This window comes from Streptomyces radicis, from assembly GCF_003626575.1.
In the GTDB taxonomy this organism is placed as follows: domain Bacteria; phylum Actinomycetota; class Actinomycetes; order Streptomycetales; family Streptomycetaceae; genus Streptomyces; species Streptomyces radicis.
Window position 1 is genome coordinate 1 of record NZ_RBDY01000037.1, and the last position, 57,671, is coordinate 57,671.

Annotated in this window: 49 protein-coding genes and 1 pseudogene (1 of these 50 running past the window's edge); 34 read left to right on the plus strand and 16 right to left on the minus strand. The window is 73.8% G+C overall.

What is annotated here, in order from left to right:
* From D7318_RS32510 to pflB, 3 genes and pseudogenes are all read right to left on the minus strand, one after another.
* Positions 1–206: pseudogene (locus D7318_RS32510) on the minus strand (hypothetical protein); the annotation flags it as partial.
* Between the two features lie 148 nt (positions 207–354).
* A complete protein-coding gene (gene pflA / locus D7318_RS28690; RefSeq protein ID WP_120700158.1) occupies positions 355–1,086 on the minus strand; it encodes a pyruvate formate-lyase-activating protein in 732 nt (243 codons plus the stop codon).
* Positions 1,083–3,368, minus strand: coding sequence for a formate C-acetyltransferase (gene pflB / locus D7318_RS28695; protein ID WP_120700159.1), 2,286 nt, complete (start codon positions 3,366–3,368; stop codon positions 1,083–1,085). The genes pflA and pflB overlap by 4 nt, the downstream gene beginning before the upstream one ends.
* Positions 3,369–3,448: 80 nt before the next feature.
* Between pflB and D7318_RS28700 the strand changes: the two genes are divergently transcribed.
* Complete coding sequence (locus D7318_RS28700; RefSeq protein ID WP_408055551.1) at positions 3,449–3,907, plus strand: response regulator transcription factor; 459 nt, start codon at positions 3,449–3,451, stop codon at positions 3,905–3,907.
* 109 nt (positions 3,908–4,016) lie between these two features.
* Positions 4,017–4,991, plus strand: a complete 975-nt coding sequence (locus tag D7318_RS28705; protein WP_120700161.1) for an Acg family FMN-binding oxidoreductase — start codon at positions 4,017–4,019, stop codon at positions 4,989–4,991.
* 20 nt (positions 4,992–5,011) lie between these two features.
* Here D7318_RS28705 and D7318_RS28710 read toward each other — a convergent pair whose 3' ends face one another.
* On the minus strand, positions 5,012–6,385 hold the full coding sequence (locus D7318_RS28710; RefSeq protein WP_120700162.1) for a PP2C family protein-serine/threonine phosphatase: 1,374 nt from the start codon (positions 6,383–6,385) through the stop codon (positions 5,012–5,014).
* 147 nt (positions 6,386–6,532) lie between these two features.
* Complete coding sequence (locus D7318_RS28715; protein WP_120700163.1) at positions 6,533–7,402, minus strand: universal stress protein; 870 nt, start codon at positions 7,400–7,402, stop codon at positions 6,533–6,535.
* Positions 7,403–7,624: 222 nt separating this feature from the next.
* On the opposite strand from D7318_RS28715, the gene D7318_RS28720 reads away from it, so the two are divergent.
* Positions 7,625–8,305 carry a CBS domain-containing protein gene (locus D7318_RS28720; protein ID WP_120700164.1) on the plus strand — a complete coding sequence of 227 codons (681 nt, stop codon included), beginning with the start codon at positions 7,625–7,627 and terminating at the stop codon, positions 8,303–8,305.
* A gap of 131 nt (positions 8,306–8,436) precedes the next feature.
* On the opposite strand, the gene D7318_RS28725 is transcribed toward D7318_RS28720, so the two are convergent.
* The 7 genes from D7318_RS28725 to D7318_RS28755 form a co-directional block, all read right to left on the minus strand.
* Complete coding sequence (locus D7318_RS28725; protein WP_120700165.1) at positions 8,437–9,177, minus strand: alpha/beta fold hydrolase; 741 nt, start codon at positions 9,175–9,177, stop codon at positions 8,437–8,439.
* A gap of 96 nt (positions 9,178–9,273) precedes the next feature.
* Entirely contained in the window at positions 9,274–10,377 is a 1,104-nt protein-coding gene (locus tag D7318_RS28730) for a DUF917 domain-containing protein (protein WP_120700166.1), read from the minus strand.
* A complete protein-coding gene (locus D7318_RS28735) occupies positions 10,374–11,927 on the minus strand; it encodes a hydantoinase/oxoprolinase N-terminal domain-containing protein (RefSeq protein ID WP_120700167.1) in 1,554 nt (517 codons plus the stop codon). The genes D7318_RS28730 and D7318_RS28735 overlap by 4 nt, the downstream gene beginning before the upstream one ends.
* 46 nt (positions 11,928–11,973) lie before the next feature.
* The gene (locus tag D7318_RS28740) at positions 11,974–12,720 is read right to left on the minus strand and encodes an aspartate/glutamate racemase family protein (protein WP_268987367.1); all 747 of its coding nucleotides are present in this window, start codon (positions 12,718–12,720) and stop codon (positions 11,974–11,976) included.
* A gap of 28 nt (positions 12,721–12,748) precedes the next feature.
* Positions 12,749–13,549 carry a carbohydrate ABC transporter permease gene (locus tag D7318_RS28745; RefSeq protein WP_230424184.1) on the minus strand — a complete coding sequence of 267 codons (801 nt, stop codon included), beginning with the start codon at positions 13,547–13,549 and terminating at the stop codon, positions 12,749–12,751.
* A gap of 28 nt (positions 13,550–13,577) precedes the next feature.
* On the minus strand, positions 13,578–14,483 hold the full coding sequence (locus D7318_RS28750) for a carbohydrate ABC transporter permease (RefSeq protein ID WP_220729859.1): 906 nt from the start codon (positions 14,481–14,483) through the stop codon (positions 13,578–13,580).
* A gap of 1 nt (position 14,484) precedes the next feature.
* Entirely contained in the window at positions 14,485–15,738 is a 1,254-nt protein-coding gene (locus D7318_RS28755) for an ABC transporter substrate-binding protein (RefSeq protein ID WP_120700169.1), read from the minus strand.
* 219 nt (positions 15,739–15,957) lie between these two features.
* On the opposite strand from D7318_RS28755, the gene D7318_RS28760 reads away from it, so the two are divergent.
* The 7 genes from D7318_RS28760 (at position 15,958) to D7318_RS28790 (ending at position 24,810) form a co-directional block, all read left to right on the plus strand.
* The gene (locus tag D7318_RS28760) at positions 15,958–17,034 is read left to right on the plus strand and encodes a DUF917 domain-containing protein (RefSeq protein WP_183091650.1); all 1,077 of its coding nucleotides are present in this window, start codon (positions 15,958–15,960) and stop codon (positions 17,032–17,034) included.
* A 3-nt stretch (positions 17,035–17,037) separates the two neighbouring features.
* Positions 17,038–18,657, plus strand: coding sequence for a PucR family transcriptional regulator (locus D7318_RS34695; RefSeq protein WP_120700171.1), 1,620 nt, complete (start codon positions 17,038–17,040; stop codon positions 18,655–18,657).
* A 143-nt stretch (positions 18,658–18,800) separates the two neighbouring features.
* Complete coding sequence (locus D7318_RS28770) at positions 18,801–19,424, plus strand: (2Fe-2S)-binding protein (RefSeq protein WP_120700172.1); 624 nt, start codon at positions 18,801–18,803, stop codon at positions 19,422–19,424.
* On the plus strand, positions 19,421–20,416 hold the full coding sequence (locus D7318_RS28775; RefSeq protein WP_120700173.1) for an FAD binding domain-containing protein: 996 nt from the start codon (positions 19,421–19,423) through the stop codon (positions 20,414–20,416). Before D7318_RS28770 ends, D7318_RS28775 begins: the two co-directional genes overlap by 4 nt.
* Positions 20,413–21,711: an XdhC family protein gene (locus D7318_RS34330; protein WP_120700174.1), complete on the plus strand. Its 1,299-nt coding sequence runs from the start codon at positions 20,413–20,415 to the stop codon at positions 21,709–21,711. Before D7318_RS28775 ends, D7318_RS34330 begins: the two co-directional genes overlap by 4 nt.
* Positions 21,708–23,888, plus strand: a complete 2,181-nt coding sequence (locus tag D7318_RS28785; protein ID WP_120700175.1) for a xanthine dehydrogenase family protein molybdopterin-binding subunit — start codon at positions 21,708–21,710, stop codon at positions 23,886–23,888. The genes D7318_RS34330 and D7318_RS28785 overlap by 4 nt, the downstream gene beginning before the upstream one ends.
* A 58-nt stretch (positions 23,889–23,946) precedes the next feature.
* Complete coding sequence (locus tag D7318_RS28790; RefSeq protein WP_120700176.1) at positions 23,947–24,810, plus strand: helix-turn-helix transcriptional regulator; 864 nt, start codon at positions 23,947–23,949, stop codon at positions 24,808–24,810.
* Between the two features lie 4 nt (positions 24,811–24,814).
* Here the strand turns inward: D7318_RS28790 and D7318_RS28795 are convergent, their stop codons facing one another.
* Together D7318_RS28795 and D7318_RS28800 are read right to left on the minus strand one after the other, a co-directional pair.
* Positions 24,815–25,306, minus strand: coding sequence for a MarR family winged helix-turn-helix transcriptional regulator (locus D7318_RS28795; RefSeq protein ID WP_220729861.1), 492 nt, complete (start codon positions 25,304–25,306; stop codon positions 24,815–24,817).
* 68 nt (positions 25,307–25,374) lie between these two features.
* On the minus strand, positions 25,375–26,073 hold the full coding sequence (locus D7318_RS28800) for a GntR family transcriptional regulator (protein ID WP_120700177.1): 699 nt from the start codon (positions 26,071–26,073) through the stop codon (positions 25,375–25,377).
* Between the two features lie 119 nt (positions 26,074–26,192).
* Here D7318_RS28800 and D7318_RS28805 point away from each other — a divergent pair, with 119 nt between their 5' ends.
* Genes D7318_RS28805 through D7318_RS33110 form a run of 16 tightly spaced genes read left to right on the plus strand, consistent with a single transcriptional unit; the run spans position 26,193 to position 43,662 of the window.
* Positions 26,193–27,080 carry a fumarylacetoacetate hydrolase family protein gene (locus D7318_RS28805; RefSeq protein WP_120700178.1) on the plus strand — a complete coding sequence of 296 codons (888 nt, stop codon included), beginning with the start codon at positions 26,193–26,195 and terminating at the stop codon, positions 27,078–27,080.
* 2 nt (positions 27,081–27,082) lie between these two features.
* The gene (locus D7318_RS28810; RefSeq protein ID WP_120700179.1) at positions 27,083–28,006 is read left to right on the plus strand and encodes a VOC family protein; all 924 of its coding nucleotides are present in this window, start codon (positions 27,083–27,085) and stop codon (positions 28,004–28,006) included.
* Positions 28,007–28,043: 37 nt separating this feature from the next.
* Entirely contained in the window at positions 28,044–29,588 is a 1,545-nt protein-coding gene (locus D7318_RS28815; RefSeq protein WP_120700180.1) for a bifunctional 3-(3-hydroxy-phenyl)propionate/3-hydroxycinnamic acid hydroxylase, read from the plus strand.
* Entirely contained in the window at positions 29,585–30,436 is an 852-nt protein-coding gene (locus D7318_RS28820) for an SMP-30/gluconolactonase/LRE family protein (protein ID WP_183091651.1), read from the plus strand. The genes D7318_RS28815 and D7318_RS28820 overlap by 4 nt, the downstream gene beginning before the upstream one ends.
* Positions 30,433–31,467 (plus strand): amidohydrolase family protein, encoded by a 1,035-nt coding sequence (locus D7318_RS28825; protein ID WP_120700182.1) that lies wholly within the window; start codon positions 30,433–30,435, stop codon positions 31,465–31,467. Before D7318_RS28820 ends, D7318_RS28825 begins: the two co-directional genes overlap by 4 nt.
* An 8-nt stretch (positions 31,468–31,475) precedes the next feature.
* Complete coding sequence (locus tag D7318_RS28830; RefSeq protein WP_147437852.1) at positions 31,476–32,552, plus strand: ABC transporter substrate-binding protein; 1,077 nt, start codon at positions 31,476–31,478, stop codon at positions 32,550–32,552.
* Positions 32,549–33,346, plus strand: a complete 798-nt coding sequence (locus D7318_RS28835) for an ABC transporter permease (RefSeq protein WP_120700184.1) — start codon at positions 32,549–32,551, stop codon at positions 33,344–33,346. Before D7318_RS28830 ends, D7318_RS28835 begins: the two co-directional genes overlap by 4 nt.
* An 11-nt stretch (positions 33,347–33,357) precedes the next feature.
* Entirely contained in the window at positions 33,358–34,113 is a 756-nt protein-coding gene (locus D7318_RS28840) for an ABC transporter permease (RefSeq protein ID WP_120700185.1), read from the plus strand.
* 1 nt (position 34,114) lies between these two features.
* On the plus strand, positions 34,115–34,930 hold the full coding sequence (locus D7318_RS28845; RefSeq protein ID WP_120700186.1) for an ABC transporter ATP-binding protein: 816 nt from the start codon (positions 34,115–34,117) through the stop codon (positions 34,928–34,930).
* Positions 34,920–35,867, plus strand: a complete 948-nt coding sequence (locus tag D7318_RS28850; RefSeq protein WP_120700187.1) for an amidohydrolase family protein — start codon at positions 34,920–34,922, stop codon at positions 35,865–35,867. The genes D7318_RS28845 and D7318_RS28850 overlap by 11 nt, the downstream gene beginning before the upstream one ends.
* Before the next feature lie 20 nt (positions 35,868–35,887).
* A complete protein-coding gene (locus D7318_RS28855) occupies positions 35,888–37,459 on the plus strand; it encodes an aldehyde dehydrogenase family protein (RefSeq protein ID WP_120700188.1) in 1,572 nt (523 codons plus the stop codon).
* Positions 37,456–37,974 (plus strand): (2Fe-2S)-binding protein, encoded by a 519-nt coding sequence (locus D7318_RS28860; protein WP_408055552.1) that lies wholly within the window; start codon positions 37,456–37,458, stop codon positions 37,972–37,974. Before D7318_RS28855 ends, D7318_RS28860 begins: the two co-directional genes overlap by 4 nt.
* Positions 37,967–38,932 (plus strand): FAD binding domain-containing protein, encoded by a 966-nt coding sequence (locus tag D7318_RS28865; RefSeq protein ID WP_220729863.1) that lies wholly within the window; start codon positions 37,967–37,969, stop codon positions 38,930–38,932. The genes D7318_RS28860 and D7318_RS28865 overlap by 8 nt, the downstream gene beginning before the upstream one ends.
* Positions 38,929–41,175, plus strand: a complete 2,247-nt coding sequence (locus D7318_RS28870; RefSeq protein ID WP_120700189.1) for a xanthine dehydrogenase family protein molybdopterin-binding subunit — start codon at positions 38,929–38,931, stop codon at positions 41,173–41,175. The genes D7318_RS28865 and D7318_RS28870 overlap by 4 nt, the downstream gene beginning before the upstream one ends.
* A complete protein-coding gene (locus D7318_RS28875) occupies positions 41,168–42,133 on the plus strand; it encodes an alpha/beta hydrolase family protein (RefSeq protein WP_220729865.1) in 966 nt (321 codons plus the stop codon). The genes D7318_RS28870 and D7318_RS28875 overlap by 8 nt, the downstream gene beginning before the upstream one ends.
* A gap of 20 nt (positions 42,134–42,153) precedes the next feature.
* The gene (locus D7318_RS33110) at positions 42,154–43,662 is read left to right on the plus strand and encodes a fused MFS/spermidine synthase (RefSeq protein ID WP_183091652.1); all 1,509 of its coding nucleotides are present in this window, start codon (positions 42,154–42,156) and stop codon (positions 43,660–43,662) included.
* A 205-nt stretch (positions 43,663–43,867) separates the two neighbouring features.
* On the opposite strand, the gene D7318_RS28885 is transcribed toward D7318_RS33110, so the two are convergent.
* Entirely contained in the window at positions 43,868–45,562 is a 1,695-nt protein-coding gene (locus D7318_RS28885; protein WP_120700206.1) for a carbohydrate-binding module family 20 domain-containing protein, read from the minus strand.
* Between the two features lie 458 nt (positions 45,563–46,020).
* Here D7318_RS28885 and D7318_RS28890 point away from each other — a divergent pair, with 458 nt between their 5' ends.
* Positions 46,021–48,204 carry a tetratricopeptide repeat protein gene (locus D7318_RS28890; RefSeq protein ID WP_147437854.1) on the plus strand — a complete coding sequence of 728 codons (2,184 nt, stop codon included), beginning with the start codon at positions 46,021–46,023 and terminating at the stop codon, positions 48,202–48,204.
* Positions 48,205–48,229: 25 nt separating this feature from the next.
* Here D7318_RS28890 and D7318_RS28895 read toward each other — a convergent pair whose 3' ends face one another.
* Positions 48,230–49,912 carry a hypothetical protein gene (locus tag D7318_RS28895; RefSeq protein ID WP_120700192.1) on the minus strand — a complete coding sequence of 561 codons (1,683 nt, stop codon included), beginning with the start codon at positions 49,910–49,912 and terminating at the stop codon, positions 48,230–48,232.
* Positions 49,913–50,200: 288 nt separating this feature from the next.
* On the opposite strand from D7318_RS28895, the gene D7318_RS28900 reads away from it, so the two are divergent.
* From D7318_RS28900 to D7318_RS28925, 7 genes are all read left to right on the plus strand, one after another.
* Entirely contained in the window at positions 50,201–51,172 is a 972-nt protein-coding gene (locus D7318_RS28900; RefSeq protein WP_120700207.1) for an ABC transporter ATP-binding protein, read from the plus strand.
* Position 51,173: 1 nt separating this feature from the next.
* Positions 51,174–51,944 (plus strand): ABC transporter permease, encoded by a 771-nt coding sequence (locus D7318_RS28905; RefSeq protein WP_268987366.1) that lies wholly within the window; start codon positions 51,174–51,176, stop codon positions 51,942–51,944.
* A gap of 52 nt (positions 51,945–51,996) precedes the next feature.
* Positions 51,997–52,722, plus strand: a complete 726-nt coding sequence (locus D7318_RS28910; RefSeq protein WP_268987368.1) for an ABC transporter permease — start codon at positions 51,997–51,999, stop codon at positions 52,720–52,722.
* Between the two features lie 181 nt (positions 52,723–52,903).
* Entirely contained in the window at positions 52,904–53,044 is a 141-nt protein-coding gene (locus tag D7318_RS33115; RefSeq protein WP_183091653.1) for a hypothetical protein, read from the plus strand.
* Positions 53,045–53,120: 76 nt separating this feature from the next.
* Positions 53,121–55,475, plus strand: coding sequence for a putative PEP-binding protein (locus D7318_RS28915; protein WP_120700195.1), 2,355 nt, complete (start codon positions 53,121–53,123; stop codon positions 55,473–55,475).
* On the plus strand, positions 55,466–56,260 hold the full coding sequence (locus tag D7318_RS28920) for a class I SAM-dependent methyltransferase (RefSeq protein ID WP_120700196.1): 795 nt from the start codon (positions 55,466–55,468) through the stop codon (positions 56,258–56,260). The genes D7318_RS28915 and D7318_RS28920 overlap by 10 nt, the downstream gene beginning before the upstream one ends.
* 26 nt (positions 56,261–56,286) lie before the next feature.
* A protein-coding gene (locus D7318_RS28925; RefSeq protein ID WP_120700197.1) for a RiPP maturation radical SAM C-methyltransferase crosses the window boundary here: on the plus strand, positions 56,287–57,671 show its 5' portion. It continues 532 nt past the right edge of the window; only the first 1,385 of its 1,917 coding nucleotides appear in the window; it begins with the start codon at positions 56,287–56,289; the stop codon falls past the right edge of the window.

The window sequence follows — 57,671 nt, forward strand, 5'->3', positions numbered from 1 at the left end:
CAGGCGTTCTCCGCCTGGGTGGCGTAGCCCAGGCCGAAGGCCTTGTCGAGGAACGCCCACAGGAAGACGAAGCCCAGCGCCACACGGAGCCCGGCGAGGATCCGACCTGGCACCGACCCCACGGCGGAACGCGCCGCCGCGTCGGACGTGGCCCGCGGGGTCGGGAGGTGGAAGGGACGGTGACGGGGGTGGTCGTGGACGGCCATGATCGGGATCCTCTCGGGCTGAGGTCTTTCGCTGCGTCTTCACTGTCCCGCGCGGCGCGGGTGCCGCGGATGGGCCGCGCGGGACACCTCGCGGGGGCCGAACGGCCCCATTGACGAGGCGTTGACGGGGGGGGTGACGGGAGGGCGTTCAGTGCGCCCGCACGCCGTGCGCGCGGAAGCGCTCGCGCACGCGCGCCACGAGCGCGGGGTCGGGGGGAGGGGTGTCGCGCAGCGGGAACGGGAGGCCCAGGGCCTCGTACTTGGCGGCGCCGAGCCGGTGGAACGGCAGGATGTCCACGCGTTCCGCGGTGCGCAGCCCGGCGACGAAGCGGGCGAGTCCTTCCACGGCCGCCGGGTCGTCGGTCCAGCCCGGCACCAGGACATAGCGGATCCACATCGGGACGCCGATCCTGGCCAGCCGGGTCGCGAACGACAGGGTGGGCGCCAGGCCGCCGCCCGTGAGGCGGCGGTAGGCGCCCACGTCGAAGGACTTGATGTCGAGCAGGACCAGATCCGTGGCGGCCAGCAGGGCGTCATCGGCCCTTGCCCCGAGGAACCCCGACGTGTCGAGGGCCGTGTGCAGGCCCAACTCCCGTGAGCGGCACAGGATCTCGCCGGTGAACGCGGGCTGGAGCAGCGGCTCGCCGCCGGTGACCGTCACGCCGCCCCCGGCCGTTCGCAGGAACGAGGCGCGCCTGCCGATCGCGTCCATCACCTCGTCGGCCGTGGTCCGCCTGCCGTCCCGCATGTGCCATGTGTCGGGGTTGGCGCAGTAGCCGCAGCGCAGCGGGCACCCGCTCAGGAACAGCGCGAACCGCGTCCCCGGACCGTCCACACCGGTGGACAGGTCCCAGGAGTGCGTGCGGCCCGCGCTCGTCATGAGCCGTGGAACGTGCGGCTGATGACGTCCCGCTGCTGCTCGGGTGTCAACCGGACGAAGTTGACGGCGTATCCGGAGACGCGGACGGTCAGCTCGGGGTACTTCTCCGGGTGCGCCATGGCGTCCTCGAGGGTGGCCCGGTCCAGGACGTTGACGTTCATGTGGAAGCCCCCGGCCGCCATGTAGCCGTCGAGGAGGCCGACCAGGTGGCCCGCGCGCTCGGTCGGGTCGTGGCCCAGGCCCTCGGGGGTGATGGTGGAGGTCAGCGAGATGCCGTCGCTCGCCTGGTCGTAGGGGATCTTCGCCACGGACAGGGCGGAGGCGGCGACGCCGTGCCGGTCGCGGCCGTTCATGGGGTTGGCCCCGGGGGCGAACGGCGTGCCCGCGCGGCGCCCGTCGGGGGTGTTGCCGGTGTGCGCGCCGTAGACGACGTTGGACGTGATGGTGAGCACGGACTGGGTGTGCTCCGCGCCCCGGTAGGTGGGGTGGCGGCGGAGCTTGGCCATGAAGTCCCGTACCAGGCCCGCCGCGAGGGAGTCGGCGCGGTCGTCGTCGTTGCCATAGGTGGGGTGGTCGCCCTCGACGGCGTAGTCGACGGCGAGGCCCGTCGTGTCGCGGATGACGCGCACCCGGGCGTAGCTGACGGCCGCGAGGCTGTCGGCGGCGACCGAGAGTCCCGCGATGCCACAGGCCATGGTGCGGTGGACCGGGTGGTCGTGCAGCGCCATCTCGAGCCGCTCGTAGGCGTACTTGTCGTGCATGTAGTGGATGACGTTGAGCGCGTTGACATAGGTGGACGCGAGCCAGTCGAGGGTGCGGTCGAACGCGGTCGCCAGCTCGTCGTACTCGAGGAACTCCCCGGTGAGCGGCGGGGTTTCGGGGGCGACCTGCTCGCCCGTCAGCTCGTCGCGCCCGCCGTTGATCGCGTACAGCAGGGCCTTGGCGAGGTTCACGCGGGCCCCGAAGAACTGCATCTGGCGCCCCACCGCCATCGCCGAGACGCAGCACGCGATCGCGGTGTCGTCGCCGGTGCGCGGGCGCGTCAGGTCGTCGGACTCGTACTGGATCGCGCTGGTGTCGATCGAGACCCGGGCGCAGAACCGCTTGAACCCCTCGGGCAGGCGCGGCGACCACAGCACGGTGAGGTTGGGCTCGGGCGCGGGGCCGAGGTTGTAGAGGGTCTGGAGGAAGCGGAACGACGTGCGGGTGACCAGCGTGCGGCCGTCCGCGCCGATGCCGCCGATGGACTCCGTCACCCACGTCGGGTCGCCGGAGAACAGCGCGTCGTACTCGGGGGTGCGCAGGAACCGCACGATGCGCAGCTTGATCACGAAGTCGTCGACCAGCTCCTGGGCGCGGCTCTCGTCGACGCGGCCCTCGTCGAGGTCGCGCCGCAGGTAGACGTCGAGGAACGTGGAGGTGCGGCCGAGCGACATCGCGGCGCCGTTCTGCTCCTTCACCGCGCCGAGGAAGCCGAGGTAGAGCCACTGGATCGCCTCGTGCGCGGTGGCCGCCGGGCGCGTGACGTCGCACCCGTAGGTGGCGGCCATCGCCGCCAACTCGCCCAGGGCCCTGATCTGTTCGGCCAGCTCCTCGCGGTCGCGGACGACGTCCTCGGTGGAGGGCAGCGCGTCGAGCGTGGCGCGTTCGGCGCGCTTGGCCTCGACCAGGCGGGCCGTTCCGTAGAGGGCGACGCGCCGGTAGTCGCCGATGATCCGGCCACGCCCGTAGGCGTCGGGGAGCCCGGTGATGATCCCGGCCCTGCGCGCGCGGCGCATCTCGGCCGTGTACGCGTCGAAGACGCCGTCGTTGTGTGTCTTCCGGTAGGCGCCGAAGACGCGGGTGACGAACGGGTCGGGCTCGTGGCCGTACGCCCGCAGGCCGTTCTCGACCATCCGCAGCCCGCCGTTCGGCATGATGGCCCGCTTGAGCGGCGCGTCGGTCTGGAGGCCCACGATCAGCTCGCGGTCGCGGTCGATCCAGCCGGGCGGGTGCGACGTGATCGTCGAGGGCGTGGCCGCGTCGACGTCGAGAACGCCCCTGCGGCGCTCCTCGGGGAACAGCGCGGCGACCTTCTCCCACACGGCGCGGGTCCGCGCGGTCGGACCCGCGAGGAAGGCCGCGTCCCCCTCGTACGGCGTGTAGTTGGCCCTGATGAAGTCGCGCACATCCACGTGCTCCCGCCAGTGCCGCCCCGTGAAGCCGCGCCACGCCGCGGCGGTGTCGGTGCCGATGTCGGTGCCGGTGTCGGTTTCCGTGTCGGCTCGGGCTTTTCGGGTCATCGGTGCCTCCCGTTCTCTCGGGCGAACGCCCACGCTCCGGATGCTCGCCCGGCGGCCGACGCGCCGCACAGGGCCGTGCGGTGCCGTCAGCCGCGCCGTCGGGCCCCTTTCGGCGGCGCGGCGATGGGGCCGTTCGGCCCATGCGCACCGGCCCCCGGTGCGTCACCATCGACGGCACACCACACGACGTACGGGGGGGACCGGCGCTGCGCCCGCATGTCGCGGTGCTCGACGTCAGGCTGCCCGACGGGGACGGCATCACGGTCTGCCGTGAGCTGCGCTCCGCGATGCCCGAGCTGGCGTGCCTCATGCTCACGTCGTTCGACGACGACGACGCGCTGGCCGCGCTCTCGCCCCGGGAGCGGGAGATCCTCGTCCTCGTCGGCGAAGGGCTGACCAACCGCCAGATCGGCCAGCGCCTCTGTCTGTCGGAGAAGACGGTCAAGAACCACATCTCCCGCATGCTGGCCAAGCTCGGCGTCGAACGCCGCGTCCAGGCGGCCGTGTTGGCGGGCCGGGTCACCCCGCCGAGGGCCTGAGTCACAAGGCGGGACAACGGCCCTTCCGGCCCCTCCGCCGGAGCCGAACGGCCCTCCCCGCCGCCCCCTTCGGCGCGGGAGCCTGGCCGCGGGACGGAGGGAGAACCCCATGCAGACCGGATCCATCGACGCGGCGGCGCTGACGACACTCCTCTCGGCGGCGTCGGCGGCGCCCTCGATCCACAACACCCAGCCCTGGCGTTACCGCCTGGTGCCCGACACGCTCACCCTCGAGGTCAGGGCGGCCCGTGAACGCGCCCTGCCGCACGCCGATCCGCTGGCGCGGGCGCTGCATGTCTCGGTGGGTGGCGCGCTGTTCAACCTGCGGGTCGCCGCGACCCACCTCGGCCTGCGCCCGGTCGTCCGGCTGCTGCCGTGCCCCGATGAGCCGGTGCTCCTGGGCACGCTGCGGATCGTGGGCACGCGGCGCGCCGAGTGCCACGGGCCCGACCTGTATCCGGCGGTGTGGCGCAGGCACAGCAGCCGGTTCCCGTTCGCCCGGCGCCGCCCACCGGATCGGCTGCTCGCCGAGCTCGCGGACGCCGCCCTCGTCGAGCACGCGTCGCTCGCCTTCCCCGACGACGCGGAGGTCGAACGCCTGCTCAGGCTGACCGCGGAGGCCGAGGCGCGCAACAACCACGACCGGCACCGCCGCGCCGAGACCCTGGCCTGGCTGCGGGACGGCACGGGCGACGGGCTGACCGCGGCGGCGCTCGGCCCGCGCGACGCCACGGGCCACCTCCCGCTGCGCGACTTCACGGGGCTGCGCCGCCGCGAGGACCTGCCGACCGCCGACTTCGAGGCGCGCCCGCTCCTCGCGGTGCTGAGCACGGCCCACGACCGGCGCACCGACTGGCTGCGCGCGGGCCAGGCGCTCGAACGCGTCCTGCTGACCGCCACCGCCCGCACCCTGCGCACGTCCCTCCTGCACCAGGCGCTCGAGTGGCCCGACCTCCGATGGGCCCTGCGCGATCCACGCGCGGAGCGGGGCCATGCGCAGATGCTCATCCGGCTCGGCTACGGCCCGCTCGGCCCCGCCACGCCGCGGCGCCCGGTGGGGCGGACGCTCGACGGCGAGGGCTGACCGGCGTTCAGGCCCGGCGTTCAGGCCGCGGGCTCGGGCGCGTTGACCGGCGGGGGGCTCGCGTAGCCGGTCTGCTCGGGGGTGCGCAGGGCGAGCACCGCGAGATCGTCGTGGCCGTCGGCGGGGCTGTGCTCGACCAGGGCGTGGCAGAGCTCGTCCACGGGGCGGTCGGCGTGCGCGGTGGCGACGTCGGCCAGCTTCGCCAGGCCCTCGTCGAGCGAGCGGCCAGGGCGTTCGACGAGGCCGTCGGTGAACAGGACGATCGTGGTCCCGGCGGGCAGCGCGCGGGTGTGGTCGGCGCGGGCCCGCCCCGGGTCGACGCCCAGGGGCAGCCCGGGCTCGGCCTCCAGGTAACGGCCTCGCCCGTCGGGGAGCAGCACGAGCGGCGGCATGTGGCCCGCGTTGCTCCAGCTCAGCGACCAGCCCTGGCCGCTCGGCGCCACATGGGCCAGGCAGGCGGTGGTGATCAGGTCCTCGCCGACCTGCCGGTAGATCCCGTCGAGTTGGGCCAGCACGGACCCCGGCGTCCCCGACGACGTCAGGCGCAGGGCGCGCAGCATGCTGCGGATCCTGGACATCGCGGCGGCGGCCCTCAGGTCGTGCCCCGAGACGTCGCCGATGACGGCCGCGCACTCCCCCGAGGGCAGCAGCACGGCGTCGTACCAGTCGCCGCCGAGGCCGCCGGGGGCGCCCGCGGGCCGGTAGACCGCCGCGGCGTCGAAGGGGCGCAGGTCGCCGAGGCCAGGGAGCAGCAGGCGTTGGAAGGTCTCCGCGTTGGACCTGGCCTGCTCGTACAGGCGGGCGTGCTCGATGGCGATCCCGGCCGTGCCCGCGAGCGCGCGGATGACGCCCTCGTCATGGGGGTGGAACGGGCGCGCGCCGCCGGGGTTGGAGAGGTAGAGGTTGCCGTAGACCCGGCCGTGGACGCTGATGGCGACGCCCAGGAGCGAACGCATCGCGGGGTGGCCCTCGGGGAAGCCCGCGGACTCGGGGTGCTGGCGGATGTCGGCGACCCTCAGGGGCTCGGGATGCCGGATCAGATGGCCCAACAGGCCGCGGCCACGGGGGAGTTCGGTCCCGGAGAGGTGCTTGAGCTCCTGGGCGGAGAGCCCGAGCGGGATGAACTCGGCCAGCTCCTCGCCCCGCTCGTCCAGCACGCCGAGGGCGCCGTAACGGGCGCCGACGAGCTTCATCCCCGTGGAGACGATGCGCCGCAGCACGGCGGGCAGCTCCAACTCGCTGCTGATCCCGAGGACCGCCCCGAGCAGGGCCTGGAGCCTGCCCTGCGCCTGGGCCAGCCGGTGCAGCTGGTCGCCGAGGCGGTCGAGGTCGGAGCTGGGCGGCAGGTCGACCAGGGACCGGATGGGCAGATCCTGCGCGTCGTTCCCGTCCATCGCCACCTTGCCGCGTCCCGTGCCACCCCGTGTCCGAACGTCTCAGGTATACGGCGTGCCACCCCCGCCAGGACCCCGACCGGTCCGGCGGCGGGCGGATGCACCCGGTCGGCGCACGGGCGCCGTCCCGGCGGTGCGGGCGCCGGGTCAGTCGTGCGGGACGACGGCGAGCGGGGCGGGGCAGTGGTTCATGAGCGCGTGGACCACGGGCCCGATGTGCGCGCCGAGCCGGGAGCGGCGCACGCGGCGGCCCGCGACGACGAGCGACGCGCCTTCGGCCACCCGGGTGATCTCCCGCGCGGGGCGGCCCAGCACCGACTCCTCGTCCACCTCGACGCCCGGGTACGCCTCGCGCCACGGGCGCAGCGCCTCGGTCAGCAGGCGGGCGTTGTCCTCCCTGAGCGTGTCGAGGATCCTGGGGTCGGCCGCGCCTGGCGATGGCCCGTAGAGCGGCGGCACCGACCAGGTGGAGACGGCCCGCAGGGGCGCCTTCGCCGTGGCGGCGGCCTCGAACGCGAAGCGCGCCAAGGCGTCGTTCGGCGCGTGGCAGTCGAGGGCGAGCACGACCTCGCCCGCGGCCTCGGGCGCGGCCCCGGGCGCGGTGGCCCTCGCGCGCACCAGCACCACGGGGCACGCGGCGTGCGCCACCGTGCTCTGGGTGACCGAGCCGACGAAGAAGCCCGCGACGCTGCCGAGCCCGCGCGAGCCGAGCACCAGCAGCTCCCCGCTGCCGACCGCCTCCACCAGGAGGACGGCGGGCACGCCCGTGAGCCGCTCGTGCGAGACGTCGAGCCCCGGGTGGCGGCTGGCGAGGCGTTCGGCCGTGGTCCGCAGCATCCGCGCGGCCCACGGCCCTGGCGCCGCGGCCGCCACGCCGTGGGTGGGCTCGATCGGCGGCGCCCCCACGTGGATGAGCCGCAGGGGCGCCGCGCGGCGCGCCGCCTCGCGGGCCGCCCAGTCGGCGGCGTCGAGACTCTCGCGCGAGCCGTCAAGGCCCACGGTGACGGAGCGGAACATGCGATCGGCCTCCTCGGGCCCCCGGGCCTGTCCTCGGGGGGTGTCTCTCCCCCTCAGCCTCCCGCCGCCGCGCCCGCGGCGCAGGGGGCCGTCCGGCTCCCCTGAGGAGCCGGACGGCCCCGCGGATCGGCACCGTTCGGCCCTTTGAGTGGCGCGGGCGCGGGCGGAGTGTGGAGCGCGGGAGGAGCGACAGAGGACCCCCGCAGAAGGAGGCAACGCGCCATGAAGCAGCGCATGGTCGGCAGCGTCATGACGAACGATGTGGTCAGGGCCACGCCCACCACGCCGTTCAAGAGGATCGCCGCCCTGCTCGCCGAGCACCGCGTCAGCGGACTGCCGATCGTGGACGACGACGAGAAGGTCGTCGGCGTCGTCTCCGAGGCCGACCTCCTGGCGCCGCGCGCCGCCGGGGGCCGGTGGCGCCCGGGGCGTCGGCGCGCCGGACGCGGGGCGGCCGACGCGATCGGCGCCAGGACCGCGGGGGAGCTGATGTCGGCCCCCGCGATCACCGTCCACGCCAGGGATCCCCTGGTGCTGGCGGCCCGCGCGATGGCCCACCACCAGGTGCGGCGCCTGCCGGTGCTCGACGATGAGGACCGGCTCGTGGGCATCGTGAGCCGCAGGGACCTGCTGAGTGTGTTCCTGCGGACGGACGCGGAGCTGCGGGCCGAGGTGCTCGACCACGTCCTGGCCAGGGCGCTCCTGCTGCCCCCCGGTGCCGTCGAGGTCGCCGTCGCCGACGGCGTGGTGACGCTCAAGGGCCGGGTGGAACGCAGCGGCGACGTCCCGATCGCCCTGCGCATGACGGCCCAGACGGACGGCGTGATCGCCGTCGTCAACCGCCTCACCCATCGCGTCGACGACTCGAGGGCCGACCGGGGAAGGAGCCCGACGCACAGGTGAACGGGCCACCCTGCTGAGAAATCCAGCGAACTCCCGTTCCCGCGCTGCCGATTCCCGCGCTGCCGACCGACCGGCGCCCACGTGGTTCTCGCTGTGGCCGCGCGGCCCCGAGCTGGCCCAGGCGCTCCGGGTCAGCCGACCTTCAGCAGGAGCTCGGTCAGTCCTTCCGGCGCCGTGATCATGCAGTCGTGGCCGCTCCGCAGCTCCCACACCCGCGACGGGGTGCCGTTGGGCTGGGTGGCGGGGACGGGGCGGCGGGTGAGGCCCTCGGGCGTGCTGCCGACGCAGTGGATGTGCGTCCTGGGGATCGCCGCCGCGGCCGGGTCGGCCAGTCGGACCGGCTGTGTGAAGCAGCGCGCCGACTCGTCCGAGAGCATCGTGCGCAGCCAGGCCGCGTCCGCCGGGTCGGTGACCCCGAACAGGCCGATGGGCGGCGGCCCTTCCGGCACGGGCGGGATGCGCCACGGGGTGGCGGAGTCGGCGGCCCGCTCGAACAGCTGCCCGGTCATGGGGATGACGTCGAGCACGGTCTCGCCGTCGACCGGGACCATCGCGTCGAGGTAGACAAGACCGGCGATCCGGTCGGGCACCTGGTCGGCCACGCCGGAGATGACCATTCCGGCGTAGCTGTGCCCGACCAGCACCACGTCGGTGAGGTCCTCGTCGACGAGGAGACCGACGACGTCGGCGACGTGGGTGTCGAGCCCCACGTCGGGACCGAGCAGGTGCTCCTTCTCGCCGTGGCCGGTGAGCGAGGGGGCGAACGCCAGATGCCCGGCCCGGGTCAGCGGCGGGACCACCCGGTCCCAGGCGCGCCCGCTGTGCCAGGCGCCGTGGACCAGGACATAGGTCTTCGTGTGCGACGTACTCATGGGCAGGACGCTACTGAGCCGACAGGTACCTCTTGGTGACGTTCGGGCCGTGGGGGCGGCGCGGCGGGCACTCTCGACGGCCTTCCTGGTGGGCGGTCAGCGGGGCGCCAGCTCCTCGACCGGGCGGAAGGGGAAGTCGTAGCCGAAGCTGGCGGGGCCGACAAGGCGCAGGCCCTCGGGGGTGCGCCACCGCGGGTCGGCCGGTGCGCCGATGACCGCGACCCTGGCGCCGAACCGCATGCCCTCGGTGGTCACCGGCGTCCCGGTCTCCGCGTCGAGCACGCACACCAGGTCGGGAACGCTCGCGGCCACGCGGCCTTCGACGCGGGCCACGACGTACTCGTTCTGGAACTCAAGGTCGAGCCGCCGCCCCTGGTGGGCGCCCGTGCCCTCCATGGACGCCCGTCCGCGGGCGAATCCCCCGACCGTGGCCCGCTCGATCGCGGTGACCTTGCCGCGGAACAGCTCAAGGCCCGCGAGCGCCGCGCACGCCTCGGCGACGACGTCGCGGTGCTCCGCGCGGGCCGCGGCCATCCGCCGGCCCAGGTCGTGGGCCGCCGACAGGGTCGCGGGGATCAGCCCCTCCCTGGCCTGGGCGCCCCGCATCGGGTACATCGTGTAGGTGGCGGAACACCCCATCTCGACCGTGATCGCGCGGGCCAGCCGCTCGGCGGTGAGGTTGTCCACCGCGTCGAGCAGCATCGCGTTGCCCTTGTCGTCGACGACCGTCAGCGGGCACGCGGTGACGCCCATGAGCGAGGGGGTGAGCATCTGGAGCTCGGGGAACGCCCTGCCCATGCCGTCCGCGTCCACGAGCGGCAGCCCGGTGCGGGCGGCGGCGGCGATCGGCAGCATGGAGTTGACGCCGCCGATCTCGGTGCAGGCGATGTGGGTGATCGGCCGGGGCAGCGCGGGGCGCAGCCGGTCGATGGCCTGGGTCACCTCGGTGACGGCGGGGATCTTCTCCACCATCACCGTGGGCGCCCCGATGCCCCCCACCACGACGACCAGGGCGTCGTCGGGCACGTCGGCCAGGGCCGTCACCGGCACGGGCCCGTGCTCCTCGATCGCCCGCGCCGCGAGCAGGCGGCCGATGTAGGGGTCGCCGCCCCCGCCGGTGCCGAGGAGGGCCGAGCCGCGGGCGATGTCGGGCAGGTGCTCGAGGTCGACGCGGGTGAGCGGGGCGTGGGTCGGAGTCATCGGGTCTCCCCCAGGAGCAGGTTGCCGACGGCCTTGGCGCGGATCCGCACCGAGTTGCCCGGCAGATAGGAGATGGGGAGCTCGTCGATGTCGACGACCTCCACGGTGGCGGGGTCGGCACCGGCGGCGACGGCGCGTTCGACGGCCTCGGTCCTGGCCGCCTCGGTGGCCTTGGCCCTGTCGCCCGTGCCGAGCGGGTAGATCCGGTCCACCTCGCCCCCGGCCTGGGCGATCGAGGCGCCGATCGCGTTGGCCACGCCCGCGTCCCCCGGCCGCACCACGCTGTCGAACCCGGGCAGTCGGTCACCGAGCAGGACGCTGCCGCCGCCGACGAGCACGGCGGGCAGCGGGTCGGGCGTCACCCGCATCAGGTCGGCGGTCTCGGCGATGCGGTGGGTGATCCGTTCCAGCGCGTGGCGCACGAGGTGCCGGTCGAGCCCGCGCACCAGCGCCGGGTCGCCGACCGCGGCCAGGCCCGCGGCGACGGCCACGTCCGTGGCGGTGAGGGTGTCGCCGCCGAACACCAGGGCCCGCTCCCGCAGCGCGTGACCGACGCTGTCCGGGCCCACCGTGACACCCCCTTCGGAGCGGATGCGGCTGCCGCCGCCGATGCCCACCGAGACGACGTCGGGCATGCGGAAGTTGGAGCGCACCCCGCCGATGTCCACCTCGCTGCCCGCCTGGCGCGGGAACCCGCCGGCCAGCATGCCGATGTCGGAGGTCGTCCCGCCGACGTCGATGACCACGCAGTCCGCGAGCCCGGTCAACAGGGCGGCGCCGCGCATGGAGTTGGTCGGCCCCGAGGCGAACGTGGAGACGGGGTAGCTACGCGCGTACATGACGTCCATGAGCGTGCCGTCGTTCTGGGACAGATAGAGCGGCGCGTCGATGCCGCTCGAGGTGAGCGCGGCGGTGAACGCCTCGGTGACGGTCTCGGCGAACCCGAGAAGGGCCGCGTTGAGGATGGTGGCGTTCTCCCGTTCGAGCAGCCCGAGCCTGCCGATGCGGTGGGAGAGCGAGTAGCGGGCCTCGGGGAGCGCCTCCCTGAGGAGGGACTCCGCGGTGAGCTCCGCGTCCTGCGAGACGGGGGAGAAGATCGAGCTGATGGCGACGGCGTCCACGCCGTCGGCCGCGAGCCGCTCGCCGATCGCCCGCAGCTCGTCGGGCCGCAGCGGGGACAGCACACGGCCGTCGAACTCGTTGCCGCCGTGCGCCTGGTGGACGTGGTGGCCCACGGTGGCGGCCAGGTCGCGCGGCCAGTCCGACATGGGCGGCACGCCCGTGCCCGCGGGCAGCCCGAGCCGCACCACGCCGGTGCGCGACAGCTGGCGGCGCTCGACCACGGCGTTGGTGAACTGCGTCGTCCCGATCATCACCGCCGCGACGGCCGAGGCGTCGAGGGGGCCCGCCTCGGCCAGCCCCGCCAGCGCGGCGACGATGCCGTCCGTCACGTTGGCGCTGGTGGGGCGCTTGACCGAGGCCAGCATGGTCTCGCCCGACATGAGGACGGCGTCCGTGTTGGTCCCGCCGACGTCGATCCCGATGTGCACGTTGCTCCTTGTCGCTCCTGTGGTGGTGCCGGGTCCCTTGCCGCGCTCAGGCGACGGGTACCCCGAGGTATCGCTTGCGAGGGGGCGGCGGATACGAAAGCCCCGAGGCGCGCAGCCCGGCGCGCACCAGACCCGCGGCGACCTGCACGGTGGCGGGCACCGGGTCGACGACGGGGACGCCGTCGAGCCCCGCGGCGTCGAGGGCGGGGCGCAGCCGCTCGGCCAGGCCGATCATCCCGGTGCAGCCCAGCAGCAGCACATGGGCCCCGTCCTCGCGGACCGCCGCGACGGCCTGCTCGGTCATGCGCGCGACGAGCTCGTCCCCCGCCGACTCGATGGCCAGCACCGGGACGTCCACGGCGCGCACCGAGGCGAGCGCCGACGCCAGCCCGTACCGCGCCGCCGCGGCCTCGAAGCGGCTGGTCAGCCGGGGCAGGACGGCCAGGACGGCGAAACGGTGGCCGAGCAGCGCGGCCATGTGCATCCCGGTCTGTCCTGGGCCGAGGACGGGAACGGTCAGCCGTTCGCGGGCCGCCTCGAGCGCCGGGTCGCCCATGCAGTCGATGACGACGGCGTCGGCGCCCTCGCGTTCGGCCTCCACCGCGGCGAGCAGGGTGCCGGGCCCCGCGAGCGCCTCGTCGTAGGCCGACTCGATCGACTCGGGCCCCGAGGCGACCTGCCGGGTGCGCACGGTGACGCCGGGCGGCGCCGTCCGTGAGCGAGGGGATCCCGGTGCCGACCACGGGTCTGATGATGTGCACGGTGACGTTCTTGGACATGGGTTCTCCGAGATCTCACGAGGGGTTCTCGAGGGGACGGGCTCAGCGCCCGCCGAGCCCCGACAGGGCGATGCCGCGCACCAGGTGGCGCTGGAGCAGCAGGACGACCACGACCATGGGCACGACGGCCAGCGTCGCCGCGGCCATCAGCAGGTCCCAGCGGTTGCCGCTCTGCCCCAGGAACATCTGGAGGCCGAGGGGCACGGTGGCCATGTCCATGCTGCTGACGATGACCAGGGGCCACAGGAAGCTGTTCCAGTAGGTCAGGAACGTGAACACCGCGAGGACCGCGATCGCGGGCCTGGCGATGGGCACGATGACCGACCACAGGACGCGCGGCCGACTCGCGCCGTCCAGCATCGCGGCCTCCTCGAGCTCCACGGGGATCGTCCTGAAGAACTGCCGCAGCAGGAACGTTCCGAACGCCGTGAACGCCCACGGCAGGACGAGCGCCTGGTAGGAGTTGTCCCAGCCCAGCTCCCGCGTCAGCAGGAACATCGGGGTGACGATGACCTCCTGCGGCACCATCAGGGTGCCGAGGAAGCACACGAACAGGGCGTTGCTGCCGCGGAACCGCAGCCGGGCGAACGCGTAGGCCGCGGGCACCGAGACCACGACCACCAGGAGCGCGCCGAGGGCCGAGGTGAACACGGAGTTCCACAGCAGCCGCCACAGCGGCAGGTGGTCGAGGGCCCCGGCGAAGTTCGCCCACTCCAGGCGCGAGCCGACCAGCGTGGGCGGCTTGCGGAAGATCTCGTCGGCGGGCTTGAGCGCGGTGGCCACCATCCACACGAAGGGGAACAGGTAGCACAGCAGCACCACGGTGAGCAGGATCTGGGACACCCACGCCGGGCGAGGGCGTGGCGCGCGGTCAGTCGCCATAGTGCACCCACCGGCGCTGGCCGAGGAACTGGAGCGCGGTCACCAGCATGATCAGCCCGAACACCACCCAGGCGACGGCGCTCGCCATCCCCATGTCGAAGCGCTCGAAGCCCGTCCGGTACAGATACGTCACCAGCGTCTCCGTGGCGTCGCCAGGGCCCCCGCCGGTCAGGACGAACGGCTGGGCGAAGACCTGGAACGACGAGATCAGCGTCATCACCAGCGCGAAGAACAGGCTCGGGGAGAGCAGCGGCAGCACGATCGACCAGAAGCGCCGCACCGTTCCCGCCCCGTCCAGGGTCGCCGCCTCCATGACGTCCTCGGGGAGCGCGTCGAGCCCGGCCGAGAAGATCAGCAGGTTGTAGCCGATGCCCTGCCACAGCGAGAGCATGACGACGACGGCCATGGCCCACGTGCTCGACCCCAGGAAGTTGGGGGCCTCACCGCCCGTGACGGACGACCACGTGGACGCGGCGAAGCCGCCGGGCGAGAAGATCACCTGCCACACCACGGCGTTCGCCACGAGCGGCGTGACCGCGGGGAGGAAGAACAGCGCCCGGTACAGGCCGCGTCCGCGGATCCGGGGGGAGATCCACACCGCGAGGCCCAGCGAGATCGCTATGTTCGCGGGGACATAGGCCAGCACGAAGACCAGGGTGTTGCGCAGGACCGTCCAGAACGTGGACGCGTCGAGCAGCGAACGGTAGTTGTCGAGCCCGACGAAGGTCCGCTCCCCGAACACCGGCCAGTCGTACAGGCTGACCACGATCGAGGCGATCAGCGGGTAGACCATGAAGAGGCCGAATCCGATGACCATCGGGCTGAGGAAGCCGAGCGCCGCCCACCCGTCCCGGGCGCGTGCCCGGGACCGGCGGGCGGCGAGGTGAGTGCTCACGTCAGGAACCCGCCTGCTCCTGCACGGTGTTCAGGAACTCCTCGGCCGAGGTCTCCCCGTTGATGGCCTGCGTCCCGTACTGCTGGAACGCGCTGACCACGCTCGTCCAGTCGGCCGTCGTCCGCTCCGCCTCGGCGGACGACGCCGCGGCCTCCAGGGCCTCCTGGGCCCCTTCGACGGCGTTGTCGTACCACGACTGCTGCTGCGCGGTGCGCGCCGAGTACGCCCGGCCGCTGCTCGCCAGGTACTCCCCGGCGTCGGGTCCCGTGATCACGGAGAGCGCCCGCGCCGCGGCCTCGGTGTCCGAGCAGCCCTGGGTGATGCCGAAGCCGGAGCCCGAGGTGACCGAGGTCTGGCCCGCGTCACCCGCGGGGACCGGCACGATGCCCACGTCGAAGCTCGCGGTGGACTGGGCGTTGATCAGGTTCCAGGGGCCGTCGACCGTCATCGCGGCGTTCCCCGCGAGGAACTGGTCGAGCGCGGAGGAGTTGGACGTCGCGGGCACCTCGGCGGCCACCCCCTCGGTGCCCACCAGGTCGGCGTACCACTGGAACGCCTCGACGAAGTCGGGGTCGGTCAGGTTCAGCTCGCCCGTTTCGTCGACCGCCTGCCTGCCGGTCATGTTGACCGCCCACGGCAGGAAGTAGTCGATGTTCGGGAACGCCGCGAACCCGTACTGGTCGCCGCTCGTGAGGGCCCGCGCCGCCGCGGTGAAGTCGTCGACGGTCCAGTCGGGTTCGGGCTCGGCGAGCCCGGCCGCCGCGAACGCGTCCTTGTTGTAGTAGACGACCAGGGGGCCGAAGTCGTAGGGCAGCGCGAGCTGTTCGTTGTCCACGGTCATCGCGTCGAGGATCGAGGGGTCGAAGTCGCCGAGGTCCACGTCGTCGGGCAGCACGTCCCCGAGCGGCTGGAGGAGGTCGGCGACGCCGGTCACGCGCAGCGACTGGACGCCCACGATGCACGGGCCCGACGAGCTGCCCGCCTGGGTCGCGAGGCGGGTCCAGTAGTCCGCCCAGCTCGCCGTCTCGAACGACATGGTGATGTCGGGATACCGCTCGGTGACGAGGTCGCCCACCTGGTTCCAGGCGTCCACCTCCGCCTCGGAGCTGCTCCACATGTACCAGGTCAGCTCGGTGGTGCCGGAGTCCGAACCGGACGAGTCCGAGGAACAGGCGGCGAGACCCAACGACATGAAGGCGAGCGCCGCGGCGACGGCGCTCGTGCGCCGCCCACCGCCGCTGAGGGTTCGGGTCATCAGTACTCCCGGTGCTTGGATGGCCTCTTGTGCTTCTCGTTGACTGCTGTGCTTCTCGCTGACGGTGCTTTGTGCGGGTTCGGCACCAACTGTCGGGAAGAGGGTGGTGAGGAGGCTCGAACGTAGGACGACGCCGCCGCGCCCACAATGAGCGGAACGCCCAATCCCCGCCTCCGACCTGGGCACTCCGCACAATCGGGGCGTGTGAGAGGCTGCCCCATGGCCATCCCACCCGACGCCGGGCGCCCGCCCGCGGGCGCCGCCGACCGTCTGACGTCGCTCGACGTCGACGCGATCGACGATGTCGCCCTCGGCGCCCGGGTGTTGGGCTCGGGCGGCGGGGGCTCGCCGCAGACGCTCGCCGCCCTCGCCCGCGCGGTCGTCGGGGCGAGCGGCCCGATCCCGGTGGTCGGGCTCGCGGATCTGCCCGAGAACGGCGTTGTGATGTTCGTCGCCCAGGTCGGCGCCCCGCAGATCCTGCGCGAGCGGCTGCCCGCGCACGAGGCCCGCATCGCCGCCACCGCGCTGATCCGGCACCTGGGGACCAGGCCCGTGGCGTTCGCCAGCCTGGAGATCGGCGGGTCCAACGCCCTGGTGTCGGTCCCGGTCGCCGCCGCGCTCGGGGTGCCGATCGTCGACGCCGACGGCATGGGCCGCGCCTACGCCCGCATCGACCAGACGACCATGGCGCTGCGCGGGATCCCGGCCGCGCCCTTCGCGCTCGCCTCGCCCACCGGCACCTGGGTGCTGGTCGGCGACGCCGACCACGGGCGGGCCGAGGACGTGCTGCGCGCGGCCCTCCCCGGCCTCGGCGGCGCGGCCGCCGCCGTCCTTTACGCGGCCACGGCCGGTCGGCTGCGGGGCGCCGTCATCGACGGCTCGCTCTCCCGCGCGGCCGCGCTCGGCCGCGTCCTGCGCCGCGTCCAGGAGCGCAGGGCGCCGCTCGGCGACTTCCTGCGCACCGGCGCGGCCACCGCCCTGTTCGAGGGGATCGTGCGGCGGATCGAGCAGGTGCGGAGCGGCACCCCGACGATGGTGGTGACGGCCGTCGACGCGCGCTCGGGCGCGGTCCTGCGGCTCGACGCCAGCGAGGAGTTCGGCGTGGCGCTCGTCGACGGCGAGGTCCTGGCGCGGGAGCCCGACGTCATCGTCGCGATGGACGTGCGCTCCTGGCAGGTCGTGATGCTGGACGAGCTCCACGTGGGGCGCCCGCTGCTGGTGCTGCGGCTGCCCGCCGACCCCGCGTGGCACGCGCTCGGCGGGGCAAGGGCGCTCGGCGGGGCAAGGGTGAGGTGAGCCATGGACTCCTGGCCGTTGACGGTGACCGTGCGGGACCTCCTCGCGCTGCCCGACATGGCGGACGTGCCGGTCGTCGCGCACGACGACGACCTCGACCGGGCCGTCGGCGACGTGCGCGTGCTCGACCGCGCGCGGCTGGCCGCCGCCCCCGGCGAGCCGCCGCCGAACGGCGCCGTGGGCGGCCTCGCCGTGGTGGACTGCGCCGACGGCGGCCCCGGGGCGCTCGCGGGGACGGACGTGGACGTGGCGCTGCGCGCCGCGGCGCGCGAACGCGCCCACGCCCTGGTGGCGGTCGGCGCCCCGCGCCTCGCCGAGGCCACCCGCGTCCTGGCCCTGCGGCTCGGCGTCCCCCTGCTCGTCCTGCCGCGCGCCCGCGCCACTTCGGCGATATCGGAGATGATGCTCCAGGTCAGGAGCCCCAGGGTCAGGCACGCCGAGGTGGTCTGCGCGGTCGCCGACCGCCTGGGCCGCGCCCCGCGTGAGCCCACGGCCGTGCTCGACATCGTCGCCAACGCGCTCCAGGGGGTCGTCCAGCTCCAGTCGGGCAGCCGCATCGTCCACGCCGCCCGCAGCCGACCGCACGACCCGGCGGCCGACCCGGGCGCGACCACGGTGCCGACGGTCGTTCCGCTGGGGGAGGTGCGCGCCCCGTTCACCGATGTGATCAACGGGCGCGGCACGGCCGTTCTCCCCATCAGGACCCCCGACCCGACGTCAGGGCAGCTGGTCCTCGTCGCGGCCAACCGCCGCGGGGGGCCCGCCTGGCGCTCCATGGCCCTCGACGCCCTCACCGTGGCCCAGCACCCGGTGGCCGCGTGGCTCGGCTTCGAGCGTCTTTCCGAGGAACGCCGCAGGCACGCCGCGTCCGCGGTGCTCGACGAGATCGCGGCGGCGGGCGGCCAGCTCTCCGCCCAGGCGCTCGCCCTCGCGCTCCAGCTCGGCTGGCAGCCGCGGGGCTGGCACCTGGCGCTCTTCGTCAGGCCGGTCAGCGACGCGCCGCTCGACCTGGGGGAGATGGCCGCGCTCGAGGAGGAGCTGCGCTCGGCCGGGCTCCCCGTCGAGGGCCTCGTGCCCCGCGCCGGGGGCGCGGCCGGCTGGATGACGGCGGGTTCGAGCGACGGGCTGCCCACGGTCGCGGCGACGGTCCGCGGCGTGCGGGCCGCGATCGCCGAGCTGACCGGGCGCGGCGAGCCCGGCGACGTGGTCGTCGGCGTCGGCTCGGCGCGGAGCGGCGCCGACGGGCTGCTGCGCAGCATCGACGACGCCCGCAGGTCGGCCCTGCTGGCCAGCCCCTACCTCGACCAGGACCGGGTGCGCGCCCACTCGGGGCACTCCGTGGAGCGGGTGCTCGCGTCGTGGTCGGGCGACGACCTCGCGCGCAGGGAGGCCGCGGCCCTGCTCGGCCCGGTGGCGGGAACGCCGTCGGAGGAGACGTTGCGCACCTATCTGGACCTGATGTGCTCGGTCAGCGCGACCGCCACCAGCCTCGGCGTCCACCGCAACACCGTCATGAACCGGCTGCGCCGGGTGCAGGACGACCTCCGTCTCGACCTCGCCGACCCGGCGACCCGCCTGGCCCTCCAACTGGCCCTGCGCACCGCCCCTTCCGACCGGCGCTGAGGCGATCGGGGTGGCGTCGCCGGGGTCGGCGACCCTGGGGTTGGCGTCCCTCTCCTCAGCCGCGCGGCGGGCACCGAGACTGTGGTTCCCGAGCCGGTCCGGGTGCACCGGGCTCGGCGCACCACCGTTCGGAAGAGGAGCTCGTGTCCGAAGAAGAGCAGAACACGCCCGCCGCCGCGGGGCCCGCGCGCCGCAGCGTGCTCAAGGCGGGCGGGGCCACGGCCGCCGTCGCCGTGGCCGCGGGGCCCGCCGCCGCCGGTGGCGCGGGCGGCCCCACGGCCTTGCCGCGCGCCGTCGCCGACATCACGCTGCGCGTCAACGGCGCCGAGCACCCGCTGTCCGTCGAGGCCCGGGTCACGCTGCTCGACGCCCTGCGCGAACGGCTCGGGCTGACCGGCGCCAAGAAGGGCTGCGACCGGGGCGAGTGCGGGGCGTGCACCGTTCTGGTGGACGGGCGGCGCGTGAAGTCGTGCACGACGCTCGCGGTGATGCAGGAGGGCCGGGAGGTCACCACCGTGGAGGGGCTGGCGCGGGGCGATGAACTGCACCCCGTGCAGGAGGCGTTCGTGCGGCGCGACGCGTTCCAGTGCGGGTTCTGCACCCCGGGGCAGATCGTGTCGGCGGTCGCCTGCGTCCAGGAGGGCCACGGCGGCTCACGGGACGAGATACGCGAGTGGATGAGCGGCAACCTGTGCCGGTGCGGCTGCTACCCGAACATCGTGGACGCCGTGCGGGACGCGGCCGAGGCCGAGGAGGCGCGGCGATGAGGCGGTTCGACTACGCGCGCACGAGCCGGGCGGGCGAGGCCGTCGACCTGGTCGCGGGCGAGCCGACCGGGGCGTTCGTGGCGGGCGGCACCGACCTGCTCAACCTGATGAAGGACGGCGCCGAGGCACCCGACCTCGTCGTCGACATCAACGACCTGCCCCTCTCCGATGTCGAGGTGGTGGGGGAAGCGGCGCGGGAGCGGTTGCGGATCGGCGCGCTCGCCAGGCTGGCCGACGTCGCGGCGCACCCGCGGGTGAGCCGCGAACTGCCGGTCCTGACAGAGGCGTTGCTCGCCACCGCGTCGCCGCAGGTGCGCAACATGGCCACCGTCGGGGGCAATCTCATGCAACGCACCCGCTGCTGGTACTTCCGCGATCCCGACTTCGCCTGCAACAAGCGGGCGCCAGGCAGCGGCTGCCCCGCGCAGGAGGGCCAGAACCGCTGGCACGCCATCCTCGGCGGCAGCGACCACTGCATCGCCGTCCACCCCTCCGACCTGGCCGTCGCGCTGCGCGCGCTCGACGCGACCGTCCACACCCTCGGCCCCGGCGGGCGGCGCGCCATCGCCATCGGCGACTTCCACCGCGAACCCGGCGCGGCGCCCGAGCGCGAGACGGCCCTGCGGCACGGCGAGCTGATCACGGCCGTCGAGGTGCCGCTGCCCCGGCGCGGCACCCGCTCCGGCTATCTGAAGGTGCGCGACCGCGCCACGTTCGAGTTCGCCGTCGTCTCCGCGGCGGCCGTGCTGCGCATGGACGGGCGTACGGTCCGCGACATCGCCCTGGCCTTCGGCGGCATCGCGACGCGCCCCTGGCGCTCGGCCGCGGCCGAGGACGCGCTGCGCGGCCGACGCCTGACGGACGACACCGTCGCCGCGGCGGGCCGCGCGCTGGTCGCGGGGGCTCGGCCCCGCACGCACAACGCGTTCAAGGTCGAGCTCGTCCAACGGGCGCTCCACGAGGTCCTCGGCGCGCTGGGCGACGACCGGTGACCGGTGCGTCGGCGGCGGCCTGGGAGGCCCTGTACCGGGTGTGGCGCGTGGGCGACACCGCGGGCCTCGCCACCGTGGTCGCCACCTTCGGCTCGGCCCCGCGGCCCCCCGGCACGCCGATGCTCGTCACAGCGGAGGGCCGGGTGGTCGGCAGCGTCTCGGGCGGCTGCGTCGACGGGGACGTCCACGCGCGCGCCCTGGCGGCCGTATCCGACGGCGTGCCGCGGCTGGTCTCCTACGGGGTGAGCGACGACGACGCCCGCGCGGTCGGCCTCACGTGCGGTGGCACCATCGAGGTGTTCGTCGAGCCGGTGGACGCGCGGTCGTTCGCCGAGCTGCCACGGCTGATCGCCTGCCAACGCCTGGGCGTCCCCGCCGTGTCGGCCACGGTGGTCGCGCACCCCCTGCGCGCCGCCGTCGGGGCGCACGCGCTGGTGACGGCCGACGATGACCTTGGTTTCAACGGGGACCTTGGCTTCAACGGGGACCTCGGCTTCAACGGGGACCGCGCCTTCGACGGCGGCACCGCCCCGCGTTCCGACGGCGCGCTCGCCCCCGCCGACGAGGCGCTGCTGCGCGAGGCGGCCTGGAGGCTGCTGCGCGAGGGCGGCGCGGGCGGCGCCCGCTGCGCGACCCTGCGCCTGAGCGGCGCGCGGGAGGGGGAGATGCGGGTGCTGCTCGTCCCGTACCTGCCGCCGCCGCGCATGCTGGTCTTCGGCGCCAACGACTTCGCCGCGGCCCTCGTCCCCCAGGCGCGGCTGCTCGGCTACCGCACCACCGTGTGCGACGCCCGTCCGGTGTTCACCACCGCCGAGCGCTTCCCCGAGGCCGACGAGGTCGTCACCGCGTGGCCGCACCGCCACCTCGCCGATGAGCACGAGGCGGGGCGGCTCGACGGGCGCACCGCCGTGGTGTGCCTCAGCCACGACCCCAAGTTCGAGATCCCGCTGCTCGCCGCGGCGCTGCGGCTGCCGCTCGGCTATGTCGGGGCCATGGGCTCCCGCCGCGCGCACGCCGACCGCGTGGCACGGCTGCGGGCCGAGGGCGTCACCGAGGCGGAGCTCGCCGCGCTCGCGTCGCCCGTCGGGCTCGACCTGGCCGCGCGCACCCCCGCCGAGACGGCCGTGTCGATCGCCGCCGAGCTGATCCTGCTCACCCGGGGCGGCCTACCGGCGCGCCGCTCCACCGTTCCCGTTCCCGTTCCGGGACCCGTTCCCGTTCCGGGACCCGTTCCCGTTCCCACCCTTGCCCCCGTCCCCGCCGAGCGGGCGACGGCGAAGGAGGCACGACGATGAGCCAACTGATCGGCAGGCCCGTGGCCAGGGTCGAGGCCAGGGCGAAGGTGACAGGCGCCGCGCGGTACGCCGCGGACGCCCAGGTCGCCGGGGCCGCCCACGGCTTCCTGGCGCTGAGCACCGTCGCCCGCGGCGTGATCACCGGCATCGACGTACGAGCCGCGCGGGCCGTGCCCGGCGTGCTCGCCGTGCTGACCCACGAAACGATGCCGCGGCTGCGCGCGCCGGACGCGTCGACGGGCTACTTCAAGGGGTTCGTTCCCCTCCAGGACGACGTGATCCACCACGCGGGCCAGCCCGTCGCGCTCGTCGTGGCCGAGACGCTCGAGCAGGCCAAGGAGGCGGCGGGCCTGGTCCGCGCCACCTACGACGCCGAGCCCCCGCGCGTGGTGATGGCGGACGCGATGGACGAGGCGTACGTCCCGCCGCCCGGCTTCGACGGGCCCAACGACCTGACGCGCGGCGACGTCGATGAGGGCTGGGCCGAGGCCGAGGCGAGCGTGGACGTCACCTGCACGACCGTCATGCAGCACCACAACGCGATGGAGCCGTCCGTCACGCTCGCCGCCTGGGACGGCGACCGGCTCACCGTCCACGAGTCGACCCAGGGCGTCACGGGGACCCAGCAGTCCCTGGCCCACGCCTTCGACGTGCCGACCGCCGACGTGCGGGTCATCTCGCCCTACGTCGGCGGCGCCTTCGGGGCCAAGACGACGTGGCCGCACGCCCTGCTCACCGCGGCGGCGGCGAGGCATGTCGGACGCCCCGTCAAGCTCGTGCTGTCCAGGGCGCAGAGCTACACGTCGCACGGCCACCGCCCCGAGACCCACCAGCGGGTGCGGCTCGGCGCGCGCCGCGACGGGCGGCTCACCGTCGCCGAACATGTCACCACCGAGCAGATGTCCCGCACCGAGGAGGCCGTCTACAGTCCCAACGCGGGCACGCGCGTGCACTACGCCATCCCCCACCTGCGCTCGGTGCAGCGCCTCGTCCGCCTCGACCTGCCCACCGGCATCTTCGCGCGGTCGCCCGAGACGACCACCCTGCACGCCCTGGAGTGCGCCCTCGACGAGCTGAGCCTGGCCGTCGGCATGGACCCGGTCGAGCTGCGGCTGCGCAACGCCGCGACCGAGCACCCCGAGACCGGCGAGCCGGTGAACTGGCACCAGGCCCGGTGCCTCAACAGGGGGGCGGAGCTGTTCGGTTGGGCGGACCGCGATCCCACGCCGCGCTCGATGCGCGACGGCGGCCTGCTCGTCGGCTGGGGCGTGGCGTCCGCCTCGCACGTCGCCGGAGGCATCCCCGGCGGCGGTGGCGCGCGGGCCACGCTGAGCGCGGACGGCACCGCGCTGGTGCAGTGCGGCACCCAGGACATCGGCACCGGCACCTACACAGCCCTGTCGCAGGTCAGCGCCGACCGCCTGGGCATGCCCCTGACGTCGATCCGCTTCGAGCTCGGCGACAGCGACCTGCCGTCGGCGCCGGTCTCCGCGGGCTCCGCGACGTTGCAGGCCACCGTGCCGAGCGTGGCCGCGGCCTGCGGCGCGGCGCGCGACACGGTCGTCCGACTCGCCGTCGACGACCCCGAGTCGCCCCTGCACGGCAGGGACCCCGAGCGGATCGCCACCGCCGAAGGGCACCTCTTCGTCAGGGACGACCCCGAACGCCGCGACAGCTACGCGGCCGTCGTCGGGCGGCACGGCAGCCCGGTCGTCGTCCATGGCCAGCCGGGGAACACCACGGCGCTACGCAGCACCGGCGCCGTCTTCGTCGAGGTGACGGTCCACCCCCGGCTCGGCACGGTCCGGGTGCGGCGCGTGGTGGGGGTCTTCGACGCGGGGCGGATCCTCAACCACCGCACCACCCGCAGCCAGGCCATCGGCGGCATCATCTGGAGCATCGGCATCGCCCTCACCGAGCACACCCTGGTCGACGCGGCGTCGGGGCGCGTGGTCACGCCCAACCTCTCGGGCTATCTGGTGCCGGTCAACGCCGATGTGCCCGACATGGTGGTCGAGTTCGTCGACGAGCCCGACCCGGCCAGCCCGGCGCTCGGCGCCCGGGGCTTCGGCGAGACCCCCTCGACCGGGGCTTCGGCGGCCATCGCCAACGCCGTCCACCACGCCACGGGCCGCCGCGTCCGCGACCTGCCGCTCGGCCTCGACCGGCTGCTGTGACCCCGCCGTGATCAGCCGGCCTTTGGTGCGACGGGCGCGATGCCACACAATCGGAAGGATGAACCTCGGCGAACTCGGTGCCTTCCTGCGAACCCGCCGCTCCCGCGTCAGGCCGGACGACGTCGGCCTGAAGCCCGGGCCGAGACGCCGCGTGCCGGGGCTGCGCCGCGACGAGGTCGCCCACCTCGCCGGGGTCTCCGTCGACTACTACACGGAGCTGGAACGCGGACGTGGCGCGCGCCCATCGGAGCAGATGCTGAGGGCCCTGGCCAGGGCGTTGCGCCTGAGCCAGGACGAGCATGACCACCTGTTCCACCTCGCCGGGCGCCCCGCGCCGTCCCGCCACGGGTCCGCGACGCCCGTGGAGGGCGCGCTGCTCGCGCTGCTCGACCGGCTCGATGGGACCCCGGCGCAGATCATCACCGACCTGCACGAGCCGCTGATCCGCAACGGTCTTGCCGTCGCGCTGCTCGGCCGGGTGCCGGGCGGCCCGGGCCGGGGCGAGAGCCTGGTCCACCGCTGGTTCACCCAGCCGCGGGCCCGCGCCTGTTACGTTCCGGAGGACCACGCCCACCACTCCCGCGTCTTCGTCGCCGACCTCCGCGCGGTGGTCGCCAGGCGGGGCAGGGACCAGGAGACCACCGCGCTCGTGGCCGAGCTGCGGCGCCGCAGCCCGGAGTTCGCGACGCTGTGGGACTCGGGCGACGTGGCCGTGCGCCGAAGGGACCGCAAGCGCATGATCCACCCCGCGCTCGGCCTCATCGAGGTGGACTGCCACCGCGTCTTCAGCGAGGACGGCCGCCAGCGCCTCGTGTGGTTCACCTCGCCGCCCGACGCCCCGGCCGACGCCAGGATCGAGCTGCTGTCCGCCGCGTCCCCGGCCCACCTGGTCGGCCCGCCCGTGCCGACGTCGGCGCCCTGAGGCATCAGGTCGGCGGGTCGGTCGGCGGGTCCGTCGGCGGGGTCCAGGAGGGCAGGTGCCGCACGACGTCGGCGAGCAGGGCGCACAGGCGCCGGTAGTCGTCGTCGCCGAGGGAGTCCTGGAGATGGCGGTCGAGGTGGACCATCAGCCGGTCCGCCCCGGCCAGCTCGCGCCGGCCGTTCGCGGTGAGGTGGAGCTCCTGGACGTTGGCGTGCCGGGGGTGCGGTCGGCGTTCGACCCAGCCGCGGTCGACGAGCTTGCCGACCAACGGCGCGATCGCCTGGGGGGTCACGCCGACGGTCCGCGCCAGCTCGGCGCCGGTCAGCCCGGGGGTCACCTCGAGGTTGATCAGCACGGCGTACAGCGAGCCGGAGACGCCGAGCTTGCGCAACGGTGGCTCCTTGGTGCTCTGGAGCGCCAGGTCGGCTCGCCGCAGGAGGGACACGACGCGGCCGAGCACCTCGGCGTTGCGGGCTGTCGCAGCAGGTTCGTTCACGGCCGCCGAGCTTACAGCGCCTTCACACGCGTAAGGGTCTTGTTGTAAATCTCTTGTGGGGTATCAAGTTATTGATGCCCGTGGGTACCGTGGTCGCATGGTTGGCCGTCCAGCAGGACCTCGGTCGTGCGGGCGATGTGGTCCCGCAGCAGCTCGGCGCCGCCCTCGGCGTCGCGGGCCAGCGCGGCGCCGGCGAGCGCCCTGTGCTCGCCGACGAGGTCGCGCGGGGCGCCGGAGCCGAGGGGCGCGGCCCAGTGCCGGTACAGCTCGGCCTCCGCGCGCAGCGCCTGCGCGGTCTCGACGAGGCGGCGGCTGCCGCAGCCGGAGAGCAGCGCCGCGTGGAACTCCTCGTGCGCCTCGTACCAGGCGGCGTCGCGCTCCCCGGTCCTGGCCACCGCCTCGTCGCGGCGGGTCAGCAGGTGGTGCGCCGCCACCACGGTCGTCTCCCAGCGTTCGTCGCCCTCGGCGATCGACTTGCGGAAGGTGATCGACTCCAGCTCGACCCGGGCGGCCGTGAGGTCGACCAGGTCCTCCTTCGACAGCGGGATCACCGTGTACCCCTGGTGGGCGTGCGGGCGCACCAGGCGCTCGGCGGCCAGGCGCGTCAGGGCCTCCCTGGCCACGCCGACGCTGGTGTTGTAGGCGCCGCACAGGTCGGGGAACTTCAGGCGCTGCCCGGGGCGCAGGCGCGCGGCGAAGATGTCGGCGCGCAGGCGCTCGTAGACCTCGTCGGTCCGCGTCCGGCGCGGGTGGCTCGTGGTCGTCACGAGCCGAGACTACCGCCATGCTTCAACGGTCCCGGTAACTTTCGAATGTTCGGTTGACATTCGAAAGTAAGCGGAATCATCCTGGGTCCAGCCTCACCACGACGTTCCGAGGAGGGATCGTGTACATCGCCAACGTCCGCGGCCGGGCGGTCCTTGTCACCGGGGAGACGGCCACCGGGGAGACGACCGGCGTGGACATCGCGGGCGCCAGCCACGGCAGGTTCGGCCCCGCCCCCGCCGACCTGTACGGCGCGTGGGACGAGTTCCTGGCCTGGGCCGAAGTCGCCGCGGCCGGTCGGGGCGCCCCCGAGGGTCCCGTCGTCGGGTTCACCCCGGCGGACCTCGGGCCCCCGTCGCCCACCCCGTCCCAGATCTTCGCGATCGGGCTCAACTACCGCGACCACGCCGACGAGGCGGGCCTCGCCCTCCCCGAGCGCCCCACGGTCTTCACCAAGTTCGCCTCATCCCTCAGCGGACCCGACACCACGGTCGTGCTGCCCGACGGCGAGGTGGACTGGGAGGTCGAGCTGGTCGTGGTCATCGGCCGGGTGACCCGCCGCGCCCGGGTCGCCGACGCCTGGCGCGCCGTCGCGGGCCTGACCGTCGGCCAGGACATCTCGGAGCGGCGGCTGCAACTCAGCGGCCCCGCACCGCAGTTCAGCCTGGCCAAGTCCCACCCCGGCTTCGGCCCCACGGGCCCTCACCTGGTGACGCCCGACGAGCTCGCCGAGCCGGACGACCTGGAGATCGGGTGCAGCGTCAACGGCGAGGAGGTCCAGAAGGCCAGGACGTCGCGCCTGGTCTTCGGCGTCGATGAGCTGATCGCCCACCTCTCCGCGGTGGCCACCCTCCACCCCGGCGACCTGATCTTCACCGGCACCCCCTCGGGGGTCGGCGCCGCGCGCACCCCCGCGCGCCACCTCGCCCCGGGCGACGAGCTGGTCTCCTACGTCCAGGGGGTCGGCACGCTCCGCCAGACGTTCGTGGCGGCGGGCGGGAGGGCCTGACCATGGGACTGCACAGGCTGAGCTCGGTGACGATCGGCGTTCCCGACGTCGAGGCGACCCTGGCCTACTACCGGGAGTTCGGGCTGGCGCGCGATGACGGCGGCTGGCTCTCCACCCTGGACGGCGGGCGGCAGCTCAGGGTGGTGCGGGCACCCACCCGTCGGCTGGTCAGCGTGTCCATCGGCGCGGACGACGAGGACGACCTCGGGCGCATCGCGAGCGCGCTCGGCGCGATCGGCGTCCCGTCCACGGTGGACGGGCGCGGGCTGCGCGCCACCGAGCCGGTCACCGGGGCGCGCGTCGAGGTCGAGGTGAGCCCCAGGATCGCGGCCCCGGTGGTCGGGCCCACCCCGGACAACGGCCCGGGCCGCCCGGACCGCGGCACGGGCCGCGCGCCCGCCGTGCTGCGCGAGGGCCCCGTGCGGCCGCGCAAGCTGGGCCATGTCGTCATCGGCTCGGTGGACCAGGCCGCCACTCAGCGCTTCTTCGCGGAGGGCATCGGGCTGAAGGTGAGCGACGAGGTGCCGGGGCTCGCCTCGTTCATGCGGTGCTCGACCGACCACCACAACGTGCTCGTCACCAGCGCCCCCGTCACCTTTCTGCACCACACGTCGTGGCAGGTCGACGACGTCGACGAGATCGGCCGCGGCGCGACGCGGATGCTCGAGGACCACCCCGAACGGCACGTCTGGGGCCTGGGGCGCCACCACATCGGCTCCAACTTCTTCTGGTACCTGCGCGACCCGGCCGGCACCTTCTCCGAGTACTACTCCGACATGGACTGCGTCGTGGACGACGCGCTCTGGAAGCCGGAGGTCTGGGACGAGGCCAAGAGCCTCTACTCCTGGGGGCCGCCGCCCCCGCCGTCCTTCGTCGAGCCCGAGGACCTCGCCGCGCTGATGACCGGCTCGCACCGCGCGAGCTGACCCGCCTGTTCCACCGTCGACACGGGAGGACCGTTCGATGTCCGCGCCAACACCCCGTTCCCCGGCACCGCCCCCGCCCGCCCCCGACCCGGGTGACACGTGCGATGTCGCCGTCGTGGGCGCAGGGCCCGTCGGGCTCGCCCTCGCCGCGCTCCTCTCCGCCGAGGGCGTGAAGGTCGCCGTCGTCGACCCGCACCGCGTGGTGTGCCAGCACCCCAGGGCCACCCACCTCGACGACGAGACCATGCGCACCCTCCAGACCCTCGGCGCGGCCGATCTCGAGCCGCTGTTCCTGCGCCAGTCAGGGTGGGTGCTCACCGGGGCGGACGAGCAGCCGTTCCTCGAGCTCGCGATGCCGGACACGGTCTCCGACCAGGGCTGGTACACCGACTACCAGTTCCACCAGCCGGACTTCGAGTCCCGGCTGCGCGGCCTGCTCGCCACGCGGGACGGCGCCCGGCTGTGGCTCGGCTGGGAGGCCGTCGCGCTCGACCAGGACGCCGAGGGAGCCGGGCTCGTCGTGCGGGAGCGGCGTTCGGGACGGGTCCGCTGCCTCCGCGCGGCCTATGTCGTCGGCGCGGACGGCGCCGGGTCCTTCGTCCGCGCGGCGATGGGCGCCGACGTGGAGGACCTGCGCGGCACGCAGACCTCGCTGATCGTCGACGTGCACCCGTTCCACCACCCGGACTCCCTGCCCCGCACCACCGGATTCGTCCGGTGCGACGCGGAACGGCCTCTGACCTATGTGCCGATCTTCCCGCCGCTGCTGCGCTTCGAGTTCATGCTCGACACGGCCGCCGACCCCGCGGAGGCCGAACGCCCCGAGCACGTCTACCCGCTCCTGTCGCGCTGGCTGGCGCCAGGGAGCTACCGCGTCCTGCGCGCCGACGCCTACGAGTGGCACGCCCACCTCGTGCGCGGCTGGCGCGACGGGCGGCTCCTGCTCGCGGGGGACGCCGCGCACGAGATGCCGCCGATGCTGGGACAGGGCCTGTGCTCGGGGCTCCGCGACGCGGCCAACCTCGCGTGGAAGCTGGCGCTCGTGCTGCGCGGGCGCGCCGAGGGGACGCTGCTCGACACCTACGAGTCCGAGCGCGCCGCCCATGTGCGGCCCTACATCGTCGAGTCGGCGCGGCAGGCCAACATGATCGAGGCGTTCGGCCGCGGCGAGCGGCCGCCCGCCTCCACCGCCCCCCGGGTCGTCGAACGGTTCCGCCCCCCGCTCGGACCCGGGCTCGTCGAGCGGCCCGCCGACCCGGTGGGGCAGCTGGCCCCGCAGCCCAGGGGCCCCGGCGGCGAACGCCTCGACGACGCCACCGGCTACCGGTTCGTGGCCGTCGGCGCCCCCGAGGTGATCGCCGGGGTCGACGACGCGACCCGCGCCCACTGGCGGCGCCTCGGCCTGGTCGCGGTCGCCGGGGGCGGCCCCGTCGTCAGGGAGTGGCTCGCGGAGCGTGGCGCGAAGGCCGCCCTCGTCCGGCCCGACCGTTACGTCTACGGGGTCGCGGCCGACGCCGCCGGGCTCGTGGACGTCACGGGGCGGCTGGCCGAGCGGCTCCTGCCGAGCGCGGTGACGGCGTGAACGCCCGGCTCGCCGACCACGCGCGCGGCCTGGTCTGGGGCGAGGGCCCCCGGTGGCACAAGGGCGCGCTGTGGCTCTCCGACACCCAGGGCGGGCGGCTGTGGACCGACGCGTCGGGCCGGTGGACCGGCACGGCGGCCGACCCGGTGTCCAACGGCCTGTGGTTCCTGCCCGACGGACGGCTCGTCGGCGCCCTCATGCGCGACCGGCGCGTCGGGGTCTGGACCGGCACGGGCTGGGACACTTACGCCGACCTCTCGGGGCTCGGGGTCGGGCCGCTCGGCGACATGGTCGGCGACGCGGCGGGCAACCTCTATGTCGACGACGTGGCGTTCGACGCCGCCGCGGGCGAGCCGCCGGCGCCCGGCAGGATCATCCTGGTGCGACCCGACGGGTCCGCCGAAGTCGCCGCCGAGGGAGTGGAGTTCCCCAACGGGATGGCGCTGCTCGACGACGGCGCCACCCTGGTCGTCGCGGAGACCGCGCGGCAGCGCCTGACCGCGTTCACCGTCGGGGCCGATCGGACGCTGAGCGCGCCGAGGCCCTACGCCGACATCGCCGCCCTCGTCGGCGGCGCGGCCCGCCCCGACGGCATCTGGCCGGCCCGCGACGGCGGCGTGTGGGTGGCGACCACCACGGGCCAGGCCGTCGCGCACGTCCGCGACGGCGCGCTGGTCACCGCGGTCCCCACCGCGCCGGACTTCCCCGTCGCGTGCTGCGCCGCCGACGACGGCACCCTCTTCGTCACCCTGGCCAGCACCGACGGCGAGCCGCTCTTCGCGGCCCTGGCGCGCCGGGCGGTCACCACCCGGGTGGTCACCGTGGCGTGGGACGGGGGAGCGCCATGAGGTATGTCGCCATCGAAGAGGCGTTCGCCGTCCCCGAGTTGGCCGCCCGGCAGCCGGTCACCGAGATGCGGATCCGGGTCACCGACTCCTACGCCGAGCTGTGCGGCCGCAGGCTCGTCGACTTCGAAGGACACCGCCTGCCCGACATGGACGCGCACGGGATCGACGTCCAGGTGCTCTCGTTGACCGTCCCCGGCATCCAGGCCGACACCGACCCCGCCGCCGCACGGGCCCACGCCCGCCTGGCCAACGACGTCCTCGCCGAGGTGGTCGCCCGCCACCCCACCCGTTTCCAGGGGTTCGCCGCGCTCCCGACGCAGGACCCGGGCGCCGCCGTCGCCGAGCTCGAACGCGCCGTCGCCGGGCTCAGCTTCAGGGGCGCGCTCGTCAACGACCACACCCAGGGCCGCTACCTCGACGACCCGGCCTACGACGAGCTGTGGAGCGCGTTCGAGGAGCTGGGCGTGCCGCTCTACCTGCACCCCGGTTCGGTGCCCGCGGACGACTGGCACGTGCTGGCGGGGCGGCCCGAGCTGTACGGGGCCACCTGGAGCTGGCAGGCGGAGACCGGAGGGCATGCCCTGCGGCTCGTCTACGCCGGGGTGTTCGACCGGCACCCGCGGGCCACCGTGATCCTCGGCCACCTCGGGGAGTTCCTGCCGTTCCAGACGTCGCGGCTCGACAGCCGCTATCTGACGCTGCGGGTCGAGACCCCGCTGCTCAGGCCGCCGTCCGCCTATGTGGGCACCAACCTCCTCGTCACCACGAGCGGCGTGCTCGCCCCCGAGGCGATCGAGGCCGCCGTGCTCACCGCGGGCGAGGACGCGGTCATGTTCGCGATCGACTACCCGTACGAGGAGACCGCCGCCGCCGTCGCCGCGGTCGAGCGGGCCCGGCTGAGCGACGAGGCCAGGGAGAAGGTCGCCCACCGCACCGCACGGCGCGTGCTCGGCCTTCCCGACCCCGAGGCGTCCGAGGCGTCGGCGCCCCACCCATCCGCCACGAGAGAAGCGGGAGAACGAGGAGCGTGATCACCGACATGCGCGAGACACGGCGCGCGCGAACGGCGAGGGGAACGCGGAGGGCGCGCAGGGCGCGGACGGCCATGGCCGCGCTCGGCCTCGCCGCCGGGCTCACCCTGACCGCGTGCGGGGCGGACGGCGGCCGGGTCGAGACGACCGAGTCGGGTCTGACCCGGCTGGTCGTCGACTACAGCCCGACCGCGAACAACGCGCACCTGTCGCTCGGCGTCAGGCGCGGGGTGTTCGAACGCCATGGCTTCGACATCGAGCAGGTGCCGGGCTCGGGCGCGAGCGCCAACAGCGTCGCGCTGCTGCTCAACGGCCAGATCCAGCTGGCCGTCACCGAGATCACCGCGGTGCCCGCCGCGGTCGGCGCGGGCTTCCCCGTGCAGATCGTCACCTCGCTGGTCACCGACTACGAGTCGCCTCAGGGCGACGCGTTCTCCCTGGTCGTTCCCGGCGACAGCGCGATCAGCTCCTTCGCCGACCTGGCGGGCCGCACCGTCGCCGTCAACGGCCTGGAGAGCTTCTTCGACCTGACGGTGCGCGAGGCGGTCAGGCAGGAGGGCGGCGACCCCGACGCGGTCGACGTCATCGCCGTGCCCTTCGAGGACCAGCTCGCGGCGCTGCGGCAGGGCCGGGTCGACGCGATCAGCACCGTCGAGCCGTTCGCGGGCCAGCTGGTGGCCGACGGCTTCCGGTCCATCGGCAACCCCGCGACCGCCGCCCTCGGCCCGCGCAGCGTCGCGAGCGTGCTGATGGCGTCGCGGGAGTTCGTGGCGGAGAACGAGGACGTCATGCGGCGCTTCCAGCGCGCGTGGGGCGAGGCGACCACCTATGCGAACGACCACCCCGACGAGATACGCGAGACGATCGTGGAGACGACGGGCGCGCCGCCGGAGGCGGTGGCCGACCTGCCGCTGCCCTGGTACGTCAGCGGCATCGACCGCCGCTCCGCCGAGCTCATCACGAGCCTGATGGTCGAGTACGGCCGGCTGGAGTCGGAGCCCGCGCTGGACGAGTACACCTGGTCCGAGGCGCCCGACGCGACCGATCTCGCGACGCCGCCGCGCGGTCTCGAGGTGTCAGGGTGACGCCGCCACGCCTCGCATCCCCGCTCACGTCCGTGCTCAACTTCCTGCTGCCCGTGCTCACGACGGCGGCGCTGCTCGCGATCTGGGAGGGGCTCTCGGCCTCGGGCGCGCTCCCGGCCGAGATCCCCCCGGTGTCCGACGTCGGCGCGTGGCTCGGCGACAACGCGGGCGCCGGGGACCTGTGGACGGCCGTCGGGCAGACGCTGGGGCACTGGGCCGTGGCGCTGCTGGCCGGGGTGGTGATCGGCACCGCCGTCGGCGGCGCGATGGCGGCCATCCCCGTCGTGAACGAACTCCTGGTCGGCGTGGTCGAGTTCCTCCGGCCCATCCCCGTCGTGGTCTATCTGCCGATCATGCTCCTGATGCTCGGCGCCACCTCCGAGGTGGTCGTGTGGCTCGCCGCGGTGGCCGCGGTGTGGCCGATGCTGTCGCAGACGTTCTACGGCGTCCGCGACGTCGACCCGGTCAGCCGCGACACCGCGCGGGTCTTCGGGCTGACGACGGCGCAGCGGCTGGTGTGGGTGACCGCGCCGAGCGTCCTGCCCTATGTCTCCACCGGCGTGCGGATCGCGTCCACGATCACCCTCCTGGTGGCGATCGCGATGGAGCTCATCGGCGCGGTCCCCGGGCTGGGCGCCACGTTGGGGACCTATGCCGCCAACGGCGTCTACGACGCGATGTACGGCGTCATCGTCCTGACCGGGCTGCTCGGCGTCGTGCTCAACGCCGCGTTCGAACGCATCGAGCGGCGGGCGCTGCGCTGGCACGCCTCCCACCGGACCAGGAACGCGTGAGGAGCGGGCCCATGAAGAGAATCTCGCTGCGCCTCGCGCTCCCCGCGCTGCTCCTGCTGCTGTGGTGGACGACCTCGGCCCGGAGCACGTCCCCCTTCTATCCGCCGCTGAGCGAGGTCCTGGTCTCCTTCCGCGAGACCTGGCTGTTCGCGCGCTTCGGCTCCGACGTGGTGCCCAGCCTCGTCCGCCTGCTCGCGGGCCTGCTGATCGCGTCGGTCGTCGGCGTCGCCCTCGGCGTCGCGCTTGGCCGGAGCGCGCCGCTCGCCCGGGCGATGAACCCGGCCGTCCAGTTCTGCCGTTCCGTGCCAGGCACCGCGCTCATCCCCGTCAGCGTCGTGCTGCTCGGCATCGGCGACGGCGCCAAGATCGGCGTCATCGCCTTCGTGTGCGCGTTCCCCGTGCTGCTGAACACGGTCGACGCGGTGCGCGGGATCGATCCGCAGCTCGAGGACGTGGCGCGCTCCTACCGGCTCACCCGCGCCCAGCGGCTCTCGTCGGTGCTGCTGCCGGCGGCGGCGCCGCAGATCTTCGCCGGGGTCCGCACGGCCCTCGGCATGGCCTTCATCATGATGGTCGTCACCGAGCTGTACGCGGCGACCGACGGCGTCGGCTTCGTCACGGTCAGCGCGCGGAACTCGTTCGACGTTCCGGGGATGTGGGCGGGCACCGTGCTGCTCGGCCTGCTCGGGGTCTCCCTGACCGCGCTCTTCCTCGCGCTTCAACGGCGCGTCCTGCGTTGGCACATCGGCATGACCGAAAGGAACTGAGATGTTGTCGGTCACCCATCTGAGGAAGACCTATGGCTCGGGCGGCCAGGCCGTGGAGGCGATCCGCGACCTGACGCTGACGGTCGGGAAGGGCGAGTTCGTCTGCATCGTCGGCCCTTCGGGCGCGGGCAAGACGACGCTGCTGAAGTGCCTGTGCGGCCTGCTCGCCCCGTCCGACGGCACGGTGACCCTCGACGGCGAGCCCGTGACCGGGCCGCCCAAGGCGATGGCCTCGGTGTTCCAGGACTACAGCCGTTCGCTCATGCCGTGGTTCTCCGTCGAGCGCAACGTCGGCCTGCCGCTGCGGAACAAGCACAGGTCGGCGGCCGACCGCGCGAAGCGGATCGAGGGGGCGCTGGCCGCCGTCGGGCTCGAGTCGTTCGGCTCGCGCTACCCGTGGGAGCTGTCGGGCGGCATGCAGCAGCGCGTGGCGATCGCCCGCGGCCTCGCGTACGAGCCGGAGATCCTGCTGCTCGACGAGCCGTTCGCCTCCGTGGACGCGCAGACGCGGGCCGATCTCGAGGACCTGATCCTGCGCGTCCGCGAGGCGACCGGGGTCACCATGCTGCTCGTCACGCACGACATCGACGAGGCCGTCTACCTGGCCGACCGGGTCGTGGTCATGTCCGCGCGGCCGAGCGTCGTCGTCGAGACGGTGGCGGTCGACCTGCCGCGGCCACGCGACCAGGTCGCGACGAAGAGCCTGGCCCGCTTCGCGGAGCTGCGCGCCCATGTGCTGCGGCTGATCAGGAACACCGCCGACCAACCCGCCCCCGCCGCCCCCGCCGCCGTCACGGGAGCCGCGCATGAGGACTGACGGCGGCGGCCCCGCCCTCGGTGTCGACACCCATGTCGACGTGCATCACCACGCGATCACCGAGCCCTACCGGGAGCGGCTGCGCGCGCGGGCCGCGCGCCACGGCGCGGCCCGCGTCCCCGAGATCCCCGACTGGAGCGAGGAGGCGTCGCTGCGCCTGATGGACGCCTCGGGCGTGGAACGCGCCCTGCTCTCCCCGGCCGCCCGGGGGTTCGGCTCCGGCGGGACGGACGAGGTCGTGGCGTTCGCCCGCGCGGCCCACGACGAGCTGCTCGGCCTGCGGGACCGGCACCCGGAGCGGTTCGGCGTGCTCGCCCCGCTGCCGCTCCCTTCGTTGGACCACGCCGTCGCGCACGTCGAACGGGCCCTGCGCCGCGACGGGGTGGAGGGGATCGCGCTGCTGACCCAGTACGCGGGGCGCCATGTCGGCGAGCCCGCCTGGGACGGCCTGCTCGACGTGCTCGACCGGGAGCGCGCGCTCGTCCACGTCCACCCGACCGCGCCCGCCGGGGCGCCGCTGGGCGACCACCTCGGCCCGCACCTCGTCGAGTACGTCTTCGACACGACCAGGGTGGCGGTGCTGCTGGCCAGGCGCCGCGTCTTCTCCCGTTACCCGGGGATCCGCTGGGTCTTCGCGCACGGGGGCGGCACGTTGCCCTATGTGGCGGGCAGGCTCGACGACCCGCCGGGCACGGTCGACGGCGGGGACGGGATCGAGGACCTGCTGCGCGTCAGCCGGTTCGACTCGGCGCTGCTCGGCGGGCCCGCGCTGGCCGCGCTTGCCGTGTTCGCCGGTCCCGAGCGCGTGGTGTTCGGCTCCGACGCGCCGTTCATCCATGGCGACCGGGCCGCCCGGCTCCTGGAGGATCTGCTGGCGTTCAAGGCTCAATGTCTTGAGTCGCATCAAGAAGTTGACTACGATCCGGCATGGCGCTGACCGACGGAGGGCGAGGAGAGATGAGCACGCACACCACGAGCACGGCGACGAACGCGGCGACGAACGCGGCGAGGAGCACGGTGACCACGCGGGACGGTGCCCCCGACGCCACCGGCACCCATGTGGTCACCGTGGACCAGGCCACCGGCAAGGAGCTGGCCCGCCACCCCGTCGCCGGGCCCGAGCGGGTGGCCGCCGCGGTCGGGGCCGCCGCGGCGGTCGCCGAGGCGTGGTGGGACCTCGGGTTCGAAGGGCGCGCGGCCCACCTGCGGGCGTGGCGCCGGGACATCGCGCGCGGCGGTGAGGAGATCGCGGCGCTCATCCACGCCGAGAACGGCAAGTCCGTCGAGGACGGCCGCGCCGAGGTGCTCGCCATCCTGGGGCACCTGACGTTCGTGATCGACAACGCCGAACGCGTCCTGGGCCGCCGGGATGTCGCCGTCCCGCCCACGATGGCGCACCAGCGGGCGTGGGTGGAGTACCTCCCTCACGGCGTCGTCGGCGTCATCGGGCCCTGGAACTTCCCGCTGGGCACGCCCGGCGCGATCGTCGTCCACGCCCTGGCCGCGGGCAACGCCGTCATCCTGAAGCCCAGCGAGCTCACGCCCGGCGTGGGCGAGTGGCTCGCGCGCTCCTGGGCGCGGGCGGTGCCGGACCTGCCCGAGGTCTTCCAGAGCCTCGTCGGATACGCCGCGACGGGCCGGGCCCTCGTCGCCGCCGGGGTGGACAAGGTCGCCTTCACCGGGAGCGTCCGCTCGGGCCGGGCCGTCGCCGCGGACTGCGCCCCGCGCCTGACGCCGCTGCTGCTCGAGCTCGGGGGCAACGACGGCGTCGTCGTCGCCGAGGACGCCGACCTCGACCTGGCCGCCGCCCACATCACCTGGGGGGCGCTCCAGAACGCCGGACTCGGCTGCATCAGCCTCGAGGTGGCCTATGTCGTCGACGCGGTGCACGACGCCCTGGTGGCGCGGATCGCCGAGCTGGCCGGGCGCGTGCGCGCGGGCAGCGCCGACGGCGACCTGATCGGGCCGATCCCGCTGCCCTCCCAGATCCCGGTGGTCCGCCGCCATGTCGAGGACGCCATCGCGCGCGGCGCCACCCCGCTCGTGGGCGGACCCGGGCCCACCGACGACCGGTATGTCCAGCCCACCGTCCTGGTCGACGTCCCCGCCGACGCGCTCGCCGCGACCGAGGAGACCTTCGGACCCGTCCTGTCGATCGTCCGCGTCCGCGACACCGACGAGGCGATCTCCCTGATCAACGAGGGCCCCTACGGCCTCGGCAGCGCGGTGTTCAGCCGGGAGCGCGGCGAGGACATCGCAAGGCGCCTGCGGGTCGGCATGACCAGCGTGAACGACGCGCTCGCGTTCTCCCAGGTGAGCGGCCTGCCGTTCGGTGGGCGCGGCGACAGCGGCTATGGGCGCAAGCATGGCGACGAGGGGCTGCTCGAGTTCGTCTACCCCCACGCCATCACCGTGAGCGAAGGCCCCGCGGCCGTGCCCACCACGACGTTCGACCGCCCGCCCGGCGCCATGGCGGCGGCCCTCGGCGCGCTCACCGCCCGCCTCCTGGCCGAGGAGGGCCAGCGGTGAGCGACGGCGCGACGGTCTCCACGGGGACCACGGTGTCCATGGGGACCACGGTGTCCACCCGTCTGCGCGTCGACGGCGAGCCGGTGGAGCTCTCCGTCGACGCCAGGGTGACGCTGCTCGACGCGCTGCGGGACCTGCTCGGCGTCACGGGGCCGAAGAAGGGGTGCGACCACGGCCAGTGCGGGGCGTGCACGGTGCGCGTCGAAGGCCGCACCGCCCTGTCCTGCCTCACCCTGCTCGCCGCCGCCGAAGGCGCCGACGTCGAGACCGTCCACGCGCTGGCGGCCGACCCGCGCGGGGCGCGGCTGCGGGAGGCGTTCGTCGCGCACGACGCCTTCCAGTGCGGGTTCTGCACGCCGGGCCAGCTGATGTCGGCGTTCGCGGCGCTCGACCGGCCCGACCTCGAAGACCCGGCGGCCATCCGGGAGTTCATGTCGGGGAACCTCTGCCGCTGCGGCGCCTACCCGAACATCGTCGCCGCGATTCGCCAGGCGCGGGGCGGCCACGGTGCGTGAGTTCGCGTTCGCCCGCGCCGCCACGGTCGACGACGCCGTCGCCGCGCCCGATGGCGCCATGTTCCTCGCGGGCGGGACGACGCTGGTCGACCTGATGAAGCTGGGCGTGCTGCGCCCCCGCGTGGTCATGGACATCAACGCCCTGCCGCTGCGGGAGATCACGCTCGACGAGGCCGGGCTGACCGTCGGGGCAGGGGCGCGGATGAGCGACCTCGCCACCCACCCCGACGCCGTCCGCGCCTTCCCGCTCGTCGTCCAGGCGTTGCTCGCCGGGGCGTCCCAGCAGATCAGGAACATGGCCAGCATCGGCGGCAACCTGATGCAGCGCACCCGGTGCGGCTACTACCGCGACCCGGGCTCGGCCTGCAACCGGCGCGACCCCGGCGGCGGCTGCGCCGCGCTCGACGGGGCCAACCGCACCCACGCCGTGCTCGGCACGAGCCCGTCGTGTGTCGCGACCCACCCCGGCGACCTGGCCGTCGCCCTCACGGCCCTGGACGCCACCGTCAGGATCGCGGGGCGCGGCGGGGAGCGCGACCTGCCGCTCGCCGCGTTCTACCGGGTGCCGGGCGGGACGCCGCACATCGAGAACGCCCTCGGCCCTGGCGAGCTGATCACCGCCGTCCATGTGCCGTTCGCCGACGGGCACTCCGCCTATGTCAAGGTGCGCGACCGCGCGTCCTACGAGTTCGCCCTCGCCTCCGCCGCCGTTCTCCTCCGGGTGCGCGAAGGCGTCATCGCCGCCGCGCGGGTCGCGGTCGGCGGGGTCGCCACCGTGCCCTGGCGACTGCCCGCGGTCGAGGCGGCGCTGACCGGCCTCCCCGCCACGCCCGGCGGGTTCGACGGCGCCGCGGCGCGCGCGGCCGAAGGGGCGCGCGCCCTCGCCCACAACGGCTACAAGATCCCGCTGCTCAGGAACACCGTCCTGCGCGCGGTGGAGGAGGCGCTCGCCCGGTGAAGGACATCGGGAAAGGGCTCATCGGCACGGCCGTCGACCGCGTCGAAGGACCGGCCAAGGTCGCGGGGACCGCGCGGTACGCGCTCGACGGGACGGCGCCAGGGATGCTGTGGGGACACCTCGTCACGAGCCGGGTCGCCGCGGGACGGCTGCTCGCGCTCGACACCGGGGCCGCCTCGCGTTCGCCGGGCGTCGTCGCCGTCTACTCCCCGTTCGCGCCGCTGCCGATCCCGCCGCTCCCCTCGGTCAGCAACCCCTCGGGCGCCCGCCACGCGCCGCTCGCCGACCCCGTCGTGCACCACCACGGGCAGCCCGTGGCCCTCGTCGTCGCCGACACCCCCGAACGGGCGCGCGCCGCCGCCGCTTCGGTCATCGCCACCTATGCCGCCGCCCCCGCGGTGACCGGCGTCGACGCGGGGCCCGCGACGGTCCCCGGCGACGTCGAGCACGGCGAGGGCGCCGACATCGGCTACTCCCTCGACGGCCGGACCGTCGCACAGGCGCTGGCCGACAGCGACATGGTCGTCTCGGGCCGATACCGCACCGCCGCGCAGACCCATGTCGCGCTCGAACCGCACAGCACGCTCGCCTGGTGGACCGGCGACCGCCTCCATGTCCGCACCGGACACCAGGCGATCCCGTGGCTGGTCGGCGAGCTCGCGGCCACGTTCGGCCTCGACCCCGCCGACATCGACGCGGTCGTGCCGCACGTCGGCGGCGGGTTCGGCGGCAAGACCCGCGCGGGGGTGGACGTCAAGCTCGCGTGCGCGGCCAGCAAGGTCCTCGGGCGCCCGGTGAAGATCGTGCTCACCCGCGCGCAGGTCTTCACGGCCACGGTCGTCCGCGGCATGACCGACCAGCGGATCACGCTCGGCGCCCGCCGCGACGGGCGGCTGACCGCGATCCGCCACCACTCGCGTTCCGCCGAGGCCGCCGTGCTGTCCGACCTGCTCGTGGCCCCAGGGCACGCGGTGACGCGCATGCTCTACGGCGCGGACGCGATGGAGATCAGCCAGCGCGGGGTCACCGTGAACCTGCCCCGCACGGGGTTCATGCGCGGCCCTTCCGAGGTGCCAGGGCTGTTCGCCCTGGAGACCGCCATGGACGAGCTCGCCCACCGGCTCGGCATCGACCCGGTCGAGCTCAGGCTGCGCAACGACACCCCCGTGTATCCCGGGACCGACCTGCCCTGGAGCGCCAAGCGCCTGGCCACGTGCCTGCGCGTGGGCGCGGAGCGCTTCGGCTGGGACGAGCGGCCCCGCGAGCCGGGCGCGCGGCGCGAGGGCGACCACCACGTGGGGTTCGGCATGGCGGTGACCGCCTACCGCGCCGTCCGGATCATGCCCGTGACCGTGGCGGTCACGCTGCGCGCCGACGGGTGCGCCGAGGTGGCCACGTCCGCCGTCGACCTCGGGACCGGCATGGCCACCGCCATCGCGATCACCGCCGCCGACGCGCTCGACATCCCGATCGACCGGGTGCGCCCGCGCCTCGGCGACTCCGCGCTGCCGCCCGGCGGTGTCGCGCTCGGCTCGACGGGAACGGCCTCGGTCACCCCCGCCGTGGCCGCGGCGGCCAGGGCGGCGATGGACGAGGTGCTCGCGTGCGCCGCCGCCGACCCGCGCTCCCCGGCGTACGAGCGGCCCGCGGGCGCGGTGACCGTGTGCGGCGGCACGCTCAGGGCCGGTGCCACGGCCGTCCCGTTCGCCGAGGCGCTGTCGAGCGCCGGGCGTTCGGCCGTCACGGGGACCGGGGCGACCGCGCCGCGCGGCGCCTTCGACGGGGGGCGCGCGCACTGGTCGTTCGGGGCGCACTTCTGCGAGGTCAGGGTCCACCGCCTGACCCGGGAGCCGCGCGTCACGCGCATGCTCGGCGTGATGGACATCGGCCGCGTCGTCAACGCCAAGGCGGCGCGCGGCCAGATCATCGGCGGCATGGTCTGGGGCTTGTCCACCGCCCTGTTCGAGGGGCTCGACTTCGACCCGCGCGGGGCCATGGCCAACGGCAACCTGGCCGACTACCTCGTCCCCGTCAACGCCGACGTCCCCGACATCGACGTCGTCCTGCTCGACGAGCCGGACGACGCGCACAACGAGCTGGGCGTCCGCGGCGCCGGCGAGATCGGCGCCGGTGGCGTGAGCGCGGCCATCGGCAACGCCATCCACAACGCCGCCGGGATCAGGCTGCGCGACGTCCCGATGACCATCGACCGGATGTGGAGAGGAACGCACGACCATGACTGATGTCCACGAGGCGCCCGCGCGGCGCGACGAGCGCGACCAGGGCGACGAGCGCGTCGAGCGGCTGCTCGACCAGATCGCGGACGGGTTCAGCCACCAGGCCCGTTCACCGGTGCTGCGCTCGCCCGCCGAGCACGGCCTGGACTTCGAGAACGTCACCTTTCCCTCCCACGACGGGGTGCCGCTCGAAGGGTGGTTCATCCCGGCGCCGGGCTCGGACAAGCTGGTCATCGCGAATCACCCGATGGGCTTCACCCGCGCCGGGCTGCCCACGCACCTCGAGCCGTGGCACTCGATCTGGGCGCCGAGCGGCAACGGGTTCGAGATCGACTTCGTCCGCGACTACGCGATCCTGCACCGGGCCGGGTACCACGTCCTCGCCTACGACCTGCGCAACCACGGCCTGAGCGGCGCCGCCAACGGCGGCGTCAGCTCGAGCGGGATCTTCGAGGCCCGCGACGTCGTCGGCGCCCTCGCCTACGCCCGCGAGCGCCCCGACACCCGCGACATGGCGATCGGGCTGTTCAGCCGGTGCCTCGGGTGCAGCTCGACGTTCGCCGCCATGACCCAGTTCCCCGAGGCGTTCCACGGCGTGCGGTGCCTCGTGGGGCCGCAGCCGGTGACCGCCCGCACGATCATGGGGCGGCGGCTGGCGGCGCTCGGCATCCCCGACCGGATCGACGACCTGGAGCGGCGGATCGTCCGGCGCACCGGCATCGACTTCGCCGCCCGCAGCCCGCGGGAGTGGGCGAGGAACGTCAGCGTCCCGACGTTCCTCTACCAGGTGCGCGACGACGTGCTCACGCACCCGAGCGACGTCCAGGAGATGTTCGACAACATCCCCGTCGCCGAGAAGGAGCTCCGGTGGATCGAGGGCACGACGGCGCGGTGGGACGGCTACCTCGAGTTCCAGCGCAGGCCCGAGCCGATGCTTGACTGGTTCGCCACCCACATGTCCTGACGAACCGTCACAGGAGCACCATGCACGGTCTTGCCACGGGAACGGCGCGCGCGACGGGGATCGGCCCGCGCACCGGCGCCGCCCTCGTCTTCGGCTCCTCGGCGGCGGTCCTCGTCGTCGAGCTGGTCGCGCTGCGGCTGATGGCGCCCTACGTCGGGCTCACCATGGAGATGAACACCATGGTGATCGGCATCGCCCTGTCCGCGATCGCCACCGGGTCATGGGCGGGCGGGCTGGCCGCCGATGTCATGGCGCCCCGGCGCGCGCTCGGCCCGCTGCTCGTGCTGTCGGGGGTGGTCGTGGCGGCGACGCCGACCCTGGTGCGCCTCGTCGGCGCGGCCGACGGCGAGCTGGCCCTCTTCGTCGGCGGCAGCTGCCTGTTCGCGCCCGCCGCGCTGCTCACGGCGGTGACGCCCATGGTCACCAAGCTGCTGCTCGTCGACCTCGATGCCACCGGCACGGTGGTGGGGCGGCTCTCGGGCATCGGCACGGCGGGCGGCATCGTCGGGACCGTGCTGACCGGGTTCGTGCTGATCTCGGTCGTCCCCGTCAGCGTCATCCTGCTCGCCCTCGGCGCGCTCCTGCTGGTGACCGGCGTGCTCGTCGACGCCTCGCTGCGGGACCGGCGCCGCGGCCGACAGGCGCTCGTGGCGGCCGTGCTCGTCGGCGGCGGCGTCACGGGGAGCGCGGCGGTGCCCAGCGGCTGCGACGCCGAGACGCGTTACCACTGCGCGAGCGTGGTCGACGACCCGGACCGGGAGAGCGGCAGGACCCTCGTCCTCGACGGGCTGCGGCACTCCTATGTCGACCTCGACGACCCCGAACACCTGGAGTACCCCTATGTCCGGGCGATCGCCTCCCTCGTCGACACCGCCTACCCCGAGGGCGAGGCCCTCGACGCCTACCACCTGGGCGCCGGTGGGCTCTCCCTGCCGACCTACCTGGAGGCCGTGCGCCCCGGCTCCACCGGCGTGGTCTCCGAGATCGACCCCGGCGTGATCGACGTCGACCGGGAGCTGCTCGGCGTGGCGACGGGCGAGCACCTCGAGGTGCGGGTGGAGGACGGCAGGATCGGCCTGCGCAGGATCGCCACAGGGTCCCGCGACCTGGTCGTCGGCGACGCGTTCGGCGGCGTCAGCGTGCCCTGGCACCTCACCACCCGGGAGGCCGCCGCCGACATCCGGCGCGTCCTGCGCCCCGGCGGCGTCTACGCCGTCAACGTGATCGACCACGGTGAGGCCGCGTTCGCCCGCGCCGCGGTCGCCACGCTGCTCGCGAAGTTCGCGCATGTCGCGGTCGCGGCGGAGCCGGGCGCGTTCGACGGCACAGGGGGCGGCAACTTCGTGGCGGCGGCCTCCGACACCGCGTTCGACACGGCGGCGTGGAGCGGGCGCGTCGCCGAGCGCGGCGGCGACTGGCGGGTCGTCGACGGCGCCGCGCTCGACGCGTGGATCGGTGACGCGCGCGTCCTGACCGACGACTTCGCCCCGGTCGACCAGCTCCTCACGCCCTACCCGCGCCGCGGCTGACCCCGGCGGGCCGCGGCGAGCCGCCGGGTCGCCCACGTCGGCCGCCGGGAAAGGGGCGGCTTCGCCGCCGACGACCTACGGGACAACGTCATCGAGGCGCTGCTCGGCCTGCGGGACCGCCCGCTGAGCGAGGCCGAGATCAACCCCCATCCGCACCCGTTCCCCTGAGGCGCCATCCGGGCCGACGCCCCAGGGGCCCGGGGCCTCAGCGCCAGGTGTCGTTCAGGGTGACGACGCCGCTCTGTGGCACGGTGGCGGTCCGGTTTCCGCCGCTCTCCCAGGTGACGCCGGTGGCGCCGTCCGCTCTGCGGATGTACTTGTACTGGAAGGTGGCCCCGGCCGGCAGGGAGACGGTCGAGCGCCACACCGGGTAGGTGGCGGCGTCGAGGCGGATCGCCCGCTCGGGGTTCCAGTCGCCGAGCTGTGGCAGGTCGCCGACGGCGTAGATGTGCTCGCCGAGCTGGGTGGTGGCGTTGACATGGAACGCCGCGCCGGTCTGCGGAACGGGGTTGCCGCCGCCGCAGTCGCGGGCGCCGGTGTGCAGGGCGAGCGCGGTGTCGGTGCCGAGGGTGGCCGTGAACCGCCCGGAGCCGTCGACCGTGACCGCCCTGTCGCTCTGCACGTCGCAGTAGGTGCCGGGGGCGAGCGAGGTCTGGAAGGTCCGGGTCAGCGAGGCGCTCTCGTGGTTGATGGTGACAAAGCCCTGGCCGCCGCGGCCGAAGGCGATGGCGTCGCCGCCGTTGTCCCACCAGTCGGTGACGGACTGGCCGCCGGTGGCGTTGCGGAAGCCGACCATGGACTCGATCTCGGGCCAGGCGTGCTGGCACGTCCAGCCGTCCTGCCAACAGGCGCTCACCCGGCCGTTGTCGGGCGGGCCCGCGTCATGGTCGGTGAACTCGTAGCCCGAGTGGACGTCGGGGGAGCCATAGGGCCAGGCCAGCATGAAGACATTGGCCAGGGTGTAGTCGGCGCCGCTCCTGTAGCTCAGGGTGGAGCCGTTGCGCTCGGTGTCGTGGTTGTCGACGAAGACGGCCGTGCCGTCGCTCGGCATGTGGCCCCAGCCCTCGCCGAAGTTGCGGAGATAGGCGAGGTTCTCGTTCTCGAAGACGCGCTTGAGGTCGCGGCCGTAGCGGAACTCCTGCACGTCGCCCGTGCCCCGGTACTCGTCGGGCATGACCGCCTCGCCCGCGCCGTGGATCGCCTCCTGCTTCCAGTAGACGCCGGGGTCGGACAGCCGCGAGCGGATGTTGGCGAGGTCGGCGGCCGGGATGTGCTTGACCGCGTCGACGCGGAAGCCCGCCACGCCCAGCGACAGCAGGTCGTCGAGATAGTCGGCGATGCGCTGGCGGACGTGGTCCTTGCCGGTGTTGAGGTCCGCGAGGCCCACCAGCTCGCAGTTCTGGACGTTGTACCGGTCGCCGTAGTTGTTCCCGATGTCGCGGCGGCAGCTGTTGAAGTCCCCGTCGCCGTAGGACGCGGCCGGGTAGTCGTACTTGGTGTAGGAGGAGCCGCCCGTGCCGGTGCCCGAGCCCGCGGACATGTGATTGATGACCGCGTCCACGATGACGCCGACGCCCGCGTCCCGGCAGGTGTCGACCATGTTCCGGAACTGGGCGCGGTCGCCGAGACGGCTGTTGATCTGGTAGCTGACCGGCTGGTACGCCGTCCACCACTGGCCGCCCTGGATCTGCTCCTGCGGCGGCGAGACCTGCACATGGCCGTATCCCGCGGGGCCGAGGCGCTGGGTGCACTCGCGGGCGATCGAGTCGAACGACCAGTTGAACAGGACGGCGGTGACGTCCTTGCCGCCGGGCGGCGCGGCCTGGGCGGGAGGGGCCGTGGTCAGGGCGACGACGGATCCGGTGACGGCCACCAGGCCCGCGAGGAGCGCGTGACCGATCCTGCGCAGGCCCTTGCCCCGGCGGCCCGCGCTCGTCGTTCTTCCTGCGTGTGATGGTCTACCTGTGTGTGATGGTCTTCCTGCCTGTGATCGTCTACGGGGACTGCTACGCACGTACGCCTCCATGGGAGAGGGGGGTGTCACACCGGTACCAGGGCAACGCGCCGTGCCTGTGGTGCCGCAGAACCGCGGCGGTTCTTGCAGCAAGTGATTGCATGGGGGACCGTAGAACCGGCCGACGGGTCGGTCAACCCTTCGCGCAGAAGCCGGAGTTCCCGTGGTCGAGAGCCCGAAAGGATTCCTGCAAGGTCTTGCCGCCCCATGGCTCCCCCCGGCGGCCACGTCCGAGCGGGTCCACCCCGAATGCCCCTGTCCATGAGCCGGGTGAGGGGGCATAACCTGAGGGACGTCCTGAAGTGAGAGCGGCGGTGCGCCGGTCGAGGGTGACAGGGGTGGCGATGGGCGGCGAGTCCGGGGGCGGTGCCGAGGATCCGCGAGGGCGGGTCGTCCGTAACGACGCGTCGGGCATCCACACGGGGGCGTTGACCCAGGTGGGTGTCGTGCACGGGGATGTCGTCACCACGGTGACCCGAGCGCCGCTCAGGCGGCCCGCGCAGGTGCCGCCGAGCACCCGGTGGTGGTGGAACAGGTCGGGGGCGTTGGCCGAGTGGCGGCGGTGGCTCGACGAGGCGGGGCGGCGGGCCCCCTCCGTCGCGGTGCTCAGCGGGATGCACGGGGTCGGCAAGAGCGAGCTCGCGCGCCGCATGGCGGAGGAGGCCGAGGGCCGGTTCGCCGGGGGACAGCTGTATGTGGACCTGAGCCGCTGGCGGGACACGGCGGGGCGCGTGGACGTCTCGGGCGCCCTGCGCGGGTGCCTGCGCTCCCTCGGGGTCGACGACGGCTTCCTGCCCACCGAGCTGGCGGACCTGGCCAACGCCTTCCGCACCCACACCGAAGGGGAGAGCGTCCTGGTCATCGTGGAGGAGGCCATGGAGCCCGCCGAGGTCAGGCCGTTCATCCCCAAGGCCGACGGCAGCGTGGTCGTCGCCGTGAGCGACGGCAGGCTCGCCGAGCTCGTCGTCAACGACGGCGCCCACTCCCTTCCGGTGGATCCGCTTGACGCGCCCGACGCCCTCGGCCTGCTGACCGCCCGCTGCGGCGATGAGGCCATCGCCGCGGAGCGCGAGGCCGCCGAGCTGCTGATCTCCTGGTGCGGCGGGCTGCCCCTGGCGCTCGGGGTCGTCGCCGGTCAGCTGGCGCTGCACGCCGATCAGTCGCTCTCGGACCTGGTGAGCGACCTCGAGGACGAACGCGCCCGGCTTGACGGCTTCTTCGCCGGGCAGACTCGGAGCGTGGCCGCCGCTCTGACGCTCGCTTACCAGGCATTACCTCCGGAGGGCCAGGTGCTCTACCGGCGGCTCGCGCTGTTCCCCGGCGACGTCTTCGACGCCGATCTCGCGGCCGTCGTCGCCGAGGTGCCCAGGGGCACCGCGCGGAAGCTGCTGCGCGGGCTCCACGACAGCAGCCTGCTGGCCGCCGATGACGCCCCCGGCCGTTATCGCTTCCACGCGTTGGTGCGGCTGCACGCCGCGCGCCTCGCGGCCCGGGATCCTGAGCCCGAGCAGGCGGCCCTCGCGCTGCGCGTGACGCGGCGTCATGTGCGGTGGACCGCGTGCGCGGACCGGGCGCTGATGGGGGGCAGGCTGCGGATCTTCCCGCACGACGACCTGCCGACCGGCGCCGACGACCCGTTCGACGGCGCGAACGGCAAGCGGGAGGCCCTGGCGTGGCTGAGCGCGGAGCGCGCCAACGCGCTCGCGGTGCTGCGCGACGCGGTGGCGCGGGGTTTCTTCGCCGAGGCATGGCCGATGGCCGAGGCCCTCAGCGCCCTCTATCTGCACCACCGTCATGTCCGCGACTGGATCGAGTCGGCCGAGCTGGGGATCGTCGCCGCGTCGCGCGACGGGGAAGGGGGCAACGCGGCGGCCAGGGCCCGGCTGCGGTGCCTGCTGTCGCGGCCCCTGCTCGACCTCGGCGAGGTGGACCGGGCGCGGGACGAGCTCGAGACCGCCGTCGCCGAGGCCGACACCACGGACAACCTGCTGCTGCGGGCGTCGGCGCGGGAGTTCCAGGGGCGGCTGTGGGAGGCCGACGACCCGGCGCGGGCCATCGCGCTCTTCCGGCAGTGCGCGGAGCTGAGCGAGCGGGCGGGTTCGCCGCGCGGCGTGGCGATCGCCCACTTCTTCACCGGCTGCGCCGAGACCGCCGGGGGCCACCCCGAGCGCGCGCTGGCCACCCTGGCCTCGGCGTTGCGCCTGCTCGTCGACGAGGAGACCGGCGAAGGCGACCGGCGGATGGGCGGGCGGGTGCGGGTGGCCATGGGCATGGCCCACCGCGCCCTGGGGCGGACGGCGGAGGCCAGGGCCGCGCTCGCCCGAGGCGCCGACCACCTCAGGAACGCGGAGGCGACGCACTACGAGCTGCCCGCGCGCAAGGTCCTCGCCGAGATCGCCGAGGCCGAGGGCGACACCGCCGCGCTCCGCGCGCACCTGGGCCGCGCGCTGGAGATCCTGGAGGCCGGGGGCGGCCCCGAGGCGGCGGCCGTGCGGACGCGGCTCGACGCCCTGGACGAAGGGGACTGAACGCCCGCCCCCCGCCCCGCCCCCTTCAGGGTGCGGGCCAGGGGCGCAGGCGCACCTCGGCCGAACGTTCCCCGACCCGCAGCAGGAAGACGCCCTCCGCCGGGATGCCCGCGCGCAGGCACGCGTATCCGATCGCCGCGACCAGCCGCGGCTGCGCGAGGGCGCCCGCGACTTCCGCCCGGATCCTCCGGCCGTCGGGCCGACCGAGCAGGACGCCGTCGGACGCGAGCGCCACGGCCGCGATCCGGCAGAACGGGTGGCGCCGCAGCACGTCGTCGATCCGCCGCGCGGCCTCGTCGGGTGAGGCGTGCGCCGCGTCGACGGTGAGCACGGAGGCGCTCTCCGCCCAGGACCGCCCGGGCCCCGTCACCTCGCTCGCCAGGTGGCTGAAGCACCGCGCGGACTCGGGCCGTTCGGGCCGGGAGGCCGCCGGATGGCGGCGCACGTCGACGGCCCAGACGCCCTCCTCCCTCGCCAGGCGGGTGACGACCACCTCCGCGGTGCTCTCCGTGCTCTCGGGAGCGGGAGCGGGGTAGGGCCGCGCGGCCGCGACCGGCAGCGGCGGCTCGGCAAGACCGAGCAGGTCGTAGACCGCCGAGCGCAGGCGCGGCAGCGCCCGGCCCGGCTCGTGGAACGCCCGCCGCACGATGTCGCGGTACCGCAGGAGCCGATGCCGCTCGATCGCCTCCTCGATCTGCTCGCGCAGCCCCTTGCCAGGGTCGAGCGGCGGCGCGGCCCTGCCGAGCGCGGCCATCGCCGTCCCCGGCACCGACTCCTCGCCGAACGCGGCCAGCAGCAGCGGCTTCTCGGCCGCCGCCGCGTAGAGCGACAGCGAGCCGTGGTCGCCCACGACCACATCGGCCGCCGCGAGCGCGGCCTGCCACCCGGCGAACGGCGGGATGAGGATGAGCCCCGCGTCCAGGGCGTCCCGCTGGATCGTGCGCAGCTGCCAGGGGCTGTGGCCGAACCACACGTTCGGGTGCAGCGTCGCGGCCACCCGGTACTCGTCGAGCGGCAGCTCGGCCAGCAGGCGCCGGGGCAGCTCGGGGGCGCTCCCGATCAACGACTCCCCGCCCCACGTCGACGCCAGCAGGACCAGCCGGGGCACGGGCCCCTCGGGGAGCCCCAGGGCGCGCCGGTAACGGTCACGCAGCGGCAGGCTGGCCAGCAGCCGGTCGTGGCACGGATCGCCGACCACCAGGGTCCGGTCGGCCAAGTCCGGTCGGACGGTGGCGAGTTGTTCGGTCTGGGTGGGGTGGGACACGGCGTACCAGGAGCGCAGGGGGGCCAGCAGCGAGGGCGGCACGACGCCGGAGAGCCGCCGCTCGGGGCCTCGGGCGTCGGGGACGAGCTTCTGGAACCCGATGCCGTGCGGAAGGATGAGGACGGGGGCCTCGACATGGTCGAAGCGGGCGTTCTCGCTCGCGGTGATGACGAGGTCGGACGGCTGGCTCGTGGCGTTCTCCCAGGGGATGACGCGCACCCCGCTCGCCCGCAGGAGGTCGGTGACCCCCGCGTGGAACGCCGAGGACCGGTCCTCGCCGAAGGTCACCTCGACGCGCGGGTCCCCGCCGAAGACGCCGGGGAGGACCTCGAGGAGGCGCGCGGTCGATGTCACCGTCCTCGCCACTGCCAGGACGGCGCGCTCGGTGGCGAAGGTCTTCCAGCGCGCCGCGGTGATGTCCGCCGGAGGGCCGCTACCGTTCACGCGACCCCGCAGAAGCGGTCGATAAGCCCGTTCGCTCCGGGCTCCCGGCTCCCGCCATGGACCTCACCCCCAGGCACCTCTCTGCTCATCCGTCTCGGTCGCCCTCCGTCGGACGCGGGCGAACGCCGCGGTCGCCCCCGTTACACCGTAGTGCGCCCTTGGCGCCGACCACCGCCGCGTTTGTCAGCGTACTCATATCCGCACATCCTGCCGGGGGCCTTGCGGCCCGCGTCGGTTGTCTGTGAAGGTGCTGAAGATCGAGCAGCCGGCCGGGGGACGGAGGTGTCGGTGGGGACGCCCGCGATCGAGGTGCAGGGGCTCACTCGGGAGTACCGGACTTCCACGGGCCTGCTACGGCGTACTGCCCGTGTCATACCCGCGCTCCGGGGGATCACGCTCACCGTCGAGCCCGGCGAGATCTTCGGCCTCGTGGGACCGAACGGCGCGGGTAAGACCACCCTCATCAAGATCCTCACCACGCTGCTGCTGCCGACGTCCGGGCAGGCCAGGGTGTTGGGGTACGACGTGGTCTCGGGCCACCGCCGGATCCGTCGCTCGATCAACTTCGTCTACGGGGGAGAACGCGGGCTCTACTGGCGGTTGTCCGCGGAGGACAACCTGCGGTACTTCGCCGATCTCTACCAGGTGCCGCTACGGGAAGCCAACGGGCGGGTACGGGAATTGCTCGAACTGGTCGGGCTCGACGACCGCAGGCAGGAACGGGTCGAGGGCTTCTCGAAAGGCATGAAGCAGCGGCTTCATCTGGCGAAGTCGCTCATCAACCGACCTCGCGTTCTCTTCCTCGACGAGCCGAGCATCGGGCTCGACCCCGTGGCCGCCCGTCAGTTGCGGGTGCTCGTGGAACGCGTTCGCAGCGAGAGCGGCACCACGATCCTGCTGACCTCGCACTACATGTGGGAGATGGAGACGCTCTCCGACCGCATAGCGGTCCTGATCGACGGGTCGATCCGCCACCTGGACTCCCCGCAGGGACTGCGCCTGGCCGCGGTCGGGAGTCACGTCGTGGAGCTCGTCCTCGGGGACGACGCCCGGGAGGAGACGCTGCGCGCGTGGGCCGGGCGCTTCGGACAGGTGGTGTCCGCCACGGCCTCGGGCCGTCGGCTGCTCCAGGTGCACACCTCACGACCGGACGAGCTGAACGCCGATCTGGCCACCCGGAAGCTTTCCGGGATCGCCCACTTCGCCACGCGCGATTCGCAGTTGGAGGACGCGTACGTTCTCATGGTGGAGGGCGCGTAGCGTGTACCTCCGTCCCGCTGCCGCCGCTTTCCGTGTTCATCTGCGCAACACCCTTGCTCGTCCCCTGTTCCAGATCATGCTGTTCGTGCAGCCCTTCACCATGGTGCTGCTGACGCACTACGTCTACGGTCACGCGGGGAGCGGCGCCTCGTTCTACGTCATGTTCGGCAGTGGCATGTCCGGCATGTGGGTCGCCACCGCCTTCTCCTCGGCCGGCGATCTCGGCAGGGAGCGCGGCTACGGCACCATCCAGCCGGTGCTCGCGTCCGGGGTGCCGCTGTGGGTCGTCTCCGCCGGGCGGGCGTGTGGCGCCTTGGCGCTCTCCGTGGTCCCCGTGGTGACATCGACGCTGGCCTCCGTCTTCGTCTTCCGGACCCCGGTGCCCGATGAACTGTCCGTGGTGGGCATGCTGTTGGGCGTCGCCGCGTTCGGCATCGGGTGCCACTCCTTCGGGCTGGTGCTGGGTCATCTCTTCCTGCTGTCCCGGCGCACGGTCGTGTTGCAGAACTTCCTGGAGTGGCCGCTGATCATCGTCTCCGGGGTGATCGTGCCCCTCACGGCCCTGCCCACCGGGGTCCGGTGGTTCTCCGCGGTGCTTCCCATGCGCTGGGGGACGGAGGCGGCGGAGCGGTCGTTCTCCGAGGGCGTCATCCCGTGGCCGCTGCTCGGCGCCGCCGTCGGAATCGCCGCGATCTATTTCGCCGCCGCCGTCGCACTCTCGCATGCCATCGAGCGTCGCGTGCGGACCACGGCCGGCCTGGAGGTGATCTGAACTGTTCGCTGCCAGGGCACTGCGACAGCTCAACTATTCCTATCGCGGTCTCCTGGGCTGGCTGCGCCCCCAGGACTACGCGATCATCATGTTCGTCGAGCCCGGCGTGCAGCTTCTCTTCTTCGGCCTCCTGGGCACGTTCGGGCCCTATGACACCGAGTTCTACGTGGTCGGGAACGCGGTTCGCCTCATGGCTACCAGCGCGCTCTTCGGAACCGCGTCGGTCATTGTCGCGGAACGATCTCAGGGAACGTTGACCGCGCTGCTCGCGACCCCGACGCCGGCGGCCGAGACGTTTTACGGACGTGCCCTGCTCCAAGGGGTCAGTGGCATACTCACCGGCGTATTCACCCTTGGTCTCGGCGTGGTGGTATTCGATCTCGACCTGTCTTATGACGCCTGGGGATGGGCGCTTCTCGCGATGATTGTCACCGCTGTTTCCCTGTCCGGTCTTGGGCTGCTACTGGCGAATATCAGCCTGCTCGGCACCGATCCGAATCTCGTTCTCAACATCGTTTTCTATTCCCTCATGGTGATCACAGGGGCCAATTTCCCACTCTCCGATCTGCCCGCGCCGCTCGCCATGCTCGGTGAGATCACACCGATGACCCACGGGCTCGAAGCGGTGCGGCGTGCGCTCGATGGCGATTCCGCGGGCGTGCTGCCCCTGCTCGGCCAGGAACTCGCCGTGGGGGCATTCTTCGGTCTTGTGGCCGTCGTGGCTCTGCGACGTGCGGAAATCCGGGCCAGGCGCACCGGCACCCTGGAGCTGATGTGATCATTCCGCATGTGAAGCTTTGATGGAACGGCAGATTGCATCCAGGTGGGCATATTGTGTGGCCGCTTGTGGTCTCTTACGCTCTCAACGAGACAGGCGTGCGCTCATGCTTCGACGAGTCTCTACCCGATCGACGCAAATGCAGTGCCTCATCGAACTCATCTAGGAGTCACGAGTGGACGTGGACAAGCAGCCCGTGGAGCCTGCCGCGGATGACCTCACCGAGCTGGAATTCTCACCGCTGACCCCCGACGAGGCCGTCGCGCTCGAGGACCGGATCTATCTGGTCGGCGTACACGCCGACCGCCACCGCGTTCTCTAGAGCGGGCTCCACCGGTGCCGAACGTCGTGCGAGGTGTGGCACCGGCGCCGAGCGGCAGGGATCGCGAGTGACGAGCATGTCAGTCGAGCCCGTCGCGTCCCTGGAGATTCCTGCCCCGCGAGGCGTGGAGCTGGCCCTTGATCGCGAGGAGGCCGCGGTGCGCGCCGCGGTCTCCTCCCTCGATCCGTCAGGGCGGCTGGGGAACGGGCACGATCCGCTGTTCCTCTCCCTCCGCCCGGTGGATCGTCCGCGGCTCGACCTCCGCTATCTGGGGCTGACCCGGGAGAGCGAGCGGTGGCTGTCCCGGGTGGCCGATCCCCGGTTCGCCAGGAGCTGCCGTGACGGCTTGGCCGCCGCCGCCCGCCGGGCGGGGGTGGAAGAACTCCCCGACGACCCCGTCGATCAGGTGGTCGCCCTGATCAACGCCTTCCGGCACGCGACGCCGGACGGAGTCGTGAAGCTCACGGTCATGCCGCTGGGCCTCGGCCCCGAAAGTGGCAGCGGCATCGGCTTCTCCTGCGACCCCAGGACCGGGGAGCCAGGGCTCCACGGCTCCTTCCGGGCCGACTCCGTGGGCGCCGACCTGCTCGCCCTCGGCGGCACCGACCTCGCCGGGACCGCCGCCACCGAGTCGTGGGCCCGTCGGCTCACCGTTCTGCTCTCCGCGGCTCAGGCGCGGGCCGGGCAGCCCGTGCGGGCCGAGTTCGTCGTGGAGCGCGGCAGGCTCTGGGTGCTGGCGCTCACCACCACCGGTTTCTCCGGCACCGCCCGCATGCGCGCCGTACGGGCGCTCGGCGACCACGGGGACCTCACCGCACGACAGGCCCTGGCCACGGTCCGTCCCGAGGATGTCCGTGCCGCGCTCGTCGCATCGGCGGAACAGGTCAACCTCCCCCGCCTCGCCCATGGCACCGGCATCTCCCCCGGCATCGCCAGCGGCCCCGCGGTCTTCAGCGCGGCGGAGGCCACCGCGGCCCGGGAGCGCGGAGACAGCCCGGTACTGGTGCTGCCCGAGTCCCGGCCCGAGGACCTGCCGGGGCTGCTGGCGGCCTGCGCCGTGGTGACGGCGCGCGGGGGCCGCACCTCGCACTCCGCGGTGGTTTCGCGCAGCCTCGGTCGGCCATGCGTGTCCGCGCTCACCGACGCGACCGTGGACGTCCCGAACCGCCGGATCCACCTCGCCACCGGCGACTGGGTCGGTGCCGGGCAGCAGATCACGGTGGATGGCTTCGCCGGCGTCGTCCACCGCGGCACGCCGGCGGCGCGGGAGCCGGTGCCCACCGACCGGGACACCGCCGTCACCGAGGTCCTCGGCTGGCTGGTCGGCGGCGCGGACGGCCTGCCGCGGATGGGCGTGCGGGTCAACGCCGACACGTCCGAGGACGCCGTCCGAGGACGCCGGTCCGGCGCCACCGGGGTGGGGTTGTGCCGACTCGAGCACATCTTCCTCGGCGAGCGGCAGAGGATTCTGGAGCGCGTGCTGACCTCGCGCGGTCCCGCGGTCGCCGAGGCCCTCCGCGAGGTGCACCAGGTGCTGCGCGCGGAGCTGACCGCGATGCTGCGCGTCATGGACGGGCTGCCCGTCACGGTCCGGCTGCTCGACCCACCGCGCCACGAGTTCCTCCCCGATCCCGTCGCTCTGCTGGAGCGCGCGGCGGCCGGTGCGCCGCCCTGGTCCACGGCGGACGCCGAGCGCGTCGCCCCGGCCTTACGGTTGCGGGAGACCAATCCCATGTTGGGCGTGCGTGGCATCCGTATGAGCCTCCTCATGCCCGAGCTCGCCATGGCGCAGATCCGGGCCCTGGTGGAGTCGGTCGCCGTACTCCGTCGCTCGGGTGGCGACCCCCGGGCGGAGCTGCTGCTGCCCATGGTCAGCACCACGGATGAGGTCCGAGCGGCGCGCCGCATGGTGCACGAGGTCTGCGAGGAACTCCTCGGCCCCCGGGAGAGGTCCGCGATCCCGGTCGGCGTGATGATCGAGACGCCTCGGGCCGCGCTGCTTGCGGGCGAGCTCGGGGCCCGGGCGGACTTCCTCTCGCTCGGCACCAACGACCTCACCGCCCTGGTCTGGGGCCTGTCACGGGACGACGCCGAGAGCGAGCTGCTGCCGGCCTATCTCGATCGGGGAGTGCTTCGGGCCTCACCGTTCGAGCGGCTGGACCGCGAGGGGGTGGGCCGACTGCTGGCCCGACTGGTCCGCGAGGCACGGACCACCCGCGAGGACATCCCCATCGGCGTCTGCGGTGAGCATGCGGGCGATCCCGAAGCGATCGGTTTCTTCGCCGACATCGGGGTGGACTACGTCTCCTGCGTCCCGCCGAGCGTTCCGCTGGCCCGCTTCGCCGCGGCCCGCCTGGCGGTCGGCGGGGTCACCACCACGGAGCCGACAGGGCATGAGTCGGCGGACCATGAGGAGAACCCATGGGCGTGACGGACCCGTCCCCTGACATCGAGGAGCGGCGGCGTGCCACGCCGTCGCCGGCGCCCCGGCAAGGAGACGCCTTCGGGCAGTTGCTGCTGGCCACCTTGGACGTCGGCGTCAAGCCCGGCGTGGAGACCGAGATCGTCGAGCGGGACGACGGGCTCATCGTCGCGGCCGACGCCGTGCGTTACTTCCGCCGTCCCGAGGAGTGGTCACCCCAGGTCCGCTGGGCCGTCGCGCAGGCGCGGGGCCGCGTGCTGGACATCGGGATCGGGGCCGGGCAGCATGCGCTGGTCGCCCAGCGCGCAGGCTGCCGAGTGACCGGTCTCGACGTCTCGCCCGGGGCGCTCGAGGTCGCCCGCCGCCGCGGGGTGGGCGAGCTGGTCGCCGGTTCCGTGGGGCAGGTGGCCGAGTTCTTCGAGCAGGGCAGCTTTGACACCGTCTTCATGCTGGGCCAGAACCTCGCCCTGCTCGGCTCACCCGAGCGGGCGGGAGCCGTCCTCTCCGCGTTGTACGACATCACCGCCCCCGGCGCACTGCTCATCGGTGACGGTGCCGACCCCACCCCCGTCTGGGAGAGCCAGCGGGAGTACTTCGAGTCCAACGTGGCGCGGGGGCGCTGGCCGGGGCACTTCACGCTCCGCGTGCGCCACCGGGACATGGCCTCGCCCTGGTTCGACTACCTCTTCTGCACGCCGGACCAGCTTGCCGCGCTGGGCGAGACGCACGGCTGGCGACTCCACGGCGTCCGGCAGAAGGGCGCGAGCTACGCAGCCGTCATGCACCGGCTGTGACCACCGAAGGCTGACAGGGGACGAACATGCGCAAGGCGTTGCCGTTGCTGATCGACCAGGCCACCGCAGCCCCGGCGGAGCCCGCCCCGCCCGCGAGGCGCCTGCGGGTGGCCCTGGTGAACATGCCATGGGCCCGGGTCGACTCACCCTCCATCCAGTGCGGGCTGTTGCAGTCCATCGTCCGCCGGGCGGGCCACGACTGCGATGTGCACTACCTCAACGTCGAGCTCGCCGCCGCGCTGGGGCAGCGGACATACGACGGAATCGCCGAGCGCCCGGACGAGCGCCTGCACCAGCTGGGCGAGTGGCTGTTCTCCTACGCCGCGTTCGGCGACATCCGGCCTGAGGCGGACTACCTGGCCGAGTTCCCCGAAGTCGTCGCTCTCTGGGCGGATGTGAAGGACGCCGAGCGGGGCGATCTCACCGGCTTCCGGCGTGACGTGCTGCCCCGGTGGCTCGACGACTGCCTCGCGGGCGTGGACTGGGGTTCCTACGACGTGGTCGGCTTCTCCTCCACCTTCCACCAGAACACCGCGTCCCTCGCGCTTGGACGCGGACTCAAGGCCCGCTGGCCCGACCTCGTGCTGGTCTACGGCGGCGCCAACTTCGACGACGTGATGGGGGCCGAGTACATCGCTCGCCTGCCGTGGCTCGACTACGTGGTCACCGGCGAGGGCGACAACGCCCTCCCGGCCCTCCTACGGCAGGTGGCCGACCGAACGCGCCATCCGCTCCCCGGGGTTCACCGGCAAGGCGCGGAGCAGGCCGCGACGGGCGAGTCCGTGCGGACGCGGCACCTCGACGAGTTGCCGGTGCCGGACTACACCGACTACTTCGTCGCCCTCCAGCGGCACGGCCGCTCCGCGGTGCTCGGCGACGCGGCCGTCAAGCTTCCCGTGGAGTTCTCCCGTGGCTGTTGGTGGGGGGAGAAACACCACTGCACGTTCTGCGGGCTGAACGCGCTCGGCATGAGCTTCCGCGCCAAGAGCGAGTCGCGTGCCCTGCACGAGCTGGAGGAGCTGTTGAGCAGCTATCCCGCTGTGCACGTGGAGGCGGTCGACAACATCCTCGACATGAAGTACCTCACCACGGTCTGCGCCGAACTGGCGGAACGCCGCTGGGACATGAGCATGTTCTTCGAGGTCAAGGCGAACCTCACCCGGGAGCAGATGTCGGTCATCCAGCGGGCGGGCATCCACCGCATCCAGCCGGGCATCGAGAGTCTGAGCAGCCACGTCCTGGGCCTGATGCGCAAGGGCGCGACCAAGCTGATCAACATCAGGCTGCTGAAATGGGCGCGTTACTACGGGATCTCGGTGCAGTGGAACATCCTCACCGGCTTCCCCGGGGAGACCGACGAGGACTACGGCGAACAGGCCGCGCTCGTGCCGCTGCTCAGCCATCTCCAGCC

Coding starts and splice junctions, on each gene's coding strand:
- pflB (WP_120700159.1), bottom strand. CDS start 3,368: ATGACCCGAAAAGCCCGAGCCGACACGGAAACCGACACCGGCACCGAC.
- D7318_RS28715 (WP_120700163.1), bottom strand. CDS start 7,402: ATGTTCCGCTCCGTCACCGTGGGCCTTGACGGCTCGCGCGAGAGTCTC.
- D7318_RS28810 (WP_120700179.1), top strand. CDS start 27,083: ATGGGACTGCACAGGCTGAGCTCGGTGACGATCGGCGTTCCCGACGTC.
- D7318_RS28825 (WP_120700182.1), top strand. CDS start 30,433: ATGAGGTATGTCGCCATCGAAGAGGCGTTCGCCGTCCCCGAGTTGGCC.
- D7318_RS28775 (WP_120700173.1), top strand. CDS start 19,421: ATGAGGCGGTTCGACTACGCGCGCACGAGCCGGGCGGGCGAGGCCGTC.
- D7318_RS28890 (WP_147437854.1), top strand. CDS start 46,021: ATGGGCGGCGAGTCCGGGGGCGGTGCCGAGGATCCGCGAGGGCGGGTC.
- D7318_RS28755 (WP_120700169.1), bottom strand. CDS start 15,738: ATGACCCGAACCCTCAGCGGCGGTGGGCGGCGCACGAGCGCCGTCGCC.
- D7318_RS28790 (WP_120700176.1), top strand. CDS start 23,947: ATGAACCTCGGCGAACTCGGTGCCTTCCTGCGAACCCGCCGCTCCCGC.
- D7318_RS28855 (WP_120700188.1), top strand. CDS start 35,888: ATGAGCACGCACACCACGAGCACGGCGACGAACGCGGCGACGAACGCG.
- D7318_RS34695 (WP_120700171.1), top strand. CDS start 17,038: ATGGACTCCTGGCCGTTGACGGTGACCGTGCGGGACCTCCTCGCGCTG.
- D7318_RS28920 (WP_120700196.1), top strand. CDS start 55,466: ATGGGCGTGACGGACCCGTCCCCTGACATCGAGGAGCGGCGGCGTGCC.
- D7318_RS28720 (WP_120700164.1), top strand. CDS start 7,625: ATGAAGCAGCGCATGGTCGGCAGCGTCATGACGAACGATGTGGTCAGG.
- D7318_RS28875 (WP_220729865.1), top strand. CDS start 41,168: ATGACTGATGTCCACGAGGCGCCCGCGCGGCGCGACGAGCGCGACCAG.
- D7318_RS28710 (WP_120700162.1), bottom strand. CDS start 6,385: ATGGACGGGAACGACGCGCAGGATCTGCCCATCCGGTCCCTGGTCGAC.
- D7318_RS28725 (WP_120700165.1), bottom strand. CDS start 9,177: ATGAGTACGTCGCACACGAAGACCTATGTCCTGGTCCACGGCGCCTGG.
- D7318_RS28760 (WP_183091650.1), top strand. CDS start 15,958: ATGGCCATCCCACCCGACGCCGGGCGCCCGCCCGCGGGCGCCGCCGAC.
- D7318_RS28705 (WP_120700161.1), top strand. CDS start 4,017: ATGCAGACCGGATCCATCGACGCGGCGGCGCTGACGACACTCCTCTCG.
- D7318_RS28730 (WP_120700166.1), bottom strand. CDS start 10,377: ATGACTCCGACCCACGCCCCGCTCACCCGCGTCGACCTCGAGCACCTG.
- D7318_RS28830 (WP_147437852.1), top strand. CDS start 31,476: ATGCGCGAGACACGGCGCGCGCGAACGGCGAGGGGAACGCGGAGGGCG.
- D7318_RS28785 (WP_120700175.1), top strand. CDS start 21,708: ATGAGCCAACTGATCGGCAGGCCCGTGGCCAGGGTCGAGGCCAGGGCG.
- pflA (WP_120700158.1), bottom strand. CDS start 1,086: ATGACGAGCGCGGGCCGCACGCACTCCTGGGACCTGTCCACCGGTGTG.
- D7318_RS28850 (WP_120700187.1), top strand. CDS start 34,920: ATGAGGACTGACGGCGGCGGCCCCGCCCTCGGTGTCGACACCCATGTC.
- D7318_RS33110 (WP_183091652.1), top strand. CDS start 42,154: ATGCACGGTCTTGCCACGGGAACGGCGCGCGCGACGGGGATCGGCCCG.
- D7318_RS28915 (WP_120700195.1), top strand. CDS start 53,121: ATGTCAGTCGAGCCCGTCGCGTCCCTGGAGATTCCTGCCCCGCGAGGC.
- D7318_RS28840 (WP_120700185.1), top strand. CDS start 33,358: ATGAAGAGAATCTCGCTGCGCCTCGCGCTCCCCGCGCTGCTCCTGCTG.
- D7318_RS28815 (WP_120700180.1), top strand. CDS start 28,044: ATGTCCGCGCCAACACCCCGTTCCCCGGCACCGCCCCCGCCCGCCCCC.
- D7318_RS28845 (WP_120700186.1), top strand. CDS start 34,115: ATGTTGTCGGTCACCCATCTGAGGAAGACCTATGGCTCGGGCGGCCAG.